Source organism: Microcoleus sp. A6-C6, from assembly GCF_036705955.1.
Taxonomy (GTDB): Bacteria; Cyanobacteriota; Cyanobacteriia; order Cyanobacteriales; family Microcoleaceae; genus Microcoleus.
Genome location: NZ_JAUBVR010000010.1, coordinates 1 through 57,671, shown reverse-complemented (window position 1 = coordinate 57,671; position 57,671 = coordinate 1). Strand labels below are relative to the sequence as shown.

Annotated in this window: 52 protein-coding genes; 25 read left to right on the top strand and 27 right to left on the bottom strand. The window is 44.9% G+C overall.

What is annotated here, in order from left to right:
• The first annotated feature begins 64 nt into the window (after positions 1–64).
• On the top strand, positions 65–565 hold the full coding sequence (locus QUB52_RS06575) for a low molecular weight protein-tyrosine-phosphatase (protein ID WP_332967232.1): 501 nt from the start codon (positions 65–67) through the stop codon (positions 563–565).
• Here QUB52_RS06575 and QUB52_RS06570 read toward each other — a convergent pair.
• The 4 genes from QUB52_RS06570 to QUB52_RS06555 all read right to left on the bottom strand — a co-directional run bounded on the left by QUB52_RS06570 (position 562) and on the right by QUB52_RS06555 (position 4,759).
• Positions 562–1,974, bottom strand: a complete 1,413-nt coding sequence (locus QUB52_RS06570; RefSeq protein WP_332967230.1) for a hypothetical protein — start codon at positions 1,972–1,974, stop codon at positions 562–564. The genes QUB52_RS06575 and QUB52_RS06570 overlap by 4 nt on opposite strands.
• Before the next feature lie 48 nt (positions 1,975–2,022).
• A complete protein-coding gene (locus tag QUB52_RS06565; protein WP_265235048.1) occupies positions 2,023–2,757 on the bottom strand; it encodes a response regulator transcription factor in 735 nt (244 codons plus the stop codon).
• Positions 2,758–2,829: 72 nt separating this feature from the next.
• Complete coding sequence (locus QUB52_RS06560; protein ID WP_265235049.1) at positions 2,830–4,422, bottom strand: glucose-6-phosphate isomerase; 1,593 nt, start codon at positions 4,420–4,422, stop codon at positions 2,830–2,832.
• Positions 4,423–4,534: 112 nt separating this feature from the next.
• Positions 4,535–4,759 carry a hypothetical protein gene (locus tag QUB52_RS06555; RefSeq protein ID WP_265235050.1) on the bottom strand — a complete coding sequence of 75 codons (225 nt, stop codon included), beginning with the start codon at positions 4,757–4,759 and terminating at the stop codon, positions 4,535–4,537.
• 271 nt (positions 4,760–5,030) lie between these two features.
• On the opposite strand from QUB52_RS06555, the gene dusB reads away from it, so the two are divergent.
• Positions 5,031–6,041: a tRNA dihydrouridine synthase DusB gene (gene dusB / locus QUB52_RS06550; RefSeq protein WP_265235051.1), complete on the top strand. Its 1,011-nt coding sequence runs from the start codon at positions 5,031–5,033 to the stop codon at positions 6,039–6,041.
• Between the two features lie 71 nt (positions 6,042–6,112).
• Positions 6,113–7,033 carry an ornithine carbamoyltransferase gene (argF, locus tag QUB52_RS06545; RefSeq protein WP_265235052.1) on the top strand — a complete coding sequence of 307 codons (921 nt, stop codon included), beginning with the start codon at positions 6,113–6,115 and terminating at the stop codon, positions 7,031–7,033.
• Positions 7,034–7,221: 188 nt separating this feature from the next.
• Here the strand turns inward: argF and QUB52_RS06540 are convergent, their stop codons facing one another.
• Both QUB52_RS06540 and QUB52_RS06535 read right to left on the bottom strand, forming a co-directional pair.
• Entirely contained in the window at positions 7,222–7,806 is a 585-nt protein-coding gene (locus QUB52_RS06540) for a Uma2 family endonuclease (protein WP_265235053.1), read from the bottom strand.
• Between the two features lie 276 nt (positions 7,807–8,082).
• Positions 8,083–9,678 (bottom strand): family 10 glycosylhydrolase, encoded by a 1,596-nt coding sequence (locus QUB52_RS06535; RefSeq protein WP_332976136.1) that lies wholly within the window; start codon positions 9,676–9,678, stop codon positions 8,083–8,085.
• Positions 9,679–9,865: 187 nt separating this feature from the next.
• Here QUB52_RS06535 and QUB52_RS06530 point away from each other — a divergent pair, with 187 nt between their 5' ends.
• Entirely contained in the window at positions 9,866–10,996 is a 1,131-nt protein-coding gene (locus tag QUB52_RS06530) for a hypothetical protein (protein ID WP_332972534.1), read from the top strand.
• Here QUB52_RS06530 and QUB52_RS06525 read toward each other — a convergent pair.
• Complete coding sequence (locus QUB52_RS06525; protein ID WP_265235056.1) at positions 10,993–12,177, bottom strand: DNA cytosine methyltransferase; 1,185 nt, start codon at positions 12,175–12,177, stop codon at positions 10,993–10,995. The genes QUB52_RS06530 and QUB52_RS06525 overlap by 4 nt on opposite strands.
• 312 nt (positions 12,178–12,489) lie before the next feature.
• Between QUB52_RS06525 and QUB52_RS06520 the strand changes: the two genes are divergently transcribed.
• Entirely contained in the window at positions 12,490–13,854 is a 1,365-nt protein-coding gene (locus QUB52_RS06520; protein ID WP_332972535.1) for an MFS transporter, read from the top strand.
• Between the two features lie 97 nt (positions 13,855–13,951).
• On the opposite strand, the gene QUB52_RS06515 is transcribed toward QUB52_RS06520, so the two are convergent.
• Together QUB52_RS06515 and QUB52_RS06510 are read right to left on the bottom strand one after the other, a co-directional pair.
• Positions 13,952–15,310 (bottom strand): calcium-binding protein, encoded by a 1,359-nt coding sequence (locus QUB52_RS06515; RefSeq protein WP_332972536.1) that lies wholly within the window; start codon positions 15,308–15,310, stop codon positions 13,952–13,954.
• A 220-nt stretch (positions 15,311–15,530) separates the two neighbouring features.
• Positions 15,531–16,901, bottom strand: coding sequence for a calcium-binding protein (locus tag QUB52_RS06510; RefSeq protein ID WP_332972537.1), 1,371 nt, complete (start codon positions 16,899–16,901; stop codon positions 15,531–15,533).
• 135 nt (positions 16,902–17,036) lie between these two features.
• Between QUB52_RS06510 and QUB52_RS06505 the strand changes: the two genes are divergently transcribed.
• The 4 genes from QUB52_RS06505 (at position 17,037) to QUB52_RS06490 (ending at position 19,794) form a co-directional block, all read left to right on the top strand.
• The gene (locus QUB52_RS06505; RefSeq protein ID WP_265235060.1) at positions 17,037–17,240 is read left to right on the top strand and encodes a hypothetical protein; all 204 of its coding nucleotides are present in this window, start codon (positions 17,037–17,039) and stop codon (positions 17,238–17,240) included.
• Between the two features lie 4 nt (positions 17,241–17,244).
• A complete protein-coding gene (locus QUB52_RS06500; protein WP_332967220.1) occupies positions 17,245–17,760 on the top strand; it encodes a GNAT family N-acetyltransferase in 516 nt (171 codons plus the stop codon).
• 196 nt (positions 17,761–17,956) lie between these two features.
• On the top strand, positions 17,957–18,703 hold the full coding sequence (locus QUB52_RS06495; protein WP_265235062.1) for a HEAT repeat domain-containing protein: 747 nt from the start codon (positions 17,957–17,959) through the stop codon (positions 18,701–18,703).
• Between the two features lie 167 nt (positions 18,704–18,870).
• Entirely contained in the window at positions 18,871–19,794 is a 924-nt protein-coding gene (locus QUB52_RS06490) for an Rpn family recombination-promoting nuclease/putative transposase (protein WP_332972538.1), read from the top strand.
• 94 nt (positions 19,795–19,888) lie between these two features.
• Here the strand turns inward: QUB52_RS06490 and QUB52_RS06485 are convergent, their stop codons facing one another.
• The 8 genes from QUB52_RS06485 to QUB52_RS06450 form a co-directional block, all read right to left on the bottom strand.
• Complete coding sequence (locus QUB52_RS06485; protein WP_265235064.1) at positions 19,889–20,662, bottom strand: class II aldolase/adducin family protein; 774 nt, start codon at positions 20,660–20,662, stop codon at positions 19,889–19,891.
• A gap of 35 nt (positions 20,663–20,697) precedes the next feature.
• Positions 20,698–21,378: a hypothetical protein gene (locus tag QUB52_RS06480; RefSeq protein ID WP_332972539.1), complete on the bottom strand. Its 681-nt coding sequence runs from the start codon at positions 21,376–21,378 to the stop codon at positions 20,698–20,700.
• Positions 21,379–21,646: 268 nt separating this feature from the next.
• Positions 21,647–22,912, bottom strand: a complete 1,266-nt coding sequence (locus QUB52_RS06475; protein WP_332972540.1) for an NAD(P)/FAD-dependent oxidoreductase — start codon at positions 22,910–22,912, stop codon at positions 21,647–21,649.
• A gap of 24 nt (positions 22,913–22,936) precedes the next feature.
• Positions 22,937–23,098 (bottom strand): rubredoxin, encoded by a 162-nt coding sequence (gene rd / locus QUB52_RS06470; RefSeq protein WP_332972541.1) that lies wholly within the window; start codon positions 23,096–23,098, stop codon positions 22,937–22,939.
• A gap of 265 nt (positions 23,099–23,363) precedes the next feature.
• Positions 23,364–24,131, bottom strand: a complete 768-nt coding sequence (locus QUB52_RS06465; RefSeq protein ID WP_332972542.1) for a ChaB family protein — start codon at positions 24,129–24,131, stop codon at positions 23,364–23,366.
• A 174-nt stretch (positions 24,132–24,305) separates the two neighbouring features.
• Entirely contained in the window at positions 24,306–24,482 is a 177-nt protein-coding gene (locus QUB52_RS06460) for a hypothetical protein (RefSeq protein WP_332972543.1), read from the bottom strand.
• A 54-nt stretch (positions 24,483–24,536) separates the two neighbouring features.
• The gene (locus QUB52_RS06455; RefSeq protein WP_332972544.1) at positions 24,537–24,677 is read right to left on the bottom strand and encodes a hypothetical protein; all 141 of its coding nucleotides are present in this window, start codon (positions 24,675–24,677) and stop codon (positions 24,537–24,539) included.
• Positions 24,674–24,967 carry a DUF433 domain-containing protein gene (locus QUB52_RS06450; RefSeq protein WP_332972546.1) on the bottom strand — a complete coding sequence of 98 codons (294 nt, stop codon included), beginning with the start codon at positions 24,965–24,967 and terminating at the stop codon, positions 24,674–24,676. Before QUB52_RS06450 ends, QUB52_RS06455 begins: the two co-directional genes overlap by 4 nt.
• A 79-nt stretch (positions 24,968–25,046) precedes the next feature.
• Here QUB52_RS06450 and QUB52_RS06445 point away from each other — a divergent pair, with 79 nt between their 5' ends.
• The 4 genes from QUB52_RS06445 to QUB52_RS06430 all read left to right on the top strand — a co-directional run bounded on the left by QUB52_RS06445 (position 25,047) and on the right by QUB52_RS06430 (position 29,362).
• Positions 25,047–25,721, top strand: coding sequence for a polysaccharide deacetylase family protein (locus tag QUB52_RS06445; RefSeq protein ID WP_332972547.1), 675 nt, complete (start codon positions 25,047–25,049; stop codon positions 25,719–25,721).
• A 136-nt stretch (positions 25,722–25,857) separates the two neighbouring features.
• Positions 25,858–26,844 carry a hypothetical protein gene (locus tag QUB52_RS06440; protein WP_332972548.1) on the top strand — a complete coding sequence of 329 codons (987 nt, stop codon included), beginning with the start codon at positions 25,858–25,860 and terminating at the stop codon, positions 26,842–26,844.
• A gap of 86 nt (positions 26,845–26,930) precedes the next feature.
• Complete coding sequence (locus QUB52_RS06435) at positions 26,931–28,412, top strand: S-layer homology domain-containing protein (protein ID WP_332972549.1); 1,482 nt, start codon at positions 26,931–26,933, stop codon at positions 28,410–28,412.
• 275 nt (positions 28,413–28,687) lie between these two features.
• The gene (locus tag QUB52_RS06430; protein ID WP_332972550.1) at positions 28,688–29,362 is read left to right on the top strand and encodes an acetoacetate decarboxylase family protein; all 675 of its coding nucleotides are present in this window, start codon (positions 28,688–28,690) and stop codon (positions 29,360–29,362) included.
• Between the two features lie 282 nt (positions 29,363–29,644).
• On the opposite strand, the gene QUB52_RS06425 is transcribed toward QUB52_RS06430, so the two are convergent.
• A complete protein-coding gene (locus QUB52_RS06425; RefSeq protein ID WP_332972551.1) occupies positions 29,645–30,124 on the bottom strand; it encodes an orange carotenoid protein N-terminal domain-containing protein in 480 nt (159 codons plus the stop codon).
• A gap of 287 nt (positions 30,125–30,411) precedes the next feature.
• Here QUB52_RS06425 and QUB52_RS06420 point away from each other — a divergent pair, with 287 nt between their 5' ends.
• The gene (locus tag QUB52_RS06420) at positions 30,412–31,002 is read left to right on the top strand and encodes a Uma2 family endonuclease (protein WP_332972552.1); all 591 of its coding nucleotides are present in this window, start codon (positions 30,412–30,414) and stop codon (positions 31,000–31,002) included.
• 82 nt (positions 31,003–31,084) lie between these two features.
• Here QUB52_RS06420 and QUB52_RS06415 read toward each other — a convergent pair whose 3' ends face one another.
• The 3 genes from QUB52_RS06415 to QUB52_RS06405 form a co-directional block, all read right to left on the bottom strand.
• Complete coding sequence (locus QUB52_RS06415; RefSeq protein WP_332972553.1) at positions 31,085–34,216, bottom strand: MFS transporter; 3,132 nt, start codon at positions 34,214–34,216, stop codon at positions 31,085–31,087.
• A gap of 365 nt (positions 34,217–34,581) precedes the next feature.
• The gene (locus QUB52_RS06410) at positions 34,582–34,890 is read right to left on the bottom strand and encodes a hypothetical protein (RefSeq protein WP_332972554.1); all 309 of its coding nucleotides are present in this window, start codon (positions 34,888–34,890) and stop codon (positions 34,582–34,584) included.
• Between the two features lie 84 nt (positions 34,891–34,974).
• Entirely contained in the window at positions 34,975–35,895 is a 921-nt protein-coding gene (locus QUB52_RS06405) for a hypothetical protein (protein ID WP_332972555.1), read from the bottom strand.
• A 319-nt stretch (positions 35,896–36,214) separates the two neighbouring features.
• Here QUB52_RS06405 and proS point away from each other — a divergent pair, with 319 nt between their 5' ends.
• The 3 genes from proS (at position 36,215) to QUB52_RS06390 (ending at position 43,297) form a co-directional block, all read left to right on the top strand.
• Complete coding sequence (gene proS, locus QUB52_RS06400) at positions 36,215–38,020, top strand: proline--tRNA ligase (RefSeq protein WP_332972556.1); 1,806 nt, start codon at positions 36,215–36,217, stop codon at positions 38,018–38,020.
• A gap of 89 nt (positions 38,021–38,109) precedes the next feature.
• A complete protein-coding gene (locus tag QUB52_RS06395) occupies positions 38,110–41,082 on the top strand; it encodes an adenylate/guanylate cyclase domain-containing protein (protein WP_332972557.1) in 2,973 nt (990 codons plus the stop codon).
• A 151-nt stretch (positions 41,083–41,233) separates the two neighbouring features.
• Entirely contained in the window at positions 41,234–43,297 is a 2,064-nt protein-coding gene (locus QUB52_RS06390) for an adenylate/guanylate cyclase domain-containing protein (RefSeq protein ID WP_332972558.1), read from the top strand.
• Between the two features lie 256 nt (positions 43,298–43,553).
• Here the strand turns inward: QUB52_RS06390 and rpmB are convergent, their stop codons facing one another.
• The 4 genes from rpmB to rppA all read right to left on the bottom strand — a co-directional run bounded on the left by rpmB (position 43,554) and on the right by rppA (position 48,281).
• Positions 43,554–43,790, bottom strand: a complete 237-nt coding sequence (gene rpmB / locus QUB52_RS06385; protein WP_265237677.1) for a 50S ribosomal protein L28 — start codon at positions 43,788–43,790, stop codon at positions 43,554–43,556.
• A gap of 84 nt (positions 43,791–43,874) precedes the next feature.
• Positions 43,875–45,860: a molecular chaperone HtpG gene (gene htpG / locus QUB52_RS06380; RefSeq protein WP_265237675.1), complete on the bottom strand. Its 1,986-nt coding sequence runs from the start codon at positions 45,858–45,860 to the stop codon at positions 43,875–43,877.
• 217 nt (positions 45,861–46,077) lie between these two features.
• Positions 46,078–47,409 carry a two-component system sensor histidine kinase RppB gene (gene rppB / locus QUB52_RS06375; RefSeq protein WP_332972559.1) on the bottom strand — a complete coding sequence of 444 codons (1,332 nt, stop codon included), beginning with the start codon at positions 47,407–47,409 and terminating at the stop codon, positions 46,078–46,080.
• Between the two features lie 182 nt (positions 47,410–47,591).
• The gene (gene rppA / locus QUB52_RS06370) at positions 47,592–48,281 is read right to left on the bottom strand and encodes a two-component system response regulator RppA (protein ID WP_265237671.1); all 690 of its coding nucleotides are present in this window, start codon (positions 48,279–48,281) and stop codon (positions 47,592–47,594) included.
• 207 nt (positions 48,282–48,488) lie between these two features.
• Here rppA and QUB52_RS06365 point away from each other — a divergent pair, with 207 nt between their 5' ends.
• The 4 genes from QUB52_RS06365 (at position 48,489) to QUB52_RS06350 (ending at position 53,392) form a co-directional block, all read left to right on the top strand.
• Entirely contained in the window at positions 48,489–49,493 is a 1,005-nt protein-coding gene (locus QUB52_RS06365) for a multicopper oxidase domain-containing protein (protein ID WP_265237669.1), read from the top strand.
• Positions 49,494–49,655: 162 nt separating this feature from the next.
• On the top strand, positions 49,656–50,687 hold the full coding sequence (locus tag QUB52_RS06360; RefSeq protein ID WP_265237667.1) for a helix-hairpin-helix domain-containing protein: 1,032 nt from the start codon (positions 49,656–49,658) through the stop codon (positions 50,685–50,687).
• Positions 50,688–50,881: 194 nt separating this feature from the next.
• Positions 50,882–51,838, top strand: a complete 957-nt coding sequence (locus tag QUB52_RS06355) for an FTR1 family iron permease (RefSeq protein ID WP_265237665.1) — start codon at positions 50,882–50,884, stop codon at positions 51,836–51,838.
• An 81-nt stretch (positions 51,839–51,919) separates the two neighbouring features.
• The gene (locus QUB52_RS06350; RefSeq protein ID WP_265237663.1) at positions 51,920–53,392 is read left to right on the top strand and encodes a sensor histidine kinase; all 1,473 of its coding nucleotides are present in this window, start codon (positions 51,920–51,922) and stop codon (positions 53,390–53,392) included.
• Positions 53,393–53,512: 120 nt separating this feature from the next.
• Here the strand turns inward: QUB52_RS06350 and QUB52_RS06345 are convergent, their stop codons facing one another.
• Together QUB52_RS06345 and QUB52_RS06340 are read right to left on the bottom strand one after the other, a co-directional pair.
• Positions 53,513–53,983 carry a DUF2808 domain-containing protein gene (locus QUB52_RS06345; protein ID WP_265237662.1) on the bottom strand — a complete coding sequence of 157 codons (471 nt, stop codon included), beginning with the start codon at positions 53,981–53,983 and terminating at the stop codon, positions 53,513–53,515.
• Between the two features lie 236 nt (positions 53,984–54,219).
• The gene (locus QUB52_RS06340) at positions 54,220–54,699 is read right to left on the bottom strand and encodes a hypothetical protein (RefSeq protein ID WP_265237660.1); all 480 of its coding nucleotides are present in this window, start codon (positions 54,697–54,699) and stop codon (positions 54,220–54,222) included.
• A gap of 442 nt (positions 54,700–55,141) precedes the next feature.
• Between QUB52_RS06340 and QUB52_RS06335 the strand changes: the two genes are divergently transcribed.
• From QUB52_RS06335 to QUB52_RS06320, 4 genes are all read left to right on the top strand, one after another.
• Complete coding sequence (locus QUB52_RS06335; RefSeq protein ID WP_265237658.1) at positions 55,142–55,450, top strand: hypothetical protein; 309 nt, start codon at positions 55,142–55,144, stop codon at positions 55,448–55,450.
• Between the two features lie 14 nt (positions 55,451–55,464).
• Positions 55,465–55,959, top strand: a complete 495-nt coding sequence (locus QUB52_RS06330) for a PepSY domain-containing protein (RefSeq protein ID WP_265237656.1) — start codon at positions 55,465–55,467, stop codon at positions 55,957–55,959.
• Between the two features lie 123 nt (positions 55,960–56,082).
• Complete coding sequence (locus QUB52_RS06325) at positions 56,083–56,850, top strand: COG4705 family protein (RefSeq protein ID WP_265237654.1); 768 nt, start codon at positions 56,083–56,085, stop codon at positions 56,848–56,850.
• A gap of 178 nt (positions 56,851–57,028) precedes the next feature.
• The coding region (locus QUB52_RS06320; RefSeq protein ID WP_332972560.1) for a COG4705 family protein at positions 57,029–57,671 on the top strand (643 nt) is incomplete at its 3' end.

The window sequence follows — 57,671 nt, the reverse complement described above, 5'->3', positions numbered from 1 at the left end:
ACTGCCAACTGCCAACTAGCCACCGCCAACTGCCAATTAGCCACTGCCAACTGCCAACTGACTAATGACTAAATTATTGTTTGTCTGCCTGGGAAACATCTGCCGATCGCCCTCAGCAGAAAATATCATGAATCACTTAATAAAAAAAGCTGGTTTGGGCGATCGCATCACCTGCGATTCGGCTGGAACTGCCGGCTATCACATTGGTAGCCCCCCTGACAGCCGGATGGCGTTGGCAGCGAGGAAGCGAGACATTGAATTGTTAGGCGCAGCCCGCCAATTTAAAAAGAAAGATTTTGAAGATTTCGATTTGATTCTGGCGATGGATCGGGACAATTATCGGAATATTCTTGCTGTTGATACTGCGGGGAAATACAAAGATAAAGTGCGCTTGATGTGCGATTTTTGCCAGCAATACGACCTGAAAGAAGTTCCCGATCCTTACTATGGTGGGCCGGAGGGATTCGATCGGGTAATTGATTTGCTGATGGACGCTTCGGAGGGTTTGTTGGAGTATGTTATCAGTCAAGAAAAATTCCGAGTTAGCGGCAAGCAATCAATTTAAAAAAGTGCCTTCTTCCGCCCGAATATTAGCAATACTGTAGGGGGGACAACGCTGACAAAACTCGTCACTAGGGATATCAGATTTTTTCCAGCACCCCCTCCCAAGAGGATACTTGGTGACAAACAAAAAGTTAAACTTGTCAATACAAAATTGGGAGAATTGATACTTAAAGCAGCAATTGGCAGCAAAATTGATGGATACCAAGGCATTAGCCAAGGTGTAGCAAACAAAAACAAAGTTAGAGTCGTCCATCCAATATCTGATACCAAATTAATTGCCGAATCATTTTTGCGGAAATATGATTTAATTAACGTCCCTGCATAGTAAAGTATCCAGCTTAAATACGCAAAATATTTGAGGAATGATAAAATACTTTCCCTGGCTTCAACAGTTACATTGGGGAAAAAATTCAGAAATAAATTGATAGCATGGTGAAACGATCGAGCTGTAGCCCCCGACACTCCTGGATTTAACAAACTTCTCCAAGCTGAAACTGTTGGCAGAAATGTATAAGTTACCACCACGATAATTAATAAAGAAAGTAAGATTAATACTGCTAAATCTCTCCACCGACGGTGCTTGCAGAGAAAGACAAAAACTAAGGGCAGCCAAATAATAGGCAATGTTTTGACGAGAAAACCCACCCAAATTGCTAAAACTGCCAAAACATATCGCCGATAGTAAAGATATCCTATTAAAACAATCAATGTATTAGCAAGAAATACGTCAAGGTGAGCATTAGCGATCTGCTCGTTTAACAAAATTGGATTGATTAAATAGGCTATTGTTATGAGGTTACGGTTTTCATAGTTTGTTAGCAACCTCCAAATCAAGTAGGCATTGAGTGTATGTACCAAGACGCAGATTATTTTAAAAATATAAACTCCCAGTAGAGGGCTAATTGGTAAAGCAAGTGCTGATATAGCAAAAAAGAATAGAGAAACTGGGCCGTAGGTAGAAGTTTGCCGCCAGTGGAGGAAGGGAGATACGTTAGAAACAAATGTAGAGGAACTATTAAGATAAGGATTTATTTTATGTAAGCTCAACGATCCGTAATGCAAGTACAAATAAATATCACTGCTTGCGGGATAAGCTATGAGGGCAAGTGCCAGAAAGGGGATTGCATACTTGCAAATATCTAAAAAGCTGGAACTGGTCGCCTTTTTTTGAATTAACCAGATAATATATGTAACTGTTGCTATTAAGTAGGAACCGTTAATTAGAAGTCTGATGACACTGAAACGGCTGGTAGGGAAATCGTTATAGTTTTCTCCTCCCTGTAAAACGCTGTAAAACTTGGTGATTCCCATTGATGTCATGGAAATACAGAATATTATGGAAGCTGCTAATGCGACAGCATATAGAATTTTCTCATTTTTTAAGTAATTTTTGAGTGTGCTGTTATTCATATTTGTGGGCTAAGTGCAGGTAATTTTCGTGCCAAAAGCGGTTTGCGGTTATCTGACTAAATGGTGTTCCATCGCAAAGCGCACGAGTTCTGCACGGTTGTTTCTTTCAGTTTTTCTGAACAAGCTGCTAACGTGCTTTTCGATGGTGCGAGGACTGAGGTGGAGCCGATCGCCAATTTGAACATTAGAAAGACCTTCTGTCAGCAAATCTAGCACTTCCTGCTCTCGCTGCGTCAATTTCGGAGCATTTGGGCTTGGAGATGCACGCGCGGCGTAGCTCTCCCGTAGGGAATCACCCGTTTTTGACTTTTGAGTTAAAAAATCCGTTTCTGGCTTGTCATTGGCTCTGCTGCGTGCCTCTAATGGCATCGGTTCGGGTTCCGGGGAACGAGACGGTGCCTGAGCAATTAGAGCATAGCGATCGAGCAAAGAGCGAATTACCGCCCCCAATTCCTGGAGTTCAAAAGGCTTAGCCAGAAAATTGTCGCACCCCATCTGATAGCCACGAATCCGTTCCTCAGTGCTCGTGCGTTCCGTCAAAAAAATCACTGGCAGCAAGCGGAAAGCGGGACGAGTCCGAACTCGTCGCACAAATTCGTAGCCATCCATTTCGGGCATTGTAATGTCGGTAACAATCAAGTGGGGCTGAAATTCCTGTACCAACCCTAAAGCTTCTTTGCCGTTCTCAGCAGCGATGACAGAGTATCCGATAATTTCCAGATAATCGGTAATCGACAAGCGAGTCGCAAAATCGTCGTCAGCAACCAGAATCGTCAAGGGCATGGGGGGAAATTAAAAATTAAACATTAAAAATTAAAAGTGAGTAATTTCACTTTTAATTTTTTATTCTACTGTTTAATTCTCTTGATAAGTTGCAGTTAAAGTAACAGGCTGTGCTAAATTTCCCTCCAAAGCTACGCCGCGCCCGTTGGCGGCCAAATGCCGCAGAGTTTTGTAAATTGTCTCAATTTGCTCTGGGCTGCCGGCTTTTTTGGCTATTTCTGCTACAGATAGAGGTGTTTGGGCGTCTTTGAGCACTTGCAGTACCCGTTGCTGCAAGTCCAACACAGCAGCAGCGGCTTTTTTGCCTGCTTCCACCCCTGGCTGGTGATAGGCATTGACATTCACCAAGGAACCGTAAAAACCTACGGCTCTTTCGTAGAGGGCGATTAATGCTCCTACTGTCCGAGGGGTGACTTGGGGAATCGTGACTGTGATTGAATCTCGGTGATTTTCGTACAAAGCTTGTCGAGTTCCCTGCAACAAACCAGATAAATAATCTCCACAAGTGACTCCGGTTTCTACTTCCACAGAAATGCCTTGTCTGTCTTCCAATACTTCGATAAATGTTAGGAAGAAATTCGGCACGCCGTCTCGCAGTTGCTGGACGTAGGCGTGTTGATCGGTTGAACCTTTGTTGCCGTAAACTGCGATTCCTTGATGAACTATGTTGCCATCTAAATCTTTTTCTTTGCCTATAGATTCCATGACTAATTGCTGCAAATAGCGGCTGAACAATAGCAGGGAATCTTTGTATGGCAAAACTACCATGTCTTTTTCGCCACGTCCATTGCAGGCATCATACCAGGACATGGCTAAAATGGCGGCAGGATTGTGTTTAATGTCGGTAATTCTGGTAGCTGCGTCCATAACTTTCGCACCTTCGAGCATCGCCCGAATGTCGATGCCTTGCAAGGCTGCTGGCAAAAGTCCTACTGTTGAGAGTTCCGAAGTGCGTCCTCCCACCCAGTCTGCCATCGGGAAGGTGGTAATCCAGCCTTCGGATTTGGCTAATTTGTCTAGTTTGCTGTCTGTGCCGGTGATGGCAATTGCTTGTTTGGCGAAGTCGAGTTTTTGGGCTGCGAAGGCTTTTTGAACTTCGATCATGCCGTTGCGGGGCTCCGGGGTGCCGCCGGATTTGGAGATGGTAATTACTAGGGTGCTGGCGAGTTTGTCTTTGAGTTGGTTGAGGATGCGATCGATCCCAGCGGGATCTGTGTTGTCAATAAAATGAATTGCTAGGGGTGGAATGTCTGGTGATAGGGCTTCGGCGACGAATTGGGGGCCGAGGGCGGAACCGCCGATGCCGATCGAGATTATATCGGTAAATTGTGGAGCAAATGGCGGTTTGATATCGCGGCTTTGAATTTTTTTGACAAAATCTTCGACTTGTGCTATGCCTTCGACTATTTCTTGTTTTAATTCTGGAGTGGGAGCTAAATCGGGGTTTCGCAGCCAGTAGTGGCCCACCATGCGGTGTTCGTCGGGATTGGCGATCGCTCCTGCTTCTAAAGCTGCCATGTCTTTGAAAGCTTTGTCAAATTTGGGTTTCATTGCTGCTACGAAAGCGTCGTCGAACCCCATGCGGCTGACATCGAGGTAAAGTCCCAATCCCTCGTGATAGTAAAGCCAGTCTTGATAGCGTTGCCAGAGTGCTGCGGCGTCCATAGGAATTCTCTACAATTTTTATAATGTTCGATCGGCATCGTCGGGAATCCAACAATTGTAGTTTAAAACGATCTGATGTCATGATTTTGCAGCATCCCAATAAATTTAAGCATTAGTCGCCTGAAGGCTGAAGGCTGGGTGCGGCAGAATTAAACAATAAAAATATGACTTGGGTGGCACTTTTCGTAAGTAGATCGCCCATTGGTGGTAACGCCCCATAGATCGATCGCTCGTCAAGGGACAGTGGCATATAGATTGACGAGTTGTCCGGGTTGGGCTTTGGGTGCTGGTTTGACAATACTCGAATTCGGGCGATCGCCCGCTGTAAAATAGGCATTACAGTCTGGTTAAATATACTTTTAGCTGTCACTCAATCATCGGCTAAAAATATAATGAACAACTGTAAACTACCGAAAGTGTAGTAGAATATACTGCAATACGGTTCACTTAAGACTGATCCCCCCTAGCCCCCCTTAAGAAGGGGGGGACAAGAGTATTTTCAAAGTCCCCCTTCTTAAGGGGGATTTAGGGGGATCTCCGAGCAATAAACAGCGCTAACTGAACAGTATTGGAATATACAGATATTAGAATTCAAAGTGCGATCGACTATGCTTACTCTATCTCCCGAATTAAAAGAAAAATTAGCAACTCCGCTCAAAATCGGCGACTTTGAAGTCAAAAGCCGCGTCCTGCAATCGCCCTTATCCGGCGTTACCGATTTGGTATTTCGCCGCCTGGTGCGCCGCTACGCGCCGGATTCGATGATGTACACCGAAATGGTGAATGCTACGGGTTTGCACTACGTGAAGCAACTGCCGAGAATTATGGAAATTGACCCAAACGAGCGCCCAATTAGCATTCAATTGTTTGACTGTCGCCCGAATTTCTTGGCAGAAGCGGCGCAGAAAGCTGTGGCAGAAGGAGCGGATACTGTTGATATTAATATGGGCTGTCCGGTTAACAAAATTACTAAAAACGGCGGCGGTTCTTCTTTGCTGCGAGATCCAGAAAATGCCGAGGCAATTGTGCGGGCGGTTGTGGAAGCTGTAGATGTTCCTGTTACTGTTAAAACTCGCATCGGTTGGACGGATAAAGAAATTAATATTTTGGACTTTGCCAAGCGGATGGAAGATGCGGGAGCAAAAATGATTACTATCCACGGCCGCACTCGATCGCAAGGTTACACTGGCCCGGCAAAATGGGAGTGGATTCGCCGCGTTAAGGAAGTTTTATCGATTCCCGTTATTGGTAACGGAGACATTTTTTCAGTGGAAGCAGCGATGCGGTGTCTGGAAGAAACCGGCGCTGACGGAGTGATGTGTTCGCGGGGAACTTTGGGCTATCCTTTTATGGTGGGAGAAGTTGATTATTTCTTGAAAACTGGTGTGGAAAAGATACCTCCGACACCAATTGAACTCCTCGAATGTGCTAAGGAACATCTGCGGGGTTTGTGGGAATATAAAGGTGAAAGCGGTGTCTGTCAAGCGCGCAAGCACTTAACCTGGTATGCTAAGGGTTTCCCCGGTGCTGCTGAATTACGGGGCCTGTTGGCTGTGGTAGAAACGGTGGAGCAAGGTTGCGATTTGATCGATCGCGCGATCGATCAATTGCCCGCATAAACCTTGAAACAAAACCCGCCTCTGCCGGCTAAAATTTAAGACACAGTTAGAATTTTGTGTGTGGGGAAAGCATGGATTCATTAAAAGGGCGAGATTTATTAAGTCTGGCAGATTTAAGCATTGATGAATTAAATTATTTGCTGGATCTAGCAGCCAGTTTAAAATCAGGAATGGTCAAGCTGAAACGCAATAAAGTTCTCGGCTTGTTATTTTCCAAAGCTTCAACACGAACGCGGGTGAGTTTTACTGTGGCAATGTATAAATTGGGAGGGCAAGTAATTGACCTCAATCCCAACGTTACGCAAGTCAGCCGCGGCGAACCCTTGGTAGATACAGCCAGGGTTTTAGACAGATATTTGGATGTTTTGGCCATTCGGACTTTCGATCAAAAGGATTTAGCAACATTTGCCAATTATGCAAAAATTCCTGTGATTAATGCCCTGACAGATGACGAACATCCATGCCAAGTGTTGGCGGATTTAATGACAGTCAAAGAGTGTTTTGGTAAGCTGGAAGGAGTGACATTAACTTATTTTGGCGACGGTAACAACATGGCAAATTCGCTGATGTTAGGCTGTGCAATGACAGGGATGAATGTCAGAATTGCTTGTCCTGAAGATTTCCGACCAAATCCTGAGATTGTGGCAAAAGCTCAGGCAATTGCTAATGGAAAAACAGAAGTTATTGTGACTGCTGATGCGGCAGCGGCGGCGAAGAATGCTCAAGTTATTTATACTGATGTTTGGGCGAGTATGGGACAGGAAGAGGAAGCGAAACTCAGGATTCCTTTGTTTGAGCCTTATCAGGTAAATGAAAAACTTCTAGAGTTATCCGATCGCAATGCAATTGTACTGCACTGTTTGCCGGCACACCGGGATGAAGAGATTACGGATGCAGTAATTGAAGGTTCGCGATCGCGCGTTTGGGATCAAGCGGAAAATCGGATGCACGCTCAGCAAGCTTTGTTGGCTGCGATTCTCGAAAGCGATTAGATAAGATCAGATTAGACGGCGGTTGAAACCGCGTCTACACCGACAAAACCCAGATGGTGCGTGGGTTGAAGAGTAGGCGGTTAAAATTACGTGATATTCTGAGTCTTCCGTTATTTCAAGCGCCGTTTTATCTGAACCGTATTGGATTAAAATCGACTGCAATTATTGTATTAGTTTGATGGCGGTTTTCAATTTGATATAATCGGTGGCAGCATTTCCTGAATTGCGATATTAAAAGCGGGAAATTGCAGCGGTGAAATGCTCGCAATTTCCCCAATAATTACTTCGCTTTGATATCCATCTTCAGCGGGTTCTCTAAAAATGTGCAGTTGTCTGTCATTTACATTTAGTACCCAATAATCGGCAATTCCAGATCGCGCGTAGATTTTGGCCTTAATTTCGCGATCGTAAGCCAAGCTGCTGTCTGCCACTTCGATAATTAGATATACTTCTGAGGGAGTCGGATGGTGAGTGGCGTAGTCCAAGGGATCGATTCTGACTACGGCGATATCGGGTTCTGGTTCGGAATTGTCATCGAGGGCGATCGGATCTTGAGTATAGACAGCAGCCAGGTTTTCGAGAAGAGCGCGCAGAAGCGTCGCAGTGCGTCTAGTTGCGGAAGTATGGGCAGTTCCTTTTGCACTCATTCTGATAATATTTCCTGAAATTAATTCAACTCGTTCCTCTGGGTGAAAAAATCCCATCTCTCCCAGCTTCTGATATTCTTTAACTGTCCATTTGCGGAGCGTGAAAGGAGCTTCTGTACTCAGCATAGTTCCCTCGCTAATTGATAATTTTATTGTAACTCATATCTTAGATCAAATCCAGTAACATCGGAATTATGATTAGCAGAAATGATGAGACGGCAATGCCGTGTCCCTATAATATTATTTTGGGTAGAAATGAGGAGACGGCAATGCCGTGTCCCTACAATATTATTTTGGTTGGGTAGGGACACGGCACTGCCGTGTCGTCTATATTCTGGTGCAACCGGAATTGATATTTAACTGGTTCCCAGGCTCTGCCTAGGAACCACTAGAATGAGTAGATTAAGAGGCTCCGAAATTCACTTTTGTGACTCCGCCAGCGACAACATTAACTGTTTGTTGAATTTGACTACCGTCAACTTTCAACTGATAAGAACCGGGCGCAAGCTCGATCGCCCCAAACCATCCTTTACCATCCGCGCGCAGTTGCCGCGCCTTGCTAGTAGCATCGATCGCCTGCAATGTCAAACTCGCACCGTCGCAAGTTCGATCGCACTGCTGCAAATTTCCGGCGATCGCCCCAGCAGTAGGCCGCGACTTCCAAGGCATATCGGGAACCGCTGCCGGCATTGTCCACACCGGCTGAGTTTCAACGGTTCTGCCCGTAGCGCCGTCAACGTATTGACTCGGCTGCGAGAGGGCGGTGTAAAATAGATCGTTGCTTTTCGGCAGGTATTTCCAAGGCTGACGGGGTAAATCTCTGCTGTTGCCGCCAGTTCGCAGTTCAACGTTGGTGTACACGTTGCTGCTAGCGTAGGAATACAGGACAGTACCCGCAACGTGATTCCCAAGGGCTGAAGGGGCTTCGGCGCGGCGGACTTGCGAAAGGGTGTCTTCGATGTAGTTGAGGTAATTGCCGGGGCCGATCGCAATTTGGCGGTTGTACTGGTGGTTTTTGGCGTACTCGATCCAATTGTCGTAAGCGATTTTTTGCGATCGCTTGTATTCGCGCTGGTAAGTCATCGGCATCGCCATGTCGAGAATACCTTCTTCTAGCCAAGCGCGCCAATCTTGCAAGACTTCTTTGTAAGGTTGAGTTTGCATCCAGTCGCGATCGTTTTTCGGGCCGTCTCCCCAGGCGATGGTGGCGGCGGTAATTTTCACGCGCGGTTTAATTGCTAGGGCTTCTACATAAAGCTTTCGTACTAAATTTGTCACCTGATCGCGCCGCCACTGCATCCACAGGGGATCTGTGGGTGCGGGTTTGCCCGATCGACCGTTTTGCTGGTTGAAACGGGCGATCGAAGTCGGATTGTAGCCCCAATTCGGCCCAGCGTAGCGCACGTAATCCAACTGTACGCCATCCACATCGTAGCGCTTCAGCAAGTCCAAATAGACGGAAACAGTATAATCTAGGGCGTCTGGATTACCGGGATCGAGGAAACCTTTAGCTTCGCCGCCCGAAGTCAGCATCGCCCAATTGTCCTTTCCTGAGGCATTGGGCCCGTGTTTTTGCCAAACGTGACCGGCGGGAAGTTTGCCACCGGAAACTACTGGTAGCGTCACCATCCAAGCGTATACTTCTATACCTGCGGCGTGGGCTTTGCCGATCAAATCTTGCAGGGGATCGAAACCTGCTGGAACATTGGGATCGGTGGTGCGGGGTTCGATCGCGCTCGTATAAAAAGCATCGCCACGGCGGCGGACTTGGGCAACGATCGCGTTGGCATTAGCCCTCTGCGCGTCTGCAATCAACTTTGTGACTTCTTGAGGGGTTTTGAAACCTGGGTTGAATGCGTCCACCCAGAAGGCCCGAAATTCGCTGGTTTGGGTTTGTGGGGGGAGAGTTGCGATCGCCCGTGAAGGGAACAAGTTTGATAACCAACCGGGAGTCAGCAGAAAACTGATTGTTAAGCCGATCGAGAACAGGCTTGACAAAAAGAATGTTTTGGTTTTTCGCATGAGGAATGTGTGAGAGAGCGTTTAACTGTCCTTTACGGACTTTTGGTTTGAGCGTCCGCTTGACATTTTCGCACATCGGTGCAAGTTTGGGCGAAAATACACTGAACTGGCGATCGCTTATACTTAACTCTGGTATTTTCTATACAATCGCTCTATTTTTTCAATGTACGAACGCACTGATCCTGAGATTGAAGCAATTCAAGAATTCCTCTCGCCACACTTTGGAACTGACTTTGAGCCTGACGAACTGGCAAATAGCGAACAGACAATCATCGAACAGGTATTGGAGTATGTAGGTAGCCGGTTTACCCGGATGAAGTATATCCTCGGTCTTGCCCTTGATTTTGCGATCGTTGCACAGCGTCTATCTAATGTTGATGACTCTGCCAAAAGATTAAGAGAGCATCTGACAATTGAACAATTATTTCAACGCTATCAAGTTGTCACTGAACGGGGAGAACAACAGGCAAATACACTAACTTTAAAATTTGGTCAATCAACTCAAGTAGGTATCGGACGTATAGAAGAGTCACTTGTTCAATTTTTTCACAGTCTCAATCGTTCAAAATATCCCAGTGCTTATGTTTACAATACAGGTCAATGGCAAAAGTTTCAAGACCTACTGATTCTCTGTTTTCGTCTGTCCGAGTCGGGACGATTTCAACTCTGCCAACAACTTATTGATTTTGGTCTTGAACGATTGCCAAAGAACATATTTGTTACTAGAGAATCTTTACGAGTTCGTTTATTTTCCGAGATTGTAAGCAATTACCCGCGCAGCGATCCAGATGAGAATGGAGGTTTAGTTTTTCAAGCCATTGCTTGCGGTTATTTCAAAGCCGATCGACCTCATCTCAGCTTTGTCGTTGATAAGGTACGCACAGGTTCGTCCAGACAGCGGCGTTTTGGAGATATTGACTGTTATTATGGCCTGGATCTAGAAATATCAATAGAAGTAAAAGACTGTCACATTTCCCTGAAGAACCTCAAGCAACAATTGGGAAGTTTCCAGAAACAAGTAACAGGCAATCAAATCCTTGGTGTGGCTTTTGTACTCTCCATAGATGGGGAAGCGAGTTCTGTACTTAGCGACAGCGGTATCATTTCGTTCGCACAAGACGAGCTCATTAAATCCGTGAATATCTGGGATTGGCAAAAGCAGGATGCAGCCGTGCATGAAATGCTTCACTATCTTGCTCACGTTGAACAGAATCCTAGTGCTGTTGGCAGGCTGCTGGCATTTATTGGCGATCGAGATCCCCAACACAACTCTCTTACTTATTATCAAAGTTAAACTGTGATTTCAAGAGCAAGCTGAATCGGAAAAATTAACTCTGAATTGAGTGGCTTTATTTTTTGCGATCGGGCTCTAACAATTTCATCATCTGAATGGCTTTGATAAGCCTTGACAACTTCCTTTCCTACCGCCAATCCGAGTAGTGGCGGTACGGCATTTCCGACTTGAAGGTACTGTGATGTTCTCGAACCAATCACCTCAAAATCATCGTCAAAAGATTGCAGCCTCAATCCTTCGCGGACAGTCAATCCCCGATGCTGACTTGGATGAGTGGATCGTGCAGACGAAGGTTTTCTCATGTTAGATGTTACAGCAATAGCTGGTTTATCACTAGCTAGTCGAGCATAGCTATTGTGAAAACCGCTGGCTGGTTGAAGGCGATCGGGAATTGACTTTCGGTTGCCACCATCTGGGATATACTTCAGAATTTCAATTAACTTTTGTGAATGATTGGCCGCCTCGTGATGTAGCAGTATATTGGCAGTTTTTCGTCTAGCTATTTGATAGTCAGTTTGCGGCATAATCTGGTAATTTTTACAAATTTCTCCAGCATTTAATGGCGGCAAATCTGAAATTGCATCAGCTACATTCACATAAGAGTGAGAACTTGGCAGTGGAAATTCAGGCGGCAACAATCCATCAAGCCAACCTATAAAAAAAGCACGTTTTCGCAGTTGTGGTACGCCGTAGTCAGCCGCTTTTAAAAGACGACATTTCATGTGATATCCGATATCAGCAAAGCTAGCAATGACTGAATCACGCACCTTGCCTCCCTGCATTACCAGCATTCCTTCAACATTCTCGATAATCACATAAGCAGGACGAATTTCAGCCACCAAATCGCGAAAATTACGCCATAAAGAATTGCGAGGATCTGCGCTTTCTCGCTTGCCAACGGTGCTAAATCCTTGGCATGGTACTCCCCCAGTAATAATATCGATTTCTGCTACCGAAATTTCAAAGAACTCCTCTATCTCGGAAACGGTTGTCTGTGTTAAGTCAGATAGCAAACAGGGAAGTGGAGATAGGTTACGTTCAAAAGTTTGTTTGGCGTTTTGACAGTAATCTATGCCGCCGATTGCTTGAATGCCAGCACGTTTAAAACCCAGAGTTAACCCTCCAATGCCGCAAAACAAGTCAAGGCTACGCGGAAAATCCTTTGTTTGAGTTTTTGTCATCGTTAACTACCTCTTGAGAGAACTATATAGAAAGTCAACATACTTTTGCGAACTTACGGCACTTCCGACTGGGATAAGAATGTCCGCGCTGACTTCGTTCATTTTAACGGAGAAAATCTTTTGCAGGCTTATTCCAAAAATGAAGATATGCGTGAGTCAGAATGATGCTAAAATACACTGTTTGTATGGCTGCCGCTCGCATCAGAATAACATATACTGTGATGCCAGCGGTTTAATTGACCGGAATTCTCGATCGCACTCAGTAAACCAGATCAGTAAATCAGCTCAGTAGTTAGCCCAAATATATCTGCAATGGAAAAAAAAACTATCGATGGATTGTGGGTATCAGTATTGTACTTTGCTCAAGGTCTCCCTTACACCGTCGTTAATTTAATGTCGGTGATTTTTTTGAAAGGGATGGGAACCAGCAACGAGATGATCGGATTGACAAGTTTGTTGTCTTTTCCCTGGGTATTAAAAGGTTTGTGGGGGCCCCTCGTTGATATGTATTCCACTAAACGCAAGTGGATTTTAACAACGGAAATTATTTCTATTTTTCTGTTTGCGTTGCTAGCTTTTGGTGTATTAACGCCGGAACCTGTTATTATATCACTGGTGATATTTACGGCGATCGCCTTTGTGTCCGCTACTCACGACATCGCCATTGATGGATTTTACTTAAACGTTCTGAATAAAGACAAACAAGCGCTATTTGTCGGCGTTCGCAACACCGCCTACAGGGGGGCAGTCATTGCCGGCAGCGGTGTATTGGTGTTCTTAGCAGGGAAAATAGCAGAACAGCATTTAGTAACAGGAACGGCGGGCGATACGAAGGTATATCAGGACATTCAGTTGTCACTTTTGGGCTCGTCTTTTAGCGTGTCTGCGCTTAAATATGGCTGGGCGACAGCCTTTGGCATTTGTGCCATTATATTTGTGCTGATTTATCTGTTCCAGCGCTGGTATCTTCCCTATCCTAAAAATTATGCTGTCGAAGCGGGTGCACCGCAGCGGACAACGAGTTTTATCGAGGCATTTAAAACTTATTTCGAGCAAGATAAAATTGGCTGGATTGTGACTTATGTCTTGATTTTTCGATTGGGCGATGCCTTAACATTCAAAATGGCTCCTCCTTTTTTAATGGATAAAGTTGAGAAGGGAGGGTTGGCAGTTTCTACGTCGCAGATGGGTTTGCTATCGGGTACTGTCGGCGTGATTTTTCTGTTAATCGGAGGATTACTGGGCGGCTATTTGATTGCCAAACAAGGATTGAAAAAATGGATGTGGCCGACGGCTATTTTGCAAAATTCAACTAATGTGCTGTATTGGCTGCTAGCAATCAATCAACCGGGGATTGAATGGGCTTATGCTGTAAATTCGATCGAGCAATTTACTTACGGACTTGGTGTAGCTGCCTATACAGTGTTCTTAATGCGGACTGTTCGCCCCGAATATGAAGCATCCCACTACGCGATTACAACGGCTTTTATGGCCGCAGGAGTGCTGATTCCGGGCGTTTTTAGCGGCTACTTACAGGCAGACTTGGGCTATCAAAATTATTTCTTGTTCAGTTCACTGGCTGTGATTCCCGGTATGATGACGATTTTCTTTTTGCCGCTAGAAGATGAGTACAAATTAGCATCTATGCCCCGGCCTGGACTGGACGATCCAGATTAATTAAATTGTATCTGTTGACTTTCCTACTTGGCGCCCATAAAATAGAGGACACAACATTGTTGTGTCCCTACCGCATATCTTTAGTGCTAATCGCCAACTAAATCGAAATAAAATCGCTAGCTGTAATCGGACTATTTAGTATGCCGAAGAAACTGGCAATAACTTCACCACTGCTGGCAATTTCGATGGTTGTTGAAATATCGCCTTGAGTAATTCTCAGTTGGTTGAAGCTCAAACCTTTGGTCAAACCAATTAAATCTTGACCCTGTTGAAAGTCTAGAAGTGTATCTGTACCTGCACCTGCTCCTAACACAAATACGTCGCGTCCAGCGCCACTAATTAAGATGTCTGCACCCACTGCGCCAACTAGGGTGTCGTCCCCGTCTCCCCCGTTCAAATTGTCATCTCCTTTGCCACCGAATAGCTGGTCATTTCCTAGACCACCAGTGATAATATCGTTGCCGCGGTTGCCGCTGAGAGTATCGTTTCCTCCGTTACCAGTGATAATATCGTCCCCACCAAAACCTGATGCTGTATTGTTGGCATCGTCGCCTACTAAATTATTAATTTTAGAGAGGTCGAGAGCAGTTCGCATTGCAAAAAAAATTCCCAAAAAAGAGCTTCCCGGAGTAGCTCTTAACTGCTCTGAACTGCTCCGCGATTGCAATGCTTCTCCTATTTCCGGGAGCGCAAAGTCTAAGCCATTTAACAGCTCTAAATAATCTGAATCTGTAAAAGTAAAATCAGGACTGCTCAACTGGTTTACAGAGATTTCTGTCTGAGTCAGGCCGGGAGGAGGAGTTGTTAATAAGCCTAATTGCGTGTGCTTGTCTAACGCCAGCAACGGGTTAATAATCGGGTTAGTAAATGTTTGTAAAACAACTTTTCCTGGCAGAAAAGCTTCTCCTCCCAAACTAACAAAATCGCCGCTAACTATGTAGTGAGTTACATTTTTTCCGGCGCCAGCTTTCTGTGTAAAAGTATTGACTGTGCTCTGAGCAATTCCGGGAGAATTGAAGGTGACAACATCTCCGATCGCAGATGTGAATTCTGTGGCGGCTAGCTGCGTTAGGGCGCCGCCCAAGCTGTGTCCGAGAAGGTCTGGCGGCAAGCGGCCGGGGTTTTTTGTTGTATCTTGACCGATTTCTGTCAGCCAAGTTCCTAAGGCTTGTTTGTTGGCTTCAAATTGGTTGAAACCGACGCTTCGCTTGTCTGCGTTGGCAAGATCGTCTACGAGGGAGTCGGTGCCGCGAAATACTAATACGGGCGGTTTGTCTGGGGTGGTGGAAATTAAGCCGATCGCGTGAAATCCAGTTCCCGGATCGTCAAAAGTGCGATCGATTTGGTAGCCGGCAGCGCTCAAACCAGTTTGAACGACAGTTTGAAACTGGGGGTTGTTATCTATGTAAGCAACTTGTTTCGCTAGATTTTCGTAAACGGCGGGGGAAGAAGGCATATTTTTTATTTCCTGTGGTTGAATCGGGAATTAGTTGTTAACCTGGTTAATTCATTTTACTGTAAACTGGATTAATTAACAATATTAATTTATTCAATTTTGCAATTATAAAATTATCAAAACAACAAAACAAGCCAAACGAATTTAGTAAAAAATAAGTAATATTTTTTACTAAATTTGGCTCGCTTTTACGATATCCAAACTACAAATTTTTCTCGCACTAAAGCTGCACAAAATCAGTCTGCGTAATGTCACTCGCCGACACGGCTGTGAGAGTAGCAAGAATTTCGCCAGTAATCGGGATAGAAATTACAGCTCCGTCACCACCTTGTCGGACTATAATTAGAGGAAAAGTTAGCCCCCGCGACAGTGCAATTAAATCTTCACCCTTTTTAAAATCGACAATTACATCGCCTCCGCCGCCGGATTCCAGTACAAAGCGATCGCGCCCCGCACCGCCGATCAAAATATCGTTGCCAAACTCGCCGGACATCAAATCGTTTCCCTCGCCACCCTCCAAATAATCGTTATCTCTGCCGCCGTACAAGAAGTCCTCACCGCGATCGCCGGTGATGCTGTCATTACCTCGATTGCCTCTAAGAGTATCGTTACCCCCGCTGCCGATAATTGTATCCTCGCCCTTGCCGCCCGTAGCAGTATTGTTGCGAATGTCGCCCAATAAATAATTCGATTGCAGAGGAGCTAAACCGTATTGCATTTGTCTGATTAAGTCCACAAAAGAAAATTCTGAGGCTGTTCTCAAACTCTCTGCACCCCCTCTGGTTCTGATTGCTACTGACACATTTGGTAGGGGAAAATTTAGCGCAGCGATAAACTCGTTAAAATCTGAGTCGTTGTTACTATAGTTAAACTCGATACTGTTTAAGTTTTCGAGGGAAATTTGCCTCTGAAAAAAATCTGCGGGCGGAGTAGTTAACAAATTTTCGGTTCGATGTTTTGCCAAAACACTTAAGGGATTAATAGTCGGGTCAGTAAAAGTTTGGAGAAATACTTTTCCCTGTATAAATGCTTCGCCAAACAAGCTGACAATATCTCCGCTGACAATGTAGTGACTGACATTTTTGTTGCCTGCTCTACTGAGATTTTTCCGAAAATTGCTGGCGATACTCGCTGAGACTCCGGGAGAGTTGAAAGTCAATATATCGCCGGTCAGAGATGTGTATTCGCTGGCGACAATTTGAGCGATCGCTCCGCCCCAACTGTGTCCGATGACATCTGGCAATAATTTGCTGGGGTTTTTGGCAGTATCTTGACCGATTTCTGTGAGCCAGTTTTTGATACTATCTTTGTTTTTTTCAAATTCTGGTAAGCCAATGTCGCGGGAGTCGGAAAACATAGCGTCGCCGTCGATGAAGTCTGTACCTCGAAATACTAGGACTGGCGGTTTTGTGGGGTCGGAGGAACCGAAGCCGATCGCATAAAATCCGGTTTCTTTGTCGTCGAATATGCGATCGATATAGTAGCTGTTGGTGTCCAGGAAGCGCGAAACTTGATTTTGCGCGTTCGGCTTTTGATTCAAAAAAACAATTGACTTAGCCAGAGCTTCGTAAACAGCAGGCGAGGCACTCATAATATTTTATTTGGTGTTTGTTGGTATTGGCGATCGCTCTGGTTTTGAGCTAATTTTCCACTGCCCGCCATTATAACTGACAGATTTTTATGGTAAACTTGATCATATCTACTCAACAATCATTTTTGTGCAGTTATGGCTATCATTCGTCAATACATTGCTCCACTTATAGCGATATTAGTATTTTTCGTGGCTCTGGTAGCAGTCAGCGCTCGCATCTTTTTGCCGGCTGACATGGCTGCCCCGGCACCAATTGAGGAAGCGATCCCCCAAAAGCAAGCGACAGGAGTTAATCCAATTTTCTTGGGGCTAAATTATTCCCCTCTCCGTGTCCGCTAAACCGATGTCAGCCGAGATATTACCGGGCTACGGGCTGCGATCGGGTTCTGGACTCGATCGCGCAAAACTGCTAAAGTTCCTGCACCATACTTACCGAGAGCTTTACCCCGATCGGGAATTGGGACATTTGGCTCAAACTGTCGAGCAGTATTTTTCTAACCAGACGCCGCTTTGGTGGGTAGAGTGCCTGAAAAACAGCCAGAAAGAGGGAGAAAGTTTTTCTGCACTCCCCTCGCAGTCTGCCAATCTCAAATCGATTGTCGGATGTTTGTGGTTGGGAAATGCGATCGACCAAACCACTGGAGAACGCCACGGTCATATTTTTCTGCTCTACATAGCACCGGAACACCGCCGTCAGGGACTCGGTGCAGCTTTAATTATTCAGGCAGAAAATTGGGCCCGTTCAAGGGGCGACAGGCAAATTGGTTTGCAAGTTTTCTTGAACAATCAGCCTGCAATGAATCTCTATCAAAAATTAGGCTATGAGAGTCATTCTGTCTGGATGATCAAATCTCTTTGAAAAACCAGAGGTATTTGTTGGCAGTCAGAACTAGAGTTCGGATTCATCTAAATTATGAGGACTCTTCCTCCAGCAGGGCGAACAATAGGAGGACTTGAGTCTTGAATCGGAATGCTTTTATTGCCCGGAATGCTAATTTATATTGACCGTTGACTGAGTTGCACCCGTAGCATCCTCTGTGCGGTAAAGTTTTTTTATGAACAATAACGACTACCCCAACGCCCTCGATCTTGATACGGAACTGGAAAGCCCTTTGGATCAATTTGACGAGTCCGAACCCGCGCTACCAGATCCAGAGGAAATGCTGCCTTTGCTGGAATCCCCGGAACCTCAGCACCGGATGATGGCGGCGCGGGCTTTTTGCGAATTGCAGGACGATCGCGCGATTTCGCATTTAATTAATTTGTTGAGAGACGGTTGCCCCTTGGTGCGGGTGAGTGCGGCCTATGCTTTGGGGCGAAATCCGAGTCCCGATGCTGTGGAACCGCTGATCGAGCAACTTAACCGCGATTGGAACGGTTATGTTCGCAAAGGGGTAGTTTGGGCCCTGGGAAATTGCACAGATCACCGCGCCTTAGCGCCCTTAATTGATGCTCTGAGAACTGATATTTCGGCGGTGCGTTTGTGGGCGGCGAGTTCTCTGGGTCAAATGGCAAAAGTTGGTTACTATGTGGTGATTGCGGGGATTCCGCCGTTGATTGAATCGCTGCGGGGAGATGCTGTGTCTGCTGTGCGAAGTAACTCGGCTTGGGCGATCGGGCAACTGGCGCGGGAATTGCCGAATAATGTAGTGTACGCTGGGGCGATCGACGCTTTAATTGAATCTTTAGAAGAAGATGCAGATATGGGCGTGCGGGAAGATGCGAAATCTTCCCTCTTGCGAGTCGGCGATCCGCGCGGTTTGCAGACAATTGAAGATTTAGAAATGGAAGGAATGTTATGATCGAATTCCTACAATTAAATACTGTCAGGGATTGTGCACTCCGAATCAAGAAACCGGGTTTTGTATAAAAATACTTGATTGCAGCCAGCAAATTCGGTAAAAAACCCGGTTTCTGGGCTCTGCGTAAGTTTTAAGTGTTTTAAAATTACCGTTTAGCGCGATCGCTTGTGAACTTCATCAATCCCAAAACAGAGTTTGGCTTCAAAAAAATCTTTGCTTCGCCCCAGAGCAAAGAAGTTTTGATTAGCTTCCTGAATGCCATGCTCTACAACGCAGAGCCGACAATTCAAGACTTAGAAATCATCGATCCCTACGCCGCACCAGCCATTACCGGTTTAAAAGACACTTACCTGGATGTCAAAGCCAAAATTACAGGCAACACAACTGTCATTATCGAAATGCAGGTAATTAATGTAGAAGCTTTTACCAAGCGCGTCATATACAATGCAGCCAAAACCTACGCGACTCAGCTAAAACCGAGAGAAGGCTACTCAAAATTAAATCCTCTGATTGCTTTAACAATTACAGATTTTGTGCTGTTTGAAAATACCGAAAAGTTTCTCACCCATTTTGTTTTTAAAGAAATCGAAGAAAACATCGAATATTACAGAGAAATAGAATTATTTTTTGTAGAACTGCCAAAATTCAATAAAGAATTGGAACAAGTCGAAAACCTGATTCAAAGCTGGGTTTATTTTATCAAAAACGCTACCAAGCTTGATGAAATACCCGAAAAATTTGCATCAATACCCGAAATTAATACAGCTTTTTCAATCGCCAGTAAAAGTAATTTAAGCGTTGATGAATTAGCCGAATTTGAAAAGCGAGAAATGTTTTTTGAAGACCAGCGCGGTGCTATTACTAAAAGCCGCCAAGAAGGCCGCCAAGAAGGCCGCCAAGAAGGTAGAATTGAGGGGCAAATAGAATTAATTATGCGTCAAATAGGGCGGCGCACTGGTGAGATTTCGCCGGAAATTCAAAGTCGCATCCAGCAGCTATCTCCCGAACAATTGGATGATTTAGGTGAAAATTTGTTGGATTTTAGCAGTCAAGAGGATTTGATTGCTTGGCTTGAATCGGTGTCAGCGTAAATTTCTAATTATGTCCGGCAAAAAGGACACGGCAGTGACGTTTCCCCACGGATATTAGGACACGGCAGTGCCGTTTCCCTACGGATATCATGTGTTAATCTAATAAGTCAGGTTCCCGGTGTACAATCATGTCATAAAGCGGTTGAAAGCTAAACCATCCCATGCGGTGCGAGCCTACTTGTTGCTGTGTCAAACGCGCACATTCTGGCTTAATGAGAATCGGTTTTCCCGCTGCTTGGGCCATTAACTGCGCTTGACAAGAACGTTCCATCGAAATAAACCACCAAGCCGCTTCATCTACTGTCTCACCTACTGTTAACAGCCCGTGATTTTGTAAAATAATGGCTTTTTTCTCACCTAAAGTTTTGGCGATGCGTTTAGCTTCTTCGATTTCCAAAACAACTCCGGTGTAATCGTCAAATAAGGCATGGTCTTCATAAAAAGAACAAGCATCTTGCGTCAGCGGGTCAAGCAGGCGGCCCAAACTCGACCAACTTTTGCCGTAGGGAGAATGGGCGTGCGCTGCTGCGATTACGTCGGGGCGGGCGCTGTGCACTTGGGAATGAATGGCAAAGGCTGCTTCGTTTACGGGTTTATTTCCTTCAACTACTTCGCCTTTGTGGTTGACTAAAATTAGGTCGCTGACTCGAATCAAACTAAAGTGCATTCCAAAGGAATTGACCCAGAAATGGTCGAGGTGTTCGGGATCGCGGACGGTTATGTGTCCAGCAATTCCTTCGCTAAATCCGAAGCGACCAAATAACCGAAGTGCGGCGGTTAAACGTTGTTTGCGGTGGCGACGTTCTTCTTCAAATGAGTTGAATGTTGGGGGTTGAAAAGTGACTTTTGGGATTTTTACTGCTATCATAAACTGTTTGGTAATTGGTAATTAGTCAGTAGTCATTAGTCATTAGTCATTGCTTCGTATTCACTCAAGCGCAAACCTGCTATGTTTTTGCAGTCAAAAGTGGCGTTATTTCCGGGGTGGCGTTCGATTAATTCGATGATTTGTCCGGCGGGGTTTTGCAGAAACCACTGGGTTAATGAGCCGTAGTCTAAAGGTTGATATGACAGGGGTTGAAAGTTTTTATTTTGCCATATTTTAGCAGCATTCTGAACGTTTTCGACTCGAATCGCGACGTGGTGAACTGCTGTCAATCCCCTTTCTTGCTGGAAGCGGTTTTTTTGGTCGCCGGCTGCGTGGGGCGCATCCAATACTATTAAGCCGCCGGCTGGCATTAATAAGGTCATTAAATGCAGCCACAAATCGGAGGGAATGTTAATGTTTGCGGTACAAAAGTTAATGGGAAACAAGTCGGGGCCTTCAACTATTTTGGCGCCGAAGGATCGAAAAGATTCGGCGTAGTCTTCTAGGGCGGCGCGATTAGGAAATGTGATGACAAAGTGGTCTATTGATACTAATTCTCCGTACAGCTTTGTCTCAAATGTCCAGGTTGTCAAAAATTCGGGATTAATAAATTTGGGGTTGAACTCCAGCAAGCCATTTTTTTCGATGAATGGTGAGTCAAGATGGCTGTCAAGGTTGCTGTCTAATTTTAGGGTTGGTAGATTCAAGTTTTTCATGTCTCTCACCCGATGTTATAGCAGTGGACAGTGGACAGTGGACAGTTGACAGTTGCAGAATCAGGAAATCAAACCGTTTAGGCTATGGGTTAGGAGGCTCTATTCATGAGGTTATTTATGTCCTAACCGCTGTGGCGATTGCTATAACTGTGCAAAACAGCGAATTTTGTCTCCAGGCTGAAGTTGACGCACATTGAGTGCGCCTTAATTCAAAAATAACACAAAATTTAATACAGGCAAGCCGATCGCCCGATCGCCACTCCCAAATCTATAATCCCAAATCGGCTGATTTGCCGATCGCCATTCCAGCCAACCACGCCGTAGTCCAAGCACTTTGGAAGTTGAAACCGCCCGTCACGCCGTCGATATCCAAGATTTCGCCAGCAAAGAAAAGTCCCGGACAGCGGCGGCTTTCCATTGTCTTGAAATCAACTTCCTTGAGGTTGACACCGCCGCAGGTGACGAATTCTTCCTTAAATGCGCCTTTTCCTGAAATCTGATATTCGCCTTGAACGAGCTCTAGCAAGAGGCGATCTAGGGCCTTATTCGATAAGTCGGCCCAGCGTTTTTGCTCGTCAATGCCGATCGAACTTGTCAAACGTTCCCAGAGGCGGCGCGGCATCGGAAACGGACAGCTAGAGACGATCAAGCGGTGCGACAACTGCGATTTAACCGCTACCAGTTGCTGCCGCAAAACCTCCCCATTGTACTGGGGAAGCCAATTAATCAGCACAGATGTTCGATAATGGCGATCGTGCAAAAATCTCGCACCCCAAGCCGAAAGTTTGAGTACAGCAGGCCCGCTGACACCCCAGTGAGTAATTAACAAAGGCCCGCTTTGTTCTAATTTAGCACCAGGCAATTTTACCTTAGCATTCGGAACCGAAACTCCGGCTAAATCTTTGATTCTGTTGTCAGCAATATTAAAAGTAAATAGAGAAGGAACGGGCAGTTCTACAGTATTACCTAACTCTTTTGCCCACTTAAAACCCGACGGATTGCTACCTGTAGCGAGCAAAATGCGATCGGACTGCAATATCTCCCCCGATTTCAACTCAACTTCAAACATAGAGGCAGTGTCCCCGTGGCCGTCTTCTGCACCGTTCCCCATTAACTTCCTTAATGAAACGACTGCATCGCCCGTGCGAATTTTCACACCTGCATCCTCAGCGGCCCGGATCAAACAGTTAACAATTGTCCCCGAATCGTCTGTGATCGGAAACATTCGCCCGTCTTCTTCTGTTTTCAATTTCACACCGTGACTGGCAAACCAATCTACAGTATCGCGGGGTTGAAATCGACTAAAAGCACCGCGCAGAGCTTTCCCTCCTCTGGGGTAATTCTGCACTAAAACACCGGGATCAAAACAAGCGTGAGTGACATTGCAGCGCCCGCCGCCAGAGATGCGAACTTTTGCCAGAAGTTGGCGGCCAGCTTCTAGTAAAGTGACGCGGGCCTGCGGGTAGGTTTTCGCGCAGGTAATCGCACTAAAAAAACCTGCTGCACCGCCACCTATGACTGTAATTTTGAGCATTCGATCGGACAAATTTTTTCTCGCTTATTCTTCTGGTTCAAAATCGGATTTTGTCGCCCCGCAAGTGGGACAAACCCAATCGTCGGGGATATCTTCAAAGGCAGTACCGGGCGGTATGTCTCCGTCGGGGTCGCCTACTTCTGGATCGTAGACGTAAGCGCAAACGGTACAAACGTATTTTTGCATTTGCTAACCCAATTTTGTATTGTAAGCCTATAGATTATACTTGACAAAGCAACCTAGTGCAATACTAATTTCAAAAGGTAATGCGACTTTCGGCAATTCCCAAACTATTAGGAATTAAGTTTTTCACAAATCTCAAATCTAAAATCTAATTAAGTCTTCCCAAAATCTAAAATCTAAAATTTAAAATTTAAAATCGTCAAAGCCTCCAGAACCGCAGTTCTAGGGGCTAGATTGGATTTTTTATTAGTTTACTGCGATTGAAAGACTAAACTTTGGCTAAAGGCTTAGTCCAAACACCAGTTTCATCTTCTTCGTACTGCTGGTGAATGGCTTCCCAAGCGCTGTGTTCCGCTTGTATCGAGTCGTTGCTTTCGTCAAATTCGGTGTTGTAGGATTCGATAAAGGTTTTTTGTGCTGCTTCCGACAGGTGCGATCGCACTTCTGGAGACAAATCTGCCGGACTGTTGCAGCGACCTTTGACGGCGCGCGGCAGCGTCATCTCGCTAACTGAAACTTCTTCACCGCCGGCACTTTCTAGCAAGAGTTGAAATTCGCCCGATTTATCTGCTGCGACTTCGGCCATCACGAGAAATTCGCCTGCTTCAACGCGGGTTTGATAGATAGTTGCTTTCTCTTCGGGCATTCCCAAAGCCACTAAAGCGGAGACTAAACCTGCACCGGCCGAACCTGCGATCGCGCCGCTAGCTGCACCCAACAATACAGCACCCAGCGGGCCCGCCGATACTACTGCACCGACAAAGGGAATAAACAGCACGCCTACGCCGGTTAGCAAGCCCAAAAAAGAACCGAATAAGGAACCAAAAATCGCCCCGCTTCGCAGACCGCCTAAAATTACATCTTTTTTAGTCAGAAAGCCGGCAATTTTAGTTTTGGACTGAAAGTTTTTGCCCATTACTGAGATGTGGTCGCGGGAGACTCCGCGATCGAGCAACCGCCGAATTACGCCGTCTAATTGTTCTTCTTCCTTAAATACGGCTGAAACTGTGCGTTCTGCTAGATATTCCTCTGTCATTGTTTCTCCTTGATGGTTTGTCGATTAGTTGTGCTGGTTTTTAGTATAAGAGGACACTGTAGGGCGATCGCATCGATCTTGAGAGAGAGGTGAATGCGATCGGAGATAGTTTGAGGCTCTATCAAAAGAGTTAAGGGATTTTATAATTGGCGATCGTTCATCTTTTACAGACAGTTATTCATCTCTAATATAACCTCCCATAAACTCCAATTGATTTATCATTCTTTCGGCTGATTTGGCAGCCATCAAATGCAAAATTCCTCGCCATTGAGCACCTATTGAGTAACTTTGTCGCGTTGCAACAATAATTCCTGAATGAGCAATTTTTAGTTCAGCAAAGATTTTGTGCAAGCGGCAGAAATCTCCCATATTAGCAGTGTAAATGACCCGCCCTTGCTCCGTTGCCTAGATTAACTGCTCCTCATCTGAAGAGCTAAGTTTGTTCGCGTCTGGAGTAGTCATCACATCTACAGCAGAATTCCGCAAAGCTTCTACCAACGATAGGTTGCCAGAATATTCATCAATATAGAGACGAATTTGACTCACGATAAATTACCTGCCATATATTCAGCTTCCCAATACTGGCACTCTTGGTAGTACGCTGCTATATCAGCCTCGATTTCATCTTTATTAGCATGATAATAAGCCAATCCCGCATAAATTTGTGCTAAGGTCAGGTGCGGAAATTCTTCAGCGATTTTTTCAGGAGTCATTCCCGCTTTGTAGTCAATGGCTATGCTTTGCACGGACATTCTTGTACCTGCGATGCGGGGACGGCCACCACAAGTTCCCGGCGTGCTGACAATTAGCGTTCCAATATCAACGGTAGTTGTCATATTGACCTCGATTGAGTTAACTTGATTCTATTATAACGCAGCTTCATTTCTACCCGATCGCATTCAACAAGGTTAACCAATGCCACTAGCACCTTTGTTTCCTGTCGTTCATCCCATTCTCAAATCTACTTTTCCCGGATGTCTGTGGACGGGAGATATCAATAGCCGAGAGATAGCCCTCACATTTGACGACGGGCCGCACTTGCAGCACACACGTCAACTGCTAAAAATTTTAGATAAATACGACATCAAAGCGAGTTTTTTCTGGCTGGGATTTTGTGTTGACAGACATCCAGAAATTGCCAAAGAAGTGTACGATAGCGGACACTGGATCGGTCTTCACGGCTACCAGCACGTATCCTTTGCCAAACTCAAAACCCACGAACTAAAACACAGTTTAGAAGACACGCAAAAAGCTATTAGCAAAGCTTGCGATTTAGACCCAAAATTAATCCGCGATGTGCGGCCGCCGAATGGCATTTTTATACCGCGAACATTAGAATTATTGCAGCAGTGGGAATATCGCCCGGTAATGTGGAGTGTTGTCCCGGAAGATTGGGTGCGGCCGGGGGTGATGAAAGTTATGAGTCGCGTCGTGCAGCAAACAGAAAACGGTTCAATTATTGTACTGCACGACGGTTATTGCGGCGGCGAAGATGTTGCCGCATCTGCTGATAAAATTATTCCATTGCTTTTGTATAAAGGTTACAAGTTTGTAACAATCGATCGCCTGTGGCAACAAATTTCTGTCTGATGGCGTCAGTGCGATCGCGACTCCGAAGCAAGAAACCGGGTTTTTTAACCGAGATTAAGGGGTTTCAGTCCGTGTAGTGCGATCGAAAAACCTGATTTCTGGCCACCAGTGCGTAAGTCCTAATTCTCATAAATTCATGAAAAAAACACTGTTTGTAGCATCTCTTTGTTTGGCAAGTACGGGATTGGCGATCGGGCTTTCTCCTGCTTCCCTCAGTGCTAAAACCCCACTTGTCGTACAGCAGCCAACCAGTAACCTGTCCGTGCCTGCGATCGACTCGAAACGCCCTCAAGTCGAACTGGTAAATCCGGGAGTGGAGCCCCGACAACAGTTGCGTTTAAAACCAAGTTTAGGTGTTAAACAAACGACTACTATGATTGTAAAAATGGAGATGGAAGTGTCTACAGCCGGCAGTAGTACGAATGTGAATAAAGTTCCGACTATGGTCTTAACTATAGAGACAGAAGCCACTAAAATTGATGCCAATGGAGATATTCACTACGATTTTTCATACGCTAATGCAGATATTACTGCCGATACTCCAAATTTGCCAACTGCGGCCCTGGATAGTATGCGATCCGCAGTCAAAAAATTAGTAGGATTGAAAGGTTCTTTCATCATGGATAGTCAGGGCGGTAATAAAGGAGGTAGCTTTACTTTGCCCGCAGAAGCTGACAACAATTTCAAACAAATGGTTCAAAATATGTCTAAATCCTTACACCAGCTTGCCTCGCCTCTGCCAACAGAAGCAGTTGGCAAAGGTGCTAAATGGCGCATCTCTTTTCCATCTAATGCAGGTGGCATGAATGTGAATCAAACTGCTATCTACGAATTGATTGGCTTGCAAGATGGAGTTGCTACTCTCAAAACTAGCGTAGAACAACAAGCAAATCCCCAAAATTTGACTTTACCCCAATTACCTGCTGGCTCTACTATGGCCATAAAATCTTTTGCGTCTCAGGGTCAGGGAGAAGTGATAATGCGACTGGATCAATTAATGCCTGTTCGTTCTGTCGTCTCTATCAATTCTAATTCTGAAATGACTATTAAAGTTGCAGGGAATCCAAAAGAATTAACAATGAAAACAAAAATGCTGATGGAGATGACTTTGGATTCTAAATAAGCGATCTATTAGGTGAGAATACCTGATAGGATCTAAAATTTACGAAAATTTCGATCGCAAACAAAGCAAGTAGAGGAGGCTGTGGTATGGTTCGATCGCACAAACGTCAAGCTGTCATCGCTTTAGTCGTAGCCCTGGGTACAATCATCGGGAATTTAGTGTTTCCAGGCCAGAATGTAGCCCCAGCATTTGCTGAAGCCAAATTTAAGGATGTCACAAACCATTGGGCCCAAGGCTGCATTGAGGAATTAGCCGATAAAAAAATCATCAGCGGCTACTACGAAGACGGCAGTTTTCGCCCGAACCGCCCAGTCAGCCGCGCTGAGTTTGCGGCAATGCTGCGTAGGGCTTTTCCCGATGCAAAAACCGTCCGCAATCCGATCGACTTTGCAGATATTCCCACGAACTACTGGGGTTATAAACCAATTCGAGAAGCTTATCAGACGGGTTTTCTGTCCGGTTACAGCGGCAGTATTTTTAACCCGACTTTGAACATTCCCCGCTGGCAGGTTTTGGTAGCTTTAAGCAGCGGCTTGAAATATACGCCTACAGGTTCAGCGCCTGAGATTTTGGATGCGACTTTTGAAGATGCGCCGGAAATTCCTGAATTGGCGAGAAATGCGATCGCCGCCGCGACAGAAAAACAACTCGTGGTCAATTATCCCGCCGTCAAACAGCTAGAACCTACGCGCAATGCTACCCGCGCCGAAGTCGCAACTTTCTTGTGTCAGGCGATCGCCAAACCCGGACAAACAGCCTTAGTTCCCTCGCAATACATCGCCCAAGTGCCAACAAATGTCGGCCCGGCGAGAACCACAGAAACCTCGGAATCTGGGAATATTCGGGCGGAAGTTTCTTTCGTCAAAGAAGGAGAAAATGCCAAAAATATCCGCATCAAAATTATTCGAGACGGTAAAACTTTATTAGAAGAACCAGTGCTAATTCCGACTCGTTCTCTAGTAGACAATCCCGACAAAAAAGCCAACGAAGAAGTATCAGAAGGGCGCTTGTTATCGGTGCGAATCCGCGACTTTGACGGCGACAAGGAACCGGAAGTGCTGGCAGATTTAGTCTCAATCAATAGCGGTGTCCGCTGCTGTAATTATTCGTTTATTTACCGCTACGACTCAGTAGCTAAAAAATACACTCATATCAAGCATTTTTGGGGCAATGTGAGCTACGAAGTTGTCGATTTTGGCAAAAATGATATCCCGGAGTTCAAGAGTCAAGACGGGCGATTTGCAGAGGCTTTTACAAATTATGCGGATTCTCGATTGCCGCTGCAAATTTGGCAGTACCGCCAAGGTAAAATGGAAGATGTGACTAAGCAGTATCCGGTGGAAGTATACACGAATTCTGCTGAACTGTGGCTGGAATCTAGGAAGCGATCGAGCGAAGATGCAGAGGTAAAAGGGGTGTTGGCCGCTTTCATGGCGAGCAAGTATGTTGCGGGCCAGGAGGCCGAAGGTTGGCGGTTGTTGGAGGGGGTTTATCAAGGAGGCGATCGCACTCAATTCTTTGGGAAGTTGCGGGAGTTTTTGGTGAGTACGGGTTATGCTAGTAAGTAGATTTGGAGGTTTTTAACCGCAGATGAACGCGGATAAACGCTGATAATATCTGTAGGGGCGGGTTTTACGAATAATATCTAATTCCTACTAACAATATTACTAAACCCGCCCCCCTACAACAGATAACCCACTTATTCATCAAATTTCTCGTCACATATTAATTTGTTTAAATAAAGTAAATTACTAAGTTTTTTGTGAACAAATACAAAAAATTGCTGTTTTTTAATGCGCTAAGCTAAAATCAGTATAAAATATCCCACATAAAATCGCTAAAAATGGTATATCCACCTGCACCTTGGAATTTGCAAGGTTATGCTGTTCAGACTTTACAATTAATAGATGTGGCACGGGTGCGCCCCTTGGTTCCCTCTGAGTTAGAAATAGTCTCTGTATTGCCAGGAAAAACCCTAGGTGGAGTTTATATATCCTCCTACGGGTTGGGTTCCGTGATGGAGTACAATGAGCTAATTGTCGTAAGCGCGATCGCCAATTATGCGGGAAAATGGGGCGCTTGGATTTCCCACATCTACGTAGACAACCCTAACTCGGTAGCCGGCGGGCGCGAAATTTGGGGACTTCCTAAAGAATTAGCTCAATTTAGTTGGGAAGGCAACGATTCAGTAAAAGCAACACCGTTAGGCTACCGAGTCACCGTTAGCCAAGCAAACCGTCAACTGTGCAGTCTCAATTACAGCCAGCAAAATTTAGCCTTACCGATACCTTTTAGCGGAAATGTTTTCAGCACCGAACACAGAAATTTGCTACTATTCAAAGGAGAATTTCAGTCTCGAATTGGTTTGATCAAAAGCCAATTAGAAGTAACTGAAGACAGTCATTTTGCCAATTTAAACTTAGGTCAGCCCTTGCTTACAGTGGCCTGCGAAGATATACGTTTAATGGCAGGTGCGCCGGAAGTTGTGGGAAACATAGCTGCTGAATTCAGTTATTAGCTAGAAGTGGTCAGGCAAGGCCCGCTTTACTATACCCAAAGGCAGTTTTATGGCTGACTCATAGCTAGCTAGAAACCAGGTTTCTACGAGTTTTGCGTTTGGCAACGAGAAATCTAACAAGAAACCGGGTTTCTAAGGCGACGACTCCGCACAATTCGAGCTAATTACTAATTTTGTTGAATCTTCATTCACCAAACGGTAAAAAACCCGGTTTCTTTCTAGACGCTTGTTGTTGCACCTAATATTCTCATAGAAACCGGGTCTTTTTCGTAAGTCCTGTTTTTAAATGCCAGCCCCCGGAGCGGCTTCAGCACCCATTTCTAAAACTGTACCGCGCAGGAAATCAATTTGTTGCTGAAAATCCATGCCCTTAATCTTTGCTAATAAAGCATTTCCAGCTTCGGGAAGTTTATAGTCGGAAGGTACAGGAATAATAGTTCCTTCGTCCATTCCTACTGCCAGGAAATACCAAAAAGCCAGCTTGGTTTCCGGGCTCATCGAGCCGTACATCCGGCTGATTTCAGTATTGGCTTTTGAGGCAATGTCGCGCATTACTTGCAGTTGTTCTTCCTTGGGCAGCGGCTTGACTTGCTCGAACAAACCCTCAGCGATTTCGGAACCTGCAGCACCGGGAGCCGCTGGCGTGATTGACTTGCCCATTTCGGTGTAAACAAACCACAGCAAACCTAATTGATCGTCTACGCTCAAGCTCTGAATCTCTGCTTTTCCTTGGTCGTAAGCGCTGGTAGTAGAAAATGTCATTGCAGTCTCCCAAATAATATGTATTGCTCAGTTTTCTTATTTTTGAGAAAACTTTTTTTTGCTACTTAGTTAAAGTACCTAATAAATAATGATGCTAGAATCTTGCTTAAGACAGAGATGATCCCGGACATAAGTTCGGGGAGTAAATTCACAAAAATTGAGAAAATTTGCAACCAAAGGATGAGGCAAATTTCACAAGATTGTTGTTGGCTGTGTTCCTGATTAGCATTGTTTAGCCGATCGACGATCGCCTATAATCGCAACAGACCTGTATAGAGGTGGCTGTTATGTCGATCGCAACTGCAAAACGCTTCACCACAGAGGAATATCACCGCTTGACAGAACTGGGATTTTTTGCGGAGGACGAGCGAGTTGAGTTAATTAATGGAGAACTTGTGAAAATGGCAGCTAAAGGTACTGCTCATTCTGTTTGCGAGACACGCTTGGAACGCGAGTTATTTAAGCTGCTGGGAGAACGGGCGACACTGCGAGGGCAACAACCGATTATTTTGCCGGATGACAGCGAACCAGAACCCGATCGCGCGATCGTGCAAAATCGCCCTGACGACTATCTATCCTCTCACCCCTGTCCAGCGGATATACTGTTGCTGATTGAGATTGCAGATTCTTCTTTGAGTTACGACAAACAGGTTAAGCTCCCCCTTTATGCGGCAGCGGAAATCTCTGACTATTGGATATTTAATTTGTCAGACACTTGCTTGGAATGTTACAGCGAACCCTATCAGAATGCAACAGGTCAATTTGGTTATCGCAGGAGACTGATTTTTCTGCCAAACGAGTCTGTTAATCTGCCTTTTTTTCACGACTTGGCGCTCGATTTATCGAGAGTATTTCCGCCAACTGTGAATCCTGAATAATTTTGATATTATTCCCAAGAAAAAAGGCTGACATAAAGCCAGCCTAGAATCAGGAGAATTTTAATTGAAACTTGTTGAAATTCTAGTTAAACAAACCGGAAATACCGCCGACTGCTATTGCTCCAGCCAGCGCCGAAACAACCACAGAAGTTAGAGCCGTACCGAACAGCCACCAAGCAGCAGTTGCTGCGGCTTCCCGCGCATCTTCTGCTTGCTGCTTGGTCTTTTTCTTGATATCTTTAATGCGTTTTTTGGCTTGCTCTTGCAGGCGTTCCGAGCGCGATAGCACGCTGTCCCTGGCTCCTTCAATTTGGTCGATAATTTTGTTAGCTTGACCTTCTGAAATGTCGGAGCGAGAGCTAATTACCGCGACTAAAGTACCGCGATCGAACTCGCCCAAACGCTCTTTAATCGCGTCAAATCCGGCCTGCGGGTCGTCAAATACTTTGCGGAAGTCTCGCTTGATGCTTTCGTAGTTGAGTTCTGGTCGATCGAGCGAATTGAGGTAATCCCGGATTTTCCCAAAGATACCGTCAATTGTTGACTGGAACTTGTCTTGCACCATTTGAATTTGTTCGACAACCTCGTTGCGCACAGATTCAATCCGATCGGCAATTTGGTTGGCTTCCTCTTCGGAAATGTCTTCCCGCTGCGACAGCAAGGCTACCAGCGTACCGCGATCGAAGTGCTTGAGCCGATCGCCCAAACTTTGAATCCCCGTTCCCGGCTCGTTAAACAACAACTGCAAATCGCGTTTGATTCCGTCAGGATTGAGTTCTTCCTTGTCCGTATTCCGCAAGTAATTTTCCAAACTTCCTTGGAAATCCTTGACACTTTTTTGAGCGCGAGATGCCAAACGACGGGGCGATTTCACGATCGTGCGAATTGAATCTTGCACGCGATCGATCGTCCGATTGATTTGTTCTTCGTTCAAATCTTCCCGCTGCGAGAGCAACTTGACCAAAGTTTCGCGATCGACCTGAGACAGCCTTTCCCGCAGCGCCAAAGCGCCTTCTTTCGGATTTTCAAACAATTTGGTCAAATCCCGATTCAGACCTTCAGGATCGAGTTCTTCCAGGTTGGTATTCCGCAGGTACTCACCAATCTTTCCAGTAACTTCCTCGTACTGTTCCTTAGCTTTATCCGCCACTATTTGCGGTGCGTGGATAATGTTGTCGCGCACGGATTCGATTTTTGCGATCGCCCGATTGATCTGTTCTTCGTTGAGGTCTTGGCGCTGCGACAGCAGTTGCACCAGCGTATCGCGATCGAATTGAGATAAGCGTTCTTTCAGCGCTTTAAATCCCGCTTCCGGGTCGTTTAACAGCGTTTGAAACTCGCGCTCGATCGCTTCAGGATTGAGTTCTTCCTTATTGGTATTGCGGAGATACTCTTCTACCTTTTGGCGTACTTCTTGTGCTTTTGATTTCGCTTGCTCTTGCAATTCTTGAGCTTTGGAAATTACTTGATCGCGCGAACTTTCCAACCGCCCGATTAACTGATCCGCTTCTTCAGGGCTGAAATCCTCCCGCTGACCGAGCAATTGTACCAAAGTATCGCGGTCAAATTGCGACAGGCGATCGCGCAAAGCCTCAAAACCAGCATCGCGATCGTCCAAAAGCGCTTGGAAGTCCTTCTCGATACCTTCAGGATTCAATTCTTCCTTACCAGTCGATCGCAAATAATTTTCAATCCGGCTGCGTAAATCTTGAGACTGTTCCTCACCAGCAGCATCTCCAACAATTCCCAAAACTTCTTGGCGGACACCTTCAAGCTGTTCAGCAATTTCCGCCGCCTGTTCCTGACTAAACCCCTCGCGGCGGCTCAAAATCCCTACAAAATACTCAGGATTAAACATCTCTAACTGGCGCAAAACCGCCCCAGGAGAAGCTTCGGGATCGTAAATAACATCCCTAAATTCCTGCTTGATAGTTTCTCGGTTGAGATGCCAAGGTTGAGTATTAAGCAAGTAATTTTCCACATCAGCCTTAGCTGTATTGAAAGGCAGCGCAGGCAATTTATCGCCCACCTTCTCGCTCAAAGACTTAGCTGTTTCCTTTCCTTTTGCAGTTAGTTGCTGCAACTGACCAGAGATTTTTTCAACATCCAAGTCAGACAAATCAGTCCGCGACAAAACAGTGCCCACCAGAGCTTCTACACCCAACTGCATCGCCCGGTTCATGCCCCCGCTGGACTCCGATTTGTTGTCCCGATTTTCCAGGATTTGAGACAATTTGGCATTGAGTTCGTCAGACTTCAGCAAATCGGGAGCCGCAAACTTGAGAAAATCAACTAACTCTAAATTCGGGTCTTTCTTTTCTTGCTGCTTGCCGAAGGTTTGCTTCCAAACGCCTTCGAGTTGGTCAGCTACTTGATTTATTTCCTCTTGAGAAAAATCACTGCGGCTGCTAATTAAATCCACAAAAGTTTGGCGGTTAACATTCTTTAAAACATCGGTTCCTGCCAAAGATTTGATATCAGCATCCCCCAGCAACTTTTCAAATTGACCGCGAATTTCCTTGACATCCAGCTTCGGCAACTGCAAAGAACCCACATAATCTTGCAGTGTTTCGCGAATGCTCTCCGGGTCTACAGCCGAGCTCAATTCGCGGCGGACAGCAGCCACAGATGCTTCTACAGTATTGACCATTTGGTCGCTGGCCATCTTGCCACCGATCGCCGAACTAGCAGTACCCATGACGCCTTGAATGCCTGAAAAAGCAGTTTTTATCAAGGAACCGATCATAGAACCGACGGCGCTAGAACCGAGCCATACCAGCGTTAAGAAGTACGCCGACCAAATGACCACACCAATAATTGCCGCTCCATCTACTGAGGAAATTGAAGTTAGTTTGACCGCCAGAAAACAAGCTAAGAATAAAGCTAGGTTAACTGTGACTAAAATCCAACCGCCGACTAAGCCTTCGATCTTGCGAACTTTCTTGCCCAAAGTTTCGGACTCATCATCATCGTCATCGTCGGGTAAAGCTTCGTCCCAGTTGGAGATTTTGGCGGCGATCGAGAAATTTGTCAACAAGAATTGGAAGCCAAAAGCCATGATGACTCCGGCGATTAATGCCACGAAAAACTGAGGGCTTAAAAACATTAGCCCTGCGATATCGGGGTGCTCAAATGGCACATCTATTTCTACTGGCATTTGGGCAATATTGAGTTTTGGACTGTACATCGACATTAATAACTCGCTTTCAAACATAAATTACCTCCTAAAGTTTGATGCCGAATTAGGCACATTGAAACTAGCCCTAACGTTTAAATAGGGGGATTGACATTTTTTAGATGGTGTTTTTTTCGTCAGGCTTTATCTTACGGAAGCCCTAATTCGTGAAATCAGGATGAATAGTAAATCAGTTCTTTAGTTATGTCATCCTTACTGCTGATTATGGCTCTGGAAGCGGCAAAATAAATCCCTCTAAAGTCAGAAATGAGTTGATTTGGGAGGAGTAGCCGTAGAGTTAGGCCAAAAAAGGCAAGTTTGATGCGGGGGCGATGGCTAGTAATTATGAATAGTAGTAAACTGGGATGCAGCGTACCCTACCTATCGTAGAGTGCGCTGGCTTTTTAGGATTCCGTTTGATTTTTAGGCTGAAAACGAGCTAATAATTGCGATCGATCTAGCTGCATAGTCAACCGCGTGCAATCATCGAGGGTTTCTAATTGAATCAAAGGCTCGATTATTTGAGCTAATTCTTCATCAATCTCGCCAAATCTCACTTGTAAAACACTCTCAACGATCAGGCGTTTAGCTTGCTCGATATCTTGCTGCATAGCTTGCTCGATACCTTGCTGGATACCTTGCTCGATACCTTGCTCGATACCTCGCTGAGTTGCTTCTTCAAGCCGTTGTAAATAAAGGGGTGACAGTTCCATAATCAACTCCTGATCTTCTCGATATTTAATAAATAGTAAAGTGATATTTGGCGCACCATACAGATTGTATAGTGCGCTGCTGAGTTAGGATTCCGGTGAGTTTTTCGACATATCAAAACGATCTAGTAATTCAGTGCGATCTAGTTGCCTAATTAGTCGCGTGCGATCGAGGGGTTCTAGTTGGATCAAAGGCTCAATTATTTGGGCTAATTCTTCATCAATTTCGCCAAACTTCACTTGTAGCATACTCTCAACCATCAAGCGTTGACTGCGCTGGATACCTTGCTGGATACCTCGCTGAGTTGCATCTTCAAGTCGTTGCAAATAGAGGGGTGACAGTTCCATAATTAACTCCCGATCTTCTCGATCTATGTCTTGACGGACTTCTAAAATCGTTCGCAAGTTGTACAACAATTCTAACGCGCTTAACCGAAAGAAATTATCAGAGGGTAATTCTCTCAATTCGGCAATAGCTTGCTTTTGCACGTTTCCCTTCCCCAAAACCCTCAGCCACAGCGTTTGGGGAGTGCGGGGGAGTTGGTGAATCGCAATGATTGCTGCTTTCAGAGACGCACCCATCAAATAAACTCCACTTCCCCAAATTTCCAGTTCGGGAATCGCTCGAAATCCAGCTAGCATCGCATCGGAAACAGTCGGCGACAGTATCCAGAGTTGGGGTAAATCAGCCTCTGCAATCCGGGTGTTATCTCTAGTGGCGACTCGTTCATATTCCGCGTGAATATCAAAGAGTTTACCCAGACAACTGCGAATTTCTCCGGTTTGCACTGGACTGCGGAATGGTTCAATTACAGCAGGTTTTGCTGCAATTTGACCTAGAATGCCGAGGGCTGTGGGTTCCACATCAGGTTCCGCTTTTGGGGCAAATAAAACGTCAATCTGTCTCACTTCTCCAGCAATGTCGTGGCTGGTTTCGACTTTGCCGAGAGGCGTTAGTAGTTCTTTGAGATATTGTTTTGCGAATTGGTCGTGAATGAATCTGGTCATGAGAATTATCAGCTATCAACTGTTTAAAAACCTCGCCATCAACTATTAACTCTCAACTGTCAACCCAAAGACCTGCTTTTCCGGCAAGCTGTCAACTGTCAACTGTCAACTATCAACTATCAACTGTCAACTGTTTTCATCTTTTAAGGCAATCCACTGAGATTGCAGAGTAGGAGAGTGACAATTATCATATGCTGTCATACCTTTTTGATAATTTTTCCAAATTTTGTTCATAGATTTAATCAAATCTGGCTGAGTTCTGATAATATCAGAAGTTAATCTGAGATTACAATCATCCGGTATTTTAAGGAAATCAGCTATGCGACTCTCTCAAATGCTTTTCGTCACCCTGCGGGAAGACCCCGCAGAAGCAGAAATTCCCAGCCACAAACTATTACTCCGTGCGGGATACATCCGGCGCATCGGGAGCGGCATTTACGCTTATCTACCTTTGATGTGGCGAGTTCTCAAAAAAGTCTCCCAAATTGTGCGGGAAGAAATGGATGCTACCGGCGCTCAAGAATGCCTTCTCCCGCAACTGCAACCTGCTGATTTGTGGCGGGAATCTGGTCGCTGGGATACCTACACTCAAGCTGAAGGTATCATGTTTTCTCTCACAGACCGTCGCGATACTGAGTTGGGATTGGGCCCAACTCACGAAGAAGTGATTACTACAATTGCTAAAGATATGATTCGTTCCTATCGGCAGTTGCCTTTGCATCTCTATCAAATTCAAACTAAGTTTCGCGATGAAATTCGCCCACGTTTTGGGTTGATGCGCGGTCGCGAGTTTATTATGAAAGATGGCTATTCTTTTCACACTAGCGAAGAAAGTTTGAAAAAAACTTATCAGGATATGGATCGAGCATACAGCAATATGCTGCGCCGTTCTGGTTTGGAATTCCGAGCAGTAGATGCCGATTCTGGTGCAATTGGTGGCTCTGGTTCTCAAGAGTTTATGGTGCTTGCAGAAGCTGGTGAGGATGAAGTTCTTTATACTGAAGACGGTCAGTATGCTGCTAATGTTGAGAAGGCTGTATCGATGCCTGCTGATGCTGAAAGTTCGCCCTTTGCAACTTTTGAAAAGCGGGAAACGCCGGGAACTGACACAATTGATAAACTTTGCAAGTTTTTGAAGTGTTCTCCGACGCAAGTTGTCAAAAATGTGCTTTATCAGGCTGTTTATGACAGCGGTATTACAGTTTTGGTATTGGTAAGCATTCGCGGCGACCAAGAGGTGAATCAGGTAAAGTTGCTGAATGAATTAACTAAGTTGGCATCAAATTATCAAGCTAAAACAATTCTGTTTTTGACGGTTCCTGATGCGGAAGCTCAGGGGAAATGGGCGGCTAAATCTTTGCCTCTGGGTTATATGGCTCCCGATGTTGCTGATGATTATATTGCTGGGAGTAAGGAGGTAAATTCTAAGTTTTTGCGTTTGGTCGATCGCACTGCTGTCGATCTTACCAACTTTGTCACTGGTTCTAACGAGTCAGGATATCACGTTGTGGGAGCTAATTGGAATAAAGAATTTCCGCTACCTGCAACGGTTGTGGGTGTCAGAAGTGCCAAAAAGGGCGATCGGGCAATGCACAATCCCGAACAAACTTTGCAAAGCGCCAGAGGCATCGAAGTCGGCCACATCTTCCAATTAGGCACCAAATACTCCGAAGCGATGGGGGCTACCTACACCAACGAACAAGGCGAAGAAATGCCCTTTATCATGGGCTGCTACGGCGTTGGCGTGTCGCGGCTGGCTCAATCTGCCGTAGAACAATCCTACGACAAAGATGGGATTATCTGGCCAGTGGCGATCGCCCCCTATCACGCCATCATTAGCATCCCGAATATTTCCGATGCTCAACAAGTAGAAGTTGCCGAAAAACTCTACGCACAACTCAATCAATCTGGCGTTGAAACATTATTAGATGACCGCGACGAACGAGCCGGAGTTAAATTCAAAGATGCCGATTTAATTGGCATTCCCTATCGAATTGTGACTGGCCGTTCCCTGAAAACAGGTAAAGTTGAAATTGTGGAAAGAGCAACTCACAAATCCCATGAAATTCTCATTGAGGAAGTTAATGCTACTTTAAAACAGTGGATTGAGGCAGCCCTCAAATAAGCCTTAATAACGGTAAGGTGCGCAGTGCGCAACGTATAGAGGTAAGGTGCGCAGTGCGCACCCTACATTAACGAGTAGTAAGGTGCGATATGAATCTGAATCTAAGTCAGTTTCTTCGATTTCCTCAATCCCGAATTTGGCGGTACTTAGCCCAAGTAACTGTCGTGGCGATCGCTTACGCCGTGGGGGCGAGGCTAGCATTTTCAATTCAAGGTGTCAGTCCCTTTGCTTCCTCGGTGTGGCCGCCCGCAGGCATTGCACAAGCCGGACTTTTATTGTTTGGTAGAAAAGTCTGGCCTGCGATTGTTTTGGGTATATTTTTACTCAATTTTGTTAACCCAAGTGAACAGATATTCGCGGTCTGGGTGGGAGGAAACCTCGGGGCAATTTTGCAAGCTGTGTTTGCAGTAACTGCGCTACGCTGGCTGGGGTTTCGTCCATCTCTAGAACGTTTGAAAGATGTAGTTAATTTAATCTTGTTTGGCGGGTTAATTTCCACTCAGATTAGTTGCACTATTGGCGCTTTTTCCCTATATTTACTAGGAAAAGTAGATTGGGCAGGCTATTTTTCTGCTCGCTGGAATTGGTGCTTGGGAGATACAATGGGAGTTTTGATTTTCACTCCGTTAATTCTCATATTCTTTCGCCCTAAAGTCACGGCAGACCGTTTAAAAAGACAAACAGAGAAACCGAAAAATTATCTAATTTGGCGGGGAGTATGGTTGATATTATTAATTGGGCTGAGCTGGTTTGTATTTGAGTCAAAAAATGACGCTTCTATTTCTCGCTATCCCCTTGAATATTTGCCGTTTCCCTTGATAATTTGGGCGGCGCTCCAATTCGGTCAGCGGGCCGCTGTTCTGGCCTCGTTAGTTGTCTCCATCATCGCAATTTTCGGCAGTTCTAATGGAGGTGGGCCATTTATAGCTAAAGCAGAAAATATTAGTCAGGCTATTTTATTTTTACAAGCTTTTATGGCTGTAGTTACGATTACTTCGCTGTTATTGGCAGCGACGGTAGCCGAACGCGCAGCCGCCGAAAATTCTCTGCGAGAAAGTGAAATTAAATATCGAGAGTTGGTTGAGAATGCTAACAGTATTATTGTCAAATTGGAGCCAAAAGGCACAATTATTTTTTTTAATGAGTTTGCTGAAATATTGTTTGGCTACAATCAGGAAGAAATCCTGGGGAAAAATGCAGTGGGAACAATTATTCCCCAAACCGACGACGAAGGGAATAACTTACAGTCGGTTTATAATGAAATTTTACAAAATCCCGATCGCTTTACTAACTATGAAAATGAAAATATCCGGCGCGACGGATCTCGCATTTGGGTAGCTTGGGCAAATAAACCGCTGTTTGATGCAGCGGGAGAACTCCAGGGCATCCTCTGCATCGGCACAGATATCACCGATCGCCGAAACGCTGAAATAGCCTTGCAAAAGCTGAATGAAAAGCTGGAAATCCGAGTTGCAGAGCGCACAAATGCCCTGAAACAAAGCGAACTTCAGCTACAGAAACAAAAATCGGCATTAATTGATTTAGCCAAAAATAAAGCGCTGAATCAAGGCGATTTAACCAAAGCGCTTCAAGAAATCACTGAGACTGCTAGCCGTACTCTGGAAGTTACCCGATCGAGTGTATGGTTGTACGATCGCCCTAAATCTAAGATGGAGTGCCTGGATTTGTTCGATCGCACCGCCAACCAGCACTCAAAGGGTATGGAATTAGCAGCAGCAGACTATCCTGTCTATTTTCAAGCACTGCGAGAAGAACGCGCAATTGCTGCCTTTGACGCGCAAAAAGATTTTAGAACTAGAGAATTTGAGGAATTTTACCTAATTCCCTTGGGCATCACTTCCATGCTAGATACCCCGATTCAAATAGGCGGAAAAATAGCAGGAATTCTCTGTTTGGAACACGTAGGAATGCCCCGCAATTGGACTATTGAAGAACAAAGTTTCGCTGTTTCTCTAACAGATTCTGTAACTTTCGCAGTGGAAGCGCGGGAACGCCAGCGCGCTGAAGCAGCGCTACGGCAAGCTGAGGCCAAATACCGCAGCATTTTTGAAAATGCGATCGTCGGGATATTTCAAACTACTCCAGATGGGGAATATCTCAGCATCAATCCTGCTTTGATTCGCATTTATGGTTACAGTTCTTGCGAGGAGTTGATGGCCAATTTAACTGATATCAACCGCCAGCTATATGTAGACCCAGAACAGCGCGCCGAAGTCATACAGTTAATGCGAACTAACGGCAAAGTATCGGATTTGGAATCTCAAGTTTACCGTCAAGATGGCAGTATAATTTGGATTGCCGAAAATGCTTATACTGTCTGCGATATACATGGAAATTTACTGTATTACGAAGGTACTGTTGAAGATATCACAACTCGCAAAGAAGCTGAGGCAGCTTTACGATTAGAACAAGAAAAATCCGATCGCCTCCTACTCAACGTTTTGCCGCAAGCGATCGCCGAAAGACTCAAACAAGACCAAAGCATCATCGCCGATACTTTTGCTGAAGTAACAGTATTGTTTGCGGATATAGTCGGTTTTACGCAAATTAGTTCCCAAATTTCTCCGCCGGAATTGGTTTCGTTGCTTAACGACATTTTTTCTACCTTCGATCGCCTAGCCCAAAAGCACGGATTGGAAAAAATTAAGACGATTGGTGACGCTTATATGGTAGTAGGAGGGCTGCCCGTGCCCCGCAGCGATCATGCAGAGGCGATCGCCCAAATGGCCCTGGATATGCAGCAGGCAATTATTGATTTCAGCCACACCCAAAATCAAGATGTCAGCATCAGAATCGGCATCAACAGCGGCCCGGTTGTCGCGGGAGTCATCGGGATTAAAAAATTCATCTACGATTTGTGGGGAGACACCGTTAACACCGCTTCCCGCATGGAATCCCACGGCTTACCGGGGTGCATCCAAGTCACATCTGCAACTTATGATATATTGCAGTACAAGTATGTATTTGAAAGTCGCGGCGCGATCGAAGTCAAAGGCAAAGGTGAAATGAACACTTATTTTCTCAAAGGCATTAAATTGTAAAATAAGGAAGAAGGAAGAAGGAAGAGGGAAGAAGGAAGAGGAAAAAAAGAGGGAAAAAGGAATAAACAATGTTCAGCTCATATTTGTGCAATTAATTAGATCCTAATCGTCTTAGCTGTTTGCATAGCTAATTAAAAATATAAAGCTGAGTATGAACCAAAACAAAAATCTGTTTCTGCGATTTGCTCAATCTATAAATTGGCAATACTTAGCAAAAATAGCTGCCGTTGCCTTTGTTTACGCTTTAGGAGCAAAAATAGCAGTTTCAATCCCAGGCGTAAATAAATTAGCTACCTGCGTCTGGCCGCCCGCAGGAATTGCACAAGCTGCAATGTTATTATTTGGTTGGCGCGTGTGGCCGGGAATAGCTTTAGGCGTATTTTTTTACGAGACTATTAACCTCAATGTATCGTTAACACTTGCAACAATAAGTGCCTTTTGCGCTTGTTTACAAGCTTTGTGCGCCTTTACCTTGCTGCAAAAATTCAAGTTTCGCCCGTCACTCGATCGGCTGATCGATGTAGTCAATTTAGTCTTTTACGGTGCTGTAGTTGCCACTCAAATAAACTGCACTCTCGGCACGCTACGCCTGTGTGTAACTGGTCTAGTTGACTGGAGCGAATATTGGGCAATTCGGTGGAATTGGTATTTGGGAGACACCTTAGGAGTTTTAATTTTTACGCCATTGTTGTTGATTACATACCAAAAAATAGTGGCACGAAATCAAGCAAATACAGGCAATAAAAGAATTGCCAACCAAATCTGGCGCGGCATATGCTTGCTATTATTGGTAACAGTCAGTTGGCTAGTATATAACTCAAAAAGTGAAGGTAATATCTCCAGTTATCCCCTCGAATACTTGCCATTTCCTTTAGTCATTTGGGCAACGATTCAATTCGGCCAGCGCGGGGCTGTTTTAGCATCTTTTATTGTATCCAGTATCGCCATTTGGGGAGGTTCTCAGGGAGGTGGGCCGTTTATTGCCAAAGCGGAAAATATCAATCAGGCAATCTTATTTTTGCAGGCTTTTATGAGCGTAATTGTAGTTACATCGCTGCTGTTGGCTGCCACAGTGGCCGAACTCACATCAGCACAGGATTCGCTGCGGGAAAGCGAAATTAAGTATCGGGAATTAGTGGAAAATGCTAACAGCATTATTTTAAAATTAGATACGGAAGGTAATATTACTTTTTTTAACGAATTCTCACAGAAATTTTTTGGTTACAGGGAAGAAGAAATACTGGGTAAAAATGCTGTTGGTACAATTATTCCCCAGACAGATACAGCGGGAAATGACCTGACAGTATTATTGAGTCATATTTTAAAGCACCCGGAACAGTATACGACAAATGAACATGAAAGCATTCAGCGTAACGGCAATCGGGTTTGGGTATCGTGGGCAAATAAACCGCTGTTTGATGCGGCCGGAAAGTTCGTGGGACTGTTGGCAATCGGTACGGATATCACAGGCCGCAGGCTGGCTGAAATGGCGCTTTATAAGCTGAATGAAGAGTTGGAATTTAGAGTTGAAGAACGAACTAATGCTCTCAATGATACTTTAAGTGCACTGCGAGTTCAACAGGAACAATCAGAACGGTTGTTGTTAAATATTTTGCCTGAAGAAATAGCCAATCGGTTGAAGCAGGGAGATAGTACGATCGCAGATACTTTTGCTGATGTTACTGTCTTATTTGCGGATATCGTAGGTTTTACTCAATTGAGTGCGCGAGTTTCTCCAACAGAATTAGTTGCCTTGCTGAATGACATCTTTTCGACATTTGACAACCTAGCAGAAAGGCACGGTTTGGAAAAAATTAAGACGATTGGCGATGCTTATATGGTTGTTGGAGGGCTGCCAATTCCTCGCCCGGATCACGCAGAGGCGATCGCAGAAATGGCGATCGATATGCAGGAGGCAATTATTGACTTCAGCAAGACTCAAAATCAACATCTTAGTATCAGAATCGGCATCAACACTGGCCCGGTTGTCGCCGGAGTCATCGGCATTAAAAAATTTATTTACGATTTGTGGGGAGACACCGTTAACACGGCTTCCCGCATGGAATCTCACGGCTTGCCGGGAAGCATTCACGTCACAGCGACAACTTATCAGCAATTGCAGGACAAGTATGTTTTTGAAAGTCGCGGTGCGATCGAAGTTAAAGGCAAAGGCAAGATGACTACTTATTTACTACAATGCAGAAAATGGATCTAATCTCAATACGGATAGGACGTACGGTTGAAACCGCGCCTACAAAAACCAAGTCCGCCTCCGCGGACTGAAGAAAATAAGGTAATTTCAACCAATTGGTCTTTAACCCCTCTGAGCTCGGGTTTGGTCTGTATAGAAGCGGTTTCAACCGCCCGATCTTTTGAACCGTATTGGGCGATAATCTATGTTTTTCTCTAAAAGTAAGGGCGATCGCACTTTTAATTTACACGATCGCCCTTTTCTCAATTAACAAAGTTTTTTACAGCTTGAAAAGGTTAATACCAGCTTTCTTCGCCATTACTTCTAAACCCTTGTGTTCCAAGGTTTTAATCGCCTTCGTAGAAAGATGTAATTTTACCCAGCGCTTCTCCTGCGGCCACCAAATGCGCTTCCACTGCAAATTTGCTTCTTGCAACTTGTGAGTGCGGTGGTGCGAGTGAGAAACCGCAAAACCGTTATTCGCCTTCTTGCCCGTTAGCTGACATTTCCGTGACATATTGCCCTCCAGATTACCGTTTTTTGATGCAGCCTCTCATTATATAGCAATGACAAGGCGCGCAATGCGCGCCCACTTGCAAGATTACATTGCACGTTCAGTCAATTTTGTCAACACTTGATTCGATCGCTCGACAAACTCCTGCATCCCTTCAGCATCGAAACCCTTCTGGGCCATCAAAGCCAAGTCATAAACGTGGTGACAAATCATACTCGCCAACTGCGCCGACGGAGACTCGCCACCGTCTTGAATAATCGCACCCTGGCTCAAACTTGCCAGATTTTGAATCAGCGGGTGAGACGTATTCACCAGCAAAACGTGTTCATCGGGGAATTCGGCCGCTTGCTGCTGTAAAAGCGCCGTCATATCGCGCATCCGGCGCAAAGCTTCCGGTAAAAGGACGATCGCAGGTGGCGCACCCTCAGTAGAGTCAGACTTCAAAGCTTCAGTGCGAATGTTCACTTTCGGCTTATTGAGAGCCTTTTGGAACATTTCTTTAACTTGTTCACTACGAGTTTTGTTAGTTGTCGGATCGACAATTTCCGCTTCTTTTTCTTTGTCAATTAGCGTGTCGTCAATGTCAGAATCAACCCGCGAGAATTTGACATCTGAATGTTCTCTTTCTAAGAAACTCACAAAGTGCGTGTCAATGAAAGAATCCATAAACAGCACTTCTAAACCTTGACTTTTGTGCAGTGCGACGTAAGTTGCTTGAGACGCAGGTTCTGTGCAGTAAAACACGCGATTTTCGTGACGTGTTTGATTGCGTTCCAAATACTCTTTCAGCGTCGTGTAAGGCTGCGTCGAAGAACTGTCCGATTTCGGAGTTACATCTTGCCACAAATCTCCGTCCTCAGTTTGCACCTGCACTTCTGGGGTGGTAGTTTCTGGCTTTTCTACTGTCGGCTCGTAGGTGCTGCGGTAGATTAAGATATCTTCGACTTGCTTTTTAAACTTGTCATCGTTGAGGGCTCCAAACTTGACAAAAGTGCCGATATCTTGCCAGCAACGGATGTACTCGTTGCGGTCATCGCGGTAAAGTTCCTTCAGGCGATCGCCCACTTTTTTCGCAATATAGTCAGCGATTCTTCGCACTGTGCGATTGCTTTGCAAAGAACTGCGAGAAACGTTCAGCGGAATATCGGTACTGTCAATGACTCCCCGCAGCGGCATCAAAAATTTCGGGATAATTTCTTCGCAGTGATCGCTGACAAAAACCTGGTTGGAAAATAGCTTAATATTGCCTTGGGTGACATCGACATCCGGCCGCAGTTTCGGAAAGAAAAGAATTCCGTTGACAATGAAAGGATAATCTGTATTCAGGTGTACCCAAAGCAGCGGCTCATCTTGGTATGGGTAAAGGTAGCGGTACAGTTCTAAGTAATCTTCTTTTTGTAAATTGCTGGCTGATTCCCGCCAGATTGCTTTGTCCTTGTTGAGTGCCTCTCCCTCAAATTTGATGGGAACCGGCATGAAATCGCAGTAGGTTTTGATTAACTGCTTGATGCGGGTGGCATCTACATACTCTTGTTCTTCATCTTGGAGTGTCAGAGTAATGGTAGTACCGCGTTCTGTGCGGGCAGATTCTGATAGTTCAAAAGCGGGAGAACCGTCGCAAGACCAGTGTACTGCTTGGGAGCCTTCTTTGTAGGAAAGAGTATCAATGTCTACTTGCTTTGCTACCATGAAAGATGAGTAGAAACCGAGACCAAAGTGACCGATAATTGCGTCGTCGCCGCTGCCTTGGTATTTTTGAATAAATTCTTCGGCGCTGGAGAAAGCGACTTGGTTGATGTATTTTTTTACCTCGTCGGCGGTCATGCCGATGCCGTTATCGGTAATCGAGAGGGTTTTGTTTTCAGTATCAATGACAATGTTGATTTGTGGTTCGCCAATGTCGTCGCTGTATTCGCCGGAACGGGAAACCATTTTGAGTTTGGCTATGGCATCGACGGCGTTAGAAATTAGTTCCCGCAAGAAGACTTCGTGGTCGGTGTATAGCGACTTCTTGATAATCGGGAAAATATTCTCGGTATGGATGGAGATTGTTCCCTGTTCTAAAACTGTCATAGTTTTTCTGTGTGGTAGTTTTTAGGAATCAGTAGTCAGTAGTTATTAGTTATTAGTTATTAGTTAGTGGTTATTCGTTGTTATATCCAACAACTATCAACTGTCAACTGTCAACTGTCAACTGATTACTGACTACTTAATAATTTTCGGCGATCGCGCTATCTTCTGCAAAAGGGATTACCCTAAAAAGATGATTCGGTTTCCCTCACATAGTACCTTACAAAGGCAACCGCAGGACAAAGGTGCTGCCGAAACCCAATTCGCTGCGGGCGCTGAGGCTGCCGCGGTGGGCGCGGGCGATGGTTTGGGCGATCGCCAATCCGAGTCCCGATCCGCCGGTATGGCGCGATCGATCGCTATTAACTCGGTAAAATCGATCGAATATGCGCGCTAAATCTGCCGCCGCTATCCCAATCCCGGTATCTTGAACCTGAATGATCGCCTCTTGGTGACTGGAATCTAAGATAACTGTGACTTTTCCGCCAGCCGGAGTGTATTGAATGGCATTGACAATTAAATTAGTAACCAGACGGTAAAGTCGATCGGCATCTCCGACAACATTCAACTGCTGCTGTACGCGCATTTCGGATGTTAGCGCTACCTCGGAGGCGATCGCCAAAGCCGCCAATTCCTCGACTAAATCGCTAACCAAGTCATTCAAACAACAAAGCTGAGGGCGATCGGCGATCGCTTGAGAGTCCATCCGCGCCAACAGCAACAAATCAGCCACTAACTGAGTCAATCGTCGGTTTTGGCGATCGACAGTTTGCAAAACTTCCCGCGCTTCTTTCTCATCCAATACTGGCATCAACAGCGCTGATTCTACAGTTGCTTGAGAAGCCGCTAAAGGTGTTCGTAATTCGTGGGCAGCATCCGCCGTAAACTGTTGGATTTGTCGGTAGGAAGAATAAATCGGTTTCATTGCCAATCCAGCCAGCCACCAACTAGAAAAGCCTACCAAAATTAACGCTGTCGGCAATCCCAATTTTAAAATTAATCTCACTGTACTTAGATAACTATTGAAATCTTGCAAACTTCGCCCTACTTGAAAATATCCCCAATCTTGCTGTGTTCTAGTGTGCAGCGATACAGAAATTTGGTGATAAATATTGCCTTGGCTGTCAGCGATCGTTTGCCAGTGTTGCGAGTTAAATGTCGGCGGCAATGCTTCGGGATAAGCGCCTGCTGTTGCAATCAATTTTTTTGAATTATCAAATAAACGGATATAGTAATAGCTTTGGTTAATCGCGCTTAAAATATGGCGATGGGGCAACTTTTCTTTAAGGCCGTTAACTCCAATTACGCGGAGGTTTGGCAAAAGTTCATTGACGATTGGTTCCAAGCGTCCTGGCTGCTGTAGCTTGATTTCGAGGCTGTCGTGGAGTGTCCCCGCTACCGATTCTAGTTCGCGATCTATGGCGATCCAGTGCGCGTGGGCGATTGCCTTATACACGCCAAATCCCAACAAGCTTAAAATCAAACCCATTACTGCGGCATAGGAAATGGCTAATTGCGATCGAGTTCGATTAAATAGTTTGTTTTGATTCACATTTCATAATTTGGCATTGGGCATTGGGCATTGAGCATTGGGCATTGGGCATTGAGAATTGAGAATTGGGCATTGAGAATTGGTAATTGGTAGTTGAGCCTGATGTTTTTTTGTGAACCGCATACAACGCAGAGTTTCTGTTTCTTTAGGGGCGGTACTCGTGTCCGCCCTCCGGGTTTCTTTCAATTTCTCATCCGATATCCAACACCGTGGACAGTTTCAATTAAATTCGCGCAGCCAACTGATTCGAGTTTGCGCCGCAGCAAGCGCACTTGAGCGGCTACTACATTGCTAAAGGTATCTGCGCTGGCTTCCCATATCTGATTCCGAATTTGGTCGGTTGTGACAATTTGGTTCGGATGTTTCATGAAATATTCTAGCAGTTGAAATTCTTTGTTAGTCAGCGAAATTGTCTGGTTTGTGCCGTTTTGATTCAGATGACAAGCCGTGCGATTCCCGCAATCTAAGGCGAGATTTCCAATTTGTAGCTGTTGAGGCTGTATTTGGGGCGATCGCCTTTGTAATGCGCGCAACCTTGCTAACAGTTCCGCCATCCCGAAAGGCTTGACCAAATAATCGTCAGCCCCCGCATCCAATCCCGCGACTTTATCTTCCATCCTGTCTTTGGCTGTCAGCATCAAAACTGGCAAAAAACTATGTTTTGCGCGCAATCTTCGCAGTAGTTCTATTCCCGACAATCCCGGAAGCAACCAGTCAAAAATGGCTAGGGTGTATTGTGTCCACTGACTGTCTAGATATTCCCAAGCTTCATTTCCGTCCTGGGCCCAGTCAACTATGTATTTTTCTTGCTTCAAAGTGCGATCGATCGCTTTTCCTAAATCTGGCTCGTCTTCAACTAGCAAAATTCTCATAAGATTAATTTACAGCAGTCAATCTGTATACATTGTTAGCTGCCGCCAGCGCCAACCCCCAATATATAAGTTGACACACTTAAATGAAATCAGTATGAAATCTCTTGAGTTCGCATAAAAAAATAACAATTGACAAAAATTGACAATAAGCTGGAAATGTCTTATACTCGAATGCAGCCCAAATTTTGACAATTATTATCAAGAAGTATGGCAGACTTATCCGATCGCTCCGCGATGAAAAAGCCGGGGCACTGGACTCGCCGCCAACTCCTACAGCTAGGAATAGGTGGTGCTGGGGTAGCGGGCGCAGCGATCGCACTGCAAAATTTTACCCAAAGGCGATCGGCTGCGGCGAGAATACCACCAATGGCTGCCGATCCAGTCGCAGCTAGCACGATCAACCCGATGCAAATTGCGCGGGATTTCGATTACGGCACGGTGACGCGGGAAAACGGGCGCACGGTGCGGGAATTTCGCATGGAAGCTAACACATCGATCGTCCAGCTTAACAGCGCCGTTAGTTTCAACACCTGGAATGTGAACAATCGCGTGCCGGGGCCGACATTGAGAGCAACTGAGGGCGATCGCATCCGCGTCATTTTTTCTAACAAAGCGGGACATTCTCACTCACTGCACTTTCACGGCGTTCATCCTACAGAAATGGATGGCGTTAAACCGATCAGAAACGGCGCTGCATTTATATATGAATTTGACGCACTTCCCTACGGGCTGCATCTATATCACTGTCACGTTGCACCCGTAACGCGCCACATCGGTAAAGGACTTTATGGAATGTTCATTATCGATCCGCCAAAACCCCGCCCTCCGGCAGACGAAATCCTGTTAATCATGGGAGGATACGACGTAAACGATGACGAAAAAAATGAACTTTACGCTTTTAACGGGATGCCAAATTATTACATGAACAACCCGATTCAAATTTACAAAAATCAGCTTATCCGGCTGTATGTAATGAACATGATTGAGTATGAATCGGCAGTGACTTTTCACCTGCACGCCAATTTTTTTGACGTATATCGTACGGGAATGACTTTAACTCCCAGCGAGAAAACAGATGTCATTACAATGGGAGTAGCTGAACGACATATTTTAGAATTTAGCTACGGCTACGGCGGAAAATATATGTTTCATCCCCATCAAGATGCGATCGCCGAAGCAGGCTGCATGGGTTTATTTGAAGTCATCGCTTAACCCAAATCGCGATCGATCTGCGTCTATTTAAGTTAAGAAAATCTTAAATTATCTACCCAAATTTATCATAAATAGGTAGAATCATTAACTCGCAAATAATTAAGAAACTTTCTTGATAACAGGCGAGTCCTACTGCACCTAACCAAAAAATCATCAACTGCCATGTTACCATCCTTTCGCCAATTACCCACAGCCGCCGCTACAGCAATCCTCGTTGCTTTGACTGGTTGCGTTTCCACCCCCACCGCCAGCAACACCGGCAGCACCGCCTCACCCACCGCCACTGCTAGTCCCGCAGCAACAAGCGGCCACAGCATGAATCACAGCGGCAAAGGCGGAATTAACATTAATACCGCCATTCTTTCGGAGTTAGATAAACTCGAAGCCAAGTTAGGAATCCCGGCACTTTCTAACAAAATTCAAGCCAGCCGCCCCTACGGAAAAACAGAAGAATTGGTCTCAAAAAATGTCATCAATCAAGCCCAATTCGACCAAATTAAAGACATGGTGACTATTGAAGATGTCGTCCTCACAGGGGAAGCCAAAGATGTAGACTACATGACTAAACTCGGCTTGATGAAAGGGCATCTTTTTGTAGCCAAAGAACTCTTGGATGCAGGCAAACCAGACCAAGCCGAACCGCACATCGGTCACCCGGTAGAAGAAATTTATGCCGACGTAGAAGACCAGCTAAACGAGCGAAAAGTTCCCGAATTTAAGACAACTTTAATTAAATTGCAGGATTTAATTAAAGCGGGTGCAAAAGATCCGGCTCAAGTAAATGCAGAATTTAATACATCAATGCAAGCTGTAGATGGAGCAATTGCCGCCCTTCCCGAAGCGCAGCGCCAAGATCCGAAATTCGTATTGCAAGTGATTAACGGCTTGCTAGATACAGCTAATTCCGAATACGGAGCGGCAGTTGCTAACGGCAAAATTTCCGCAGTTATTGAATACCAAGATTCGCGGGGTTTCGTCATGTACGCGGAAATGCTGTACCAAAATATTGCCGCTCAAGTGGCTAAAACTAACCCGGATATCGACAAAGCAATTGTTGCCAACATGACTGAACTTAAGGCAAATTGGCCAACTGCGATCGCGCCGCCAGCCCCGATAAAAACCACCGAACAAGTCGCCTTGCTAATTAAGACGATCGAAAACGACAGCCAAAAAGTTCTCAAACCCGCATCCTAAAAGATAGTCCTCGACGCACGGGTAGCTAGAAACCGGGTTTTTCAACCCAAATATTTGCCCAAAACCTTCAATAAGAGTCAAAAAACCCGGTTTCTTTGCTTTGATGCGTAAGTTTTGAATAATTAACTCAAACCGCCAACGGTAATTGGATAAAAATATACCAATTACCTCCACATATTACCTTAACTAAAAAGATGAATTTTAGCGAAGCATTGCCCACATTTGTAATTACTCTCCGCGAAGGAGTGGAAGCAGCATTAGTTGTCGGAATCGTTCTAGCTTGCCTCAAAAAATCGGGACAAAGTTATTTAAATCCTTGGGTTTTCGGCGGTGTCGCCGTCGGACTTATTGCCAGCGCTTTGATAGGTGTACTGTTCGGCTGGACTATTCAAATTTTGTCCGCATCCAATCAGCCCTTTGCACCAATTATGGAATCTCTGCTAGAGGCAAGTTTTGGAGTTTTAGCAATAGCAATGCTGAGCTGGATGCTGCTCTGGATGACCAAGCAAGCGCGATTTATGAAAGCCGAAGTTGAAGGCGCAGTAAGTGCTGCCTTAACGCAAAACTCTCATGCCGGTTGGGGCGTATTTAGTTTAGTTTTAATTGCCGTTTTGCGCGAAGGATTTGAAACCGTTTTGTTTGTCGTCGCTAAGTTTCAACAAGGCATTCTTCCAGCCATCGGCGCTTTGGGAGGAATACTTTCAGCCGCCGGAGTTGGCGTGCTGCTGTTTAAATGGGGAGTGAAAATTAATATCCGCTTGTTTTTTAAGTATATGGGCATTTTATTGCTCTTCATTGTAGCGGGTTTAGTGGTATCTACTTTAGGATTATTTGACAGCGCGGTGAATATTTTATCGCAAGCAAATCGCGAGTCAGCAGGGATGTGTTTCTATTACGAAAGATTTGCCAAAGTACACTCTTGCATTCTCGGCCCGATGGTTTGGAATACCTCTAAAGTGCTTCCCGAAGAAAAGTTTCCCGGTTTGTTGCTGAGCGCGATGTTTGGCTACACTGACAAGCTTTATTTGGTGCAGGGCTTTGCTTATTTCGCGTTCTTAATGACCGTTGGCGGGATTTATTTTCAAAGTTTGGGCGGTCGAGTCTTTTTTCCATTCAAATCAAAAAACAGCAGTAACGAAATAGGAAATTAAGTGCAAACAACAGGGTGCATCTATCTAGCAACTTAAAATTAGTGAGATTTAAACCCAATTCAAATTAACTAAGGATTGTTTATGATTGACTTAGCAATTGCTACGGTTTCAGCAAACTCTGGAATGCTTAATTGGGAATGGCTGCAAGTTCTGATCGTAATTGCCTATTATGCAATTCCCACAATGCTGGTTTACTCGCTTTACAAAGGGCGAGATATCCCGTTTCAGTGGATGTTTCTGGTATTCGGAGCATTCTTCGTCACCTGCGGCACAATTCACGTAATCGAAACATGGTATCTATGGTTTCCTGAGTCTTTAGTCTCACAATTCATGAAAGCGATTACAGTTTTCGTCGCTGGTAGTTCAGTTTTGTTGCTATTAACATTGATGCCTTTTGCACTGGCACTTCCCAGCCCAGCAAGGCTAGAAGCCGCTAATTTAGCATTAGAAAATGAGATTGCAGAACGCCGGAAAGCCGAGACAGCACTGGCTGAACTAGCCGAATTATTGGAACAGCGAGTGCAAGCAAGAACTGGCAAACTTTCCCAAGCAAATAATTATTTAATTAAAGAAGTTCAAGAGCGGAAAAAAGCTAAAAAAGCGCTGCAACAATCTGAAGCAGACTTGAGAATAAAAGCCGGAGAACTAGAGCGAGCTTTGCAAAAACTTCAGGAAAGCCAAGCTCAATTAGTACATACCGAAAAATTATCAGCTTTGGGTGAACTGACAGCAGGAATTGCCCACGAAATTAACAATCCCATCAACTTTATTGATGCGAACATCGCCTACGCCCGCAATTATGTTGAAGATTTGTTACGTCTGGTCAACTTATACGGCAAATATTATCCCAATCCGGTAGAAGAAATTCAGAAGGAAATTGAGACAGTAGAACTAGATTTTCTCAGGGAAGATTTGCCCAAACTGCTTTCTTCAATGAAGGTAGGAACTGACAGAATTTGCGTGATTGTTTCGTCTATGCGTAATTTTTCCCGTTTCGATAAAGATGGCATGAGTTTGGCTTCGATTCACGAAGGAATCGACAGCACTCTGTTAATTCTCCAGCACCGACTGAAAGCGAACGGCAAACTTCCGGGTATCGAATTGATTAAAAATTACGGGGATTTGCCGCTGGTAGAATGTTATGCAGGGCAATTAAATCAGGTGTTTATGAATATTATCAGCAATGCGATTGATGTTTTGCGAGACTGTTCTAATGCGGCTGTTTTGAATGGTCAGAGAAGCTGTCCTACAATTCAGATTAGCACGGAAGTCGCGGAGGGCGATCGGGCAATCATCCGCATTTCCGACAACGGCCCTGGAATGACTGAAGAAGTCAAGGCTAAAATATTTAATCACTTTTTCACCACGAAACCCGCCGGTAAAGGAACGGGTTTAGGGTTATCAATTAGCTGCGAAATTGTTCGAGAAAAGCACTGCGGCTGCTTGGAGTGCCTTTCGAGAGTTGGAGAAGGTACTGAGTTTGTAATTTCGCTACCAATCAGGCAGCAGAAGTCTGAAACTAGAAGGTTATTGGCAATGCAGGAAGCAGTTTGAATTTCAGATTTTCAACCGCAGGTAGCCCAACGGGCTGAACGCTTGTGCCACAATAAACGCGAATTTTGACTTTTTCAAAATGAGAGTAGAACACAGAATCTTTCCATAATTTTATTACTATTAGTAAGTTTGAATCCCAACTCTACCGAGGGGAATTTCTGCGTTTATTCCTACCATTTTACCAGAAATTGCATACCCCCAATTGCGACTGTAACCGGGAGTATGAATACCTCGCATATCAATTGAGATGGTGGTATCAGGAGCGACTGGTTGAGCAAAAACTACGGTGGCTTTTTGGTTGTTGACAGAAACTTGAGTCTTGATTTTCTGATTGGATTGATTTTTTACCTCAATCCCTCCCCTGATGCTCAGATTGTCTGGAAGGGCGATCGCAATTTCCGAAAGAGCTCTTCCCTGAACGTGAACCTCAAAATGATGGGTAGCACCTTGAAAGCGAGCTTTATTAGGAGTTGCAGCGCTACCAACAAGGTGAGGAATATTAGCATTTTGCATTGCTCCTCCCGCAATAGTAGCAGGGGCATTATATGCAAGGATGACGGTAAAGGCGGTAGCGTAAATTAACTTTTTCATAGCTGTGTTCCCTGAAAACTTAACTAATTGTTGTTCTTATTTATTAGCTTGGGTCTCAGGAATGAAATTAAGATGAAATTTTAGCTACTTAAAAGTGAATCATTCAATTATAACTTAACAGGATTTACGCATTTATACCAAAGAAACCGGGTTTTTGTACGAAAATCTTTCGTTGCAGCCAAAAAATTAGGCAAAAAACCCGGTTTGTAGCCACCCGTGCGTCCAGGACTGTCAAACTACTGAGTGAATGTAAAACGACCGTCTACTTTTTCTCCCTTAATATCTGCATTCACCTTCACAGGATACTGACCGGGTTCTTTGCCGGGAAACACAACAGCGTAATGTTTGCCCTCTGGATCGTATTTGAGCGCTAGAGTTTGTTGCTTTCCATTTGGCAACTGCACTTGAGCCGTCACTTTCGCGTCAGCAACTGGTTCCTTTTTCTCGCCTTTTTGCAGATACAAATCTAAGTGAGTTCCGGTAGATTCTTTTTCAGGTACAAACTCTAAATGGTAAGCACCAGAATTGACAACTTGACCCCCTTTAGCTCCTGTCGCCGCCGAAGTCGTGGCGGAAGCGGAAGACGCAGGTTGAGAGGCAGCAGGAGGTGGTGGTGGAGTAGTATTTGTATCGCTTGTTTTGTCGCCACCGCAAGCTCCCAAAAATAGCAATCCGCCACTGGCTAGAATAATTAAACTTGACTTGAGCGTTTTCATGTGCTTGACTTTTTGAGAACAATGATTGGTAAATTATGGCACTTTGAGACAGCGAGTCAAGGAAATTTATCAAAACTTATTCATAACTTAGCCAGTATAACTGTTGAAACAATGCTGGGCGAATATCAGTAATTAAAAAACAAAAATCTTGCCCTCGGACATCAGCAGAGACGACTATTAATCGAGAGATATTTTCGCAGTTGATGGTATTTTGGTCTGTGGCTGCGAAAGCTTGCACGCTTGATGCTTACTATCTTAAGTGCGATCGCACTCCTCACCGCGACAGCACCTCAACCTAGGTTAAATCGCCATTTAACTTAGGTTGACACCCAAAAATGAAATCAGGATGAAATCTCTTAACTTTCAGACAGATAATCTTGCCAAGTTCTTGACATTTGCCCTGTAGAGTGAAATCGCCAACTCACATTGAAGGGATTTAACGGTGAAAACTTCAACTAAAATCACTCTTGTTGACAACTTAAGCAACGGCGAGGTTAATGAAAACTCGTTAGCTGCGGGTAATGCCAGCAAAGACAAGATGCTTGGCCCGCAGGGAAAGGATGTGGTTCCACCATTCATGAATAATTTAGACGGCAGAATGTGGCACGATCCACTCGATCGCACAATAGGTAACGATTTGCTATCCGGTGAAGAAGAAAACGAAAAATCACTCAAAAAATTTCCAACTAAAACAAATCTTGCTAAGTTCTTGACTTTTGCGCTCTACAGTGAAACTACAAACCTAAATTGAAAAAGTTTTACACCATGAAAACCTCAACAAAAATCGCTTTAGCAGCAGCTTTGGTAGGTACTTTAGCAGTCAGTGGATTAGTCCGAACTGTGTACGCTTCGCCAGCAAAATCTCACGTTGCCGCCATGCCTCAGAATAGCAGCAATCCCAAAGCAGAAGCCAGTGATGGCGACGGCGAAACTAACGACGAGGCCCAAGAAAAGCAAGAATCAAGTCGCCTGCAATCTCTAGCTAAAATTACACCACAACAAGCAAAAGCGGCGGCGGAAGCAGCGAAAGGTGGCACAGCAAGTCGCGTCAAATTAGAAAACGAAGATGGCAATGTTGTGTACTCAGTTGCGATCGGTCAGCAGGAAGTAAATGTAGATGCCGGTAACGGTAAAATTCTCAACACAACCAACGTCAAAAATGAGAGTAATGAGAGTGTTTATCCCCGCAGCAGCATTCAAAGTTCCGAGGCGGCCGGTGGTGATGGCGATGGGGAAACTAATGATGATGCCAAGAAGTAAATTCCGAAATAATTCGCTTTCTTGAGGCAACAAATAGAGTAGGGGCAGTGCTATGAATGCCTGCCCTTACTTGGGGAAATATCCCAGATTTAGAACACTCAACAAACCCAAAAGAGAAATCTTATGAAGAAGATACTAAACAGGGTTCCAGAGGTTACAGGTTCCTTCTGGATTATTAAGGTTCTGGCAACCACAGTAGGTGAAACTCTGGCTGATTATCTGTCGGTAAACCTGAATCTTGGTTTAAGCGTTACATCCTATGTTATGAGCGCTGTGTTACTGATTGCGCTTTTGAATCAGTTTAGGCTTAAACGGTATGTCCCAGTGAGTTACTGGATTGTAGTCGTTTTGATGAGCATCACTGGCACACTAATTACCGATAGATTGGTAGATGAGCTGGGAGTTAGCTTGACGACAATTAATATAGTTTTCACTGTTGTATTGTCTGCCGTTTTTTTGCTGTGGTATTCAAACGAAAAAACATTAGCTATGCACTCCATCAACACAGCCAAAAGAGAGCTATTTTATTGGGCTGCTATCTTATTTACATTTGCTTTGGGTACCGCAACAGGAGACTTTATAGCAGAGGCTTTGAAGCTGGGTTATGCACAATCAGCGCTAGTATTCGGCGTTTTAATTGCGATAGTAGCCACTGGTTATTATTACTTCAGAATGAATGCTGTCTTGGCATTTTGGATAGCCTACATCTTGACTCGTCCACTGGGAGCATCTACTGGCGATTTATTGTCACAACCTACTACAAATGGTTGTTTTGGTTTTGGTACGGTGGGAACAAGTATGCTTTTTCTTTCTATAATCATGAGTCTGGTTATTTACTTAAGCTTTAAGCAGAAGAAACTAGCCCCAATGGCGATCGACCAACAAGACTGATTAACTATCAAATCATCAGATTACCTTTACTGTTACAAGTCAGCTAGGCGTGGGCAGTTGTTTCACGGTGCAATTGCCACATTATCCCTGGTAAACACAAATGCAATCAATCTTTCCGAGTTCTTGACATTGATCATCTAGAGTGAAGTCGCCAAAGTACCATAACCCGATCGCAAAAATGAGCAAACTTCCACAAATCACCGCGTTTTTCTGGATAATGAAAATATGTGCAACCACTCTGGGAGAAACGGCAGGAGACCTTTTGTCGATGACGATCAATGTGGGCTATGCAGTTAGTTCTCTGATATTAATTGGAGTATTTTTAATTTCTCTTGTCACTCAATTGACCTCGAAAAGCTATAACCCTTTGCTTTATTGGACTGTCATCCTTTCAACCAGCACGGCTGGTACAACGATGTCAGATTACATGAATCGTACTTTAGGGCTTGGCTACACTGCGGGATCTGCGATTTTAATTACTCTTCTTTTTGCTATTTTTGCGTTTTGGCAATTCAGTGTTGGATCTCTATCTGTCAAAAACGTCAAAACACCTAAAATTGAGATGCTTTATTGGACTGCAATTCTAATTTCAAATACTTTGGGTACTTCCTTGGGCGATTTCCTGGCTGATACTTCTGGACTTGGATTTGCAGGAGGAGCAATCCTAATTTCTAGTTTGCTTGCCGTGGTATTGGCAGCATATTATTATACTCAAATTTCGCCAGTCTTGTTGTTTTGGATTGCGGGCGTTGCTGATTTACGGTATGAAAGGCTAAATATGCAATTCATAAAAACCAGCGTCTACAAAGCTTCTGGATTTT

What these genes read in the sequence shown, in the direction of transcription:
- QUB52_RS06500 (WP_332967220.1), top strand. Translation starts at nt 17,245, where the DNA reads ATGTCAGCCGAGATATTACCGGGCTACGGGCTGCGATCGGGTTCTGGA.
- QUB52_RS06560 (WP_265235049.1), bottom strand. Translation starts at nt 4,422, where the DNA reads ATGGACGCCGCAGCACTCTGGCAACGCTATCAAGACTGGCTTTACTAT.
- QUB52_RS06390 (WP_332972558.1), top strand. Translation starts at nt 41,234, where the DNA reads ATGAACCAAAACAAAAATCTGTTTCTGCGATTTGCTCAATCTATAAAT.
- QUB52_RS06485 (WP_265235064.1), bottom strand. Translation starts at nt 20,662, where the DNA reads ATGATAGCAGTAAAAATCCCAAAAGTCACTTTTCAACCCCCAACATTC.
- QUB52_RS06415 (WP_332972553.1), bottom strand. Translation starts at nt 34,216, where the DNA reads ATGTTTGAAAGCGAGTTATTAATGTCGATGTACAGTCCAAAACTCAAT.
- argF (WP_265235052.1), top strand. Translation starts at nt 6,113, where the DNA reads ATGGATTCATTAAAAGGGCGAGATTTATTAAGTCTGGCAGATTTAAGC.
- QUB52_RS06440 (WP_332972548.1), top strand. Translation starts at nt 25,858, where the DNA reads ATGAAAAAAACACTGTTTGTAGCATCTCTTTGTTTGGCAAGTACGGGA.
- rppA (WP_265237671.1), bottom strand. Translation starts at nt 48,281, where the DNA reads ATGAGAATTTTGCTAGTTGAAGACGAGCCAGATTTAGGAAAAGCGATC.
- QUB52_RS06405 (WP_332972555.1), bottom strand. Translation starts at nt 35,895, where the DNA reads ATGACCAGATTCATTCACGACCAATTCGCAAAACAATATCTCAAAGAA.
- QUB52_RS06515 (WP_332972536.1), bottom strand. Translation starts at nt 15,310, where the DNA reads ATGCCTTCTTCCCCCGCCGTTTACGAAAATCTAGCGAAACAAGTTGCT.
- QUB52_RS06355 (WP_265237665.1), top strand. Translation starts at nt 50,882, where the DNA reads ATGAATTTTAGCGAAGCATTGCCCACATTTGTAATTACTCTCCGCGAA.
- QUB52_RS06525 (WP_265235056.1), bottom strand. Translation starts at nt 12,177, where the DNA reads ATGACAAAAACTCAAACAAAGGATTTTCCGCGTAGCCTTGACTTGTTT.
- QUB52_RS06505 (WP_265235060.1), top strand. Translation starts at nt 17,037, where the DNA reads ATGGCTATCATTCGTCAATACATTGCTCCACTTATAGCGATATTAGTA.
- QUB52_RS06445 (WP_332972547.1), top strand. Translation starts at nt 25,047, where the DNA reads ATGCCACTAGCACCTTTGTTTCCTGTCGTTCATCCCATTCTCAAATCT.
- QUB52_RS06360 (WP_265237667.1), top strand. Translation starts at nt 49,656, where the DNA reads ATGTTACCATCCTTTCGCCAATTACCCACAGCCGCCGCTACAGCAATC.
- QUB52_RS06575 (WP_332967232.1), top strand. Translation starts at nt 65, where the DNA reads ATGACTAAATTATTGTTTGTCTGCCTGGGAAACATCTGCCGATCGCCC.
- rd (WP_332972541.1), bottom strand. Translation starts at nt 23,098, where the DNA reads ATGCAAAAATACGTTTGTACCGTTTGCGCTTACGTCTACGATCCAGAA.
- QUB52_RS06570 (WP_332967230.1), bottom strand. Translation starts at nt 1,974, where the DNA reads ATGAATAACAGCACACTCAAAAATTACTTAAAAAATGAGAAAATTCTA.
- QUB52_RS06555 (WP_265235050.1), bottom strand. Translation starts at nt 4,759, where the DNA reads ATGCCTATTTTACAGCGGGCGATCGCCCGAATTCGAGTATTGTCAAAC.
- proS (WP_332972556.1), top strand. Translation starts at nt 36,215, where the DNA reads ATGCGACTCTCTCAAATGCTTTTCGTCACCCTGCGGGAAGACCCCGCA.
- QUB52_RS06480 (WP_332972539.1), bottom strand. Translation starts at nt 21,378, where the DNA reads ATGAAAAACTTGAATCTACCAACCCTAAAATTAGACAGCAACCTTGAC.
- QUB52_RS06540 (WP_265235053.1), bottom strand. Translation starts at nt 7,806, where the DNA reads ATGCTGAGTACAGAAGCTCCTTTCACGCTCCGCAAATGGACAGTTAAA.
- rpmB (WP_265237677.1), bottom strand. Translation starts at nt 43,790, where the DNA reads ATGTCACGGAAATGTCAGCTAACGGGCAAGAAGGCGAATAACGGTTTT.
- QUB52_RS06495 (WP_265235062.1), top strand. Translation starts at nt 17,957, where the DNA reads ATGAACAATAACGACTACCCCAACGCCCTCGATCTTGATACGGAACTG.
- QUB52_RS06345 (WP_265237662.1), bottom strand. Translation starts at nt 53,983, where the DNA reads ATGAAAAAGTTAATTTACGCTACCGCCTTTACCGTCATCCTTGCATAT.
- QUB52_RS06475 (WP_332972540.1), bottom strand. Translation starts at nt 22,912, where the DNA reads ATGCTCAAAATTACAGTCATAGGTGGCGGTGCAGCAGGTTTTTTTAGT.
- QUB52_RS06365 (WP_265237669.1), top strand. Translation starts at nt 48,489, where the DNA reads ATGGCAGACTTATCCGATCGCTCCGCGATGAAAAAGCCGGGGCACTGG.
- QUB52_RS06350 (WP_265237663.1), top strand. Translation starts at nt 51,920, where the DNA reads ATGATTGACTTAGCAATTGCTACGGTTTCAGCAAACTCTGGAATGCTT.
- QUB52_RS06520 (WP_332972535.1), top strand. Translation starts at nt 12,490, where the DNA reads ATGGAAAAAAAAACTATCGATGGATTGTGGGTATCAGTATTGTACTTT.
- QUB52_RS06330 (WP_265237656.1), top strand. Translation starts at nt 55,465, where the DNA reads ATGAAAACCTCAACAAAAATCGCTTTAGCAGCAGCTTTGGTAGGTACT.
- QUB52_RS06395 (WP_332972557.1), top strand. Translation starts at nt 38,110, where the DNA reads ATGAATCTGAATCTAAGTCAGTTTCTTCGATTTCCTCAATCCCGAATT.
- QUB52_RS06340 (WP_265237660.1), bottom strand. Translation starts at nt 54,699, where the DNA reads ATGAAAACGCTCAAGTCAAGTTTAATTATTCTAGCCAGTGGCGGATTG.
- QUB52_RS06450 (WP_332972546.1), bottom strand. Translation starts at nt 24,967, where the DNA reads ATGACAACTACCGTTGATATTGGAACGCTAATTGTCAGCACGCCGGGA.
- QUB52_RS06530 (WP_332972534.1), top strand. Translation starts at nt 9,866, where the DNA reads ATGTACGAACGCACTGATCCTGAGATTGAAGCAATTCAAGAATTCCTC.
- QUB52_RS06465 (WP_332972542.1), bottom strand. Translation starts at nt 24,131, where the DNA reads ATGACAGAGGAATATCTAGCAGAACGCACAGTTTCAGCCGTATTTAAG.
- QUB52_RS06420 (WP_332972552.1), top strand. Translation starts at nt 30,412, where the DNA reads ATGTCGATCGCAACTGCAAAACGCTTCACCACAGAGGAATATCACCGC.
- QUB52_RS06410 (WP_332972554.1), bottom strand. Translation starts at nt 34,890, where the DNA reads ATGGAACTGTCACCCCTTTATTTACAACGGCTTGAAGAAGCAACTCAG.
- QUB52_RS06565 (WP_265235048.1), bottom strand. Translation starts at nt 2,757, where the DNA reads ATGCCCTTGACGATTCTGGTTGCTGACGACGATTTTGCGACTCGCTTG.
- QUB52_RS06325 (WP_265237654.1), top strand. Translation starts at nt 56,083, where the DNA reads ATGAAGAAGATACTAAACAGGGTTCCAGAGGTTACAGGTTCCTTCTGG.
- QUB52_RS06430 (WP_332972550.1), top strand. Translation starts at nt 28,688, where the DNA reads ATGGTATATCCACCTGCACCTTGGAATTTGCAAGGTTATGCTGTTCAG.
- dusB (WP_265235051.1), top strand. Translation starts at nt 5,031, where the DNA reads ATGCTTACTCTATCTCCCGAATTAAAAGAAAAATTAGCAACTCCGCTC.
- htpG (WP_265237675.1), bottom strand. Translation starts at nt 45,860, where the DNA reads ATGACAGTTTTAGAACAGGGAACAATCTCCATCCATACCGAGAATATT.
- QUB52_RS06435 (WP_332972549.1), top strand. Translation starts at nt 26,931, where the DNA reads ATGGTTCGATCGCACAAACGTCAAGCTGTCATCGCTTTAGTCGTAGCC.
- QUB52_RS06510 (WP_332972537.1), bottom strand. Translation starts at nt 16,901, where the DNA reads ATGAGTGCCTCGCCTGCTGTTTACGAAGCTCTGGCTAAGTCAATTGTT.
- QUB52_RS06425 (WP_332972551.1), bottom strand. Translation starts at nt 30,124, where the DNA reads ATGACATTTTCTACTACCAGCGCTTACGACCAAGGAAAAGCAGAGATT.